44 protein-coding genes and 1 tRNA gene (1 of these 45 running past the window's edge) are annotated in these 57,671 nt (G+C 72.4%); 20 read left to right on the top strand and 25 right to left on the bottom strand.

Going from position 1 to position 57,671, the window contains the following annotated elements:
- On the top strand, positions 1-1,895 hold the 3' portion of the coding sequence (locus MTP10_RS38525; protein WP_310716435.1) for a hypothetical protein. It extends 1,141 nt beyond the left edge of the window; only the last 1,895 of its 3,036 coding nucleotides appear in the window; the start codon falls outside the window, past its left edge; the stop codon is at positions 1,893-1,895.
- Between the two features lie 42 nt (positions 1,896-1,937).
- On the top strand, positions 1,938-3,170 hold the full coding sequence (locus tag MTP10_RS38520) for a DUF418 domain-containing protein (RefSeq protein WP_310716433.1): 1,233 nt from the start codon (positions 1,938-1,940) through the stop codon (positions 3,168-3,170).
- On the opposite strand, the gene MTP10_RS38515 is transcribed toward MTP10_RS38520, so the two are convergent.
- The 3 genes from MTP10_RS38515 to MTP10_RS38505 all read right to left on the bottom strand — a co-directional run bounded on the left by MTP10_RS38515 (position 3,161) and on the right by MTP10_RS38505 (position 6,414).
- A complete protein-coding gene (locus MTP10_RS38515; protein ID WP_310716431.1) occupies positions 3,161-4,477 on the bottom strand; it encodes a xylan 1,4-beta-xylosidase in 1,317 nt (438 codons plus the stop codon). The two genes, MTP10_RS38520 and MTP10_RS38515, sit on opposite strands and share 10 nt — an antisense overlap.
- Before the next feature lie 165 nt (positions 4,478-4,642).
- Complete coding sequence (locus MTP10_RS38510) at positions 4,643-5,389, bottom strand: SDR family oxidoreductase (protein ID WP_310716429.1); 747 nt, start codon at positions 5,387-5,389, stop codon at positions 4,643-4,645.
- Positions 5,386-6,414, bottom strand: a complete 1,029-nt coding sequence (locus tag MTP10_RS38505) for a phosphotransferase family protein (RefSeq protein ID WP_310716428.1) — start codon at positions 6,412-6,414, stop codon at positions 5,386-5,388. The genes MTP10_RS38510 and MTP10_RS38505 overlap by 4 nt, the downstream gene beginning before the upstream one ends.
- Positions 6,415-6,573: 159 nt before the next feature.
- Here MTP10_RS38505 and MTP10_RS38500 point away from each other — a divergent pair, with 159 nt between their 5' ends.
- Together MTP10_RS38500 and MTP10_RS38495 are read left to right on the top strand one after the other, a co-directional pair.
- A complete protein-coding gene (locus tag MTP10_RS38500) occupies positions 6,574-7,656 on the top strand; it encodes a GNAT family N-acetyltransferase (protein WP_310716426.1) in 1,083 nt (360 codons plus the stop codon).
- Positions 7,653-8,774 (top strand): DegT/DnrJ/EryC1/StrS family aminotransferase, encoded by a 1,122-nt coding sequence (locus MTP10_RS38495; protein ID WP_310716424.1) that lies wholly within the window; start codon positions 7,653-7,655, stop codon positions 8,772-8,774. The genes MTP10_RS38500 and MTP10_RS38495 overlap by 4 nt, the downstream gene beginning before the upstream one ends.
- Positions 8,775-8,801: 27 nt before the next feature.
- Here the strand turns inward: MTP10_RS38495 and MTP10_RS38490 are convergent, their stop codons facing one another.
- Positions 8,802-10,199 (bottom strand): PLP-dependent aminotransferase family protein, encoded by a 1,398-nt coding sequence (locus MTP10_RS38490; RefSeq protein ID WP_310716423.1) that lies wholly within the window; start codon positions 10,197-10,199, stop codon positions 8,802-8,804.
- Between the two features lie 72 nt (positions 10,200-10,271).
- Between MTP10_RS38490 and MTP10_RS38485 the strand changes: the two genes are divergently transcribed.
- The 11 genes from MTP10_RS38485 to MTP10_RS42180 all read left to right on the top strand — a co-directional run bounded on the left by MTP10_RS38485 (position 10,272) and on the right by MTP10_RS42180 (position 23,168).
- The gene (locus MTP10_RS38485) at positions 10,272-10,910 is read left to right on the top strand and encodes a pyridoxamine 5'-phosphate oxidase family protein (RefSeq protein WP_310716421.1); all 639 of its coding nucleotides are present in this window, start codon (positions 10,272-10,274) and stop codon (positions 10,908-10,910) included.
- An 86-nt stretch (positions 10,911-10,996) separates the two neighbouring features.
- Positions 10,997-13,486 carry a protein kinase domain-containing protein gene (locus MTP10_RS38480; RefSeq protein WP_310716420.1) on the top strand — a complete coding sequence of 830 codons (2,490 nt, stop codon included), beginning with the start codon at positions 10,997-10,999 and terminating at the stop codon, positions 13,484-13,486.
- 223 nt (positions 13,487-13,709) lie between these two features.
- Positions 13,710-15,473, top strand: coding sequence for a serine/threonine-protein kinase (locus MTP10_RS38475; protein WP_310716418.1), 1,764 nt, complete (start codon positions 13,710-13,712; stop codon positions 15,471-15,473).
- Positions 15,474-15,493: 20 nt separating this feature from the next.
- Complete coding sequence (locus MTP10_RS38470; protein ID WP_310716416.1) at positions 15,494-16,873, top strand: hypothetical protein; 1,380 nt, start codon at positions 15,494-15,496, stop codon at positions 16,871-16,873.
- A gap of 64 nt (positions 16,874-16,937) precedes the next feature.
- On the top strand, positions 16,938-18,140 hold the full coding sequence (locus tag MTP10_RS38465) for an APA family fibronectin-binding glycoprotein (RefSeq protein WP_310716414.1): 1,203 nt from the start codon (positions 16,938-16,940) through the stop codon (positions 18,138-18,140).
- A 69-nt stretch (positions 18,141-18,209) separates the two neighbouring features.
- Entirely contained in the window at positions 18,210-18,803 is a 594-nt protein-coding gene (orn, locus tag MTP10_RS38460) for an oligoribonuclease (RefSeq protein ID WP_310716412.1), read from the top strand.
- Between the two features lie 146 nt (positions 18,804-18,949).
- Positions 18,950-19,022: transfer RNA gene (locus MTP10_RS38455), tRNA-His, on the top strand.
- A 157-nt stretch (positions 19,023-19,179) separates the two neighbouring features.
- Positions 19,180-19,404, top strand: a complete 225-nt coding sequence (locus MTP10_RS38450; RefSeq protein WP_310716411.1) for a helix-turn-helix transcriptional regulator — start codon at positions 19,180-19,182, stop codon at positions 19,402-19,404.
- 527 nt (positions 19,405-19,931) lie between these two features.
- Positions 19,932-20,813 (top strand): LPXTG cell wall anchor domain-containing protein, encoded by an 882-nt coding sequence (locus tag MTP10_RS38445; protein ID WP_310716409.1) that lies wholly within the window; start codon positions 19,932-19,934, stop codon positions 20,811-20,813.
- Positions 20,814-20,859: 46 nt separating this feature from the next.
- The gene (locus tag MTP10_RS38440; RefSeq protein WP_310716407.1) at positions 20,860-22,590 is read left to right on the top strand and encodes a DUF4012 domain-containing protein; all 1,731 of its coding nucleotides are present in this window, start codon (positions 20,860-20,862) and stop codon (positions 22,588-22,590) included.
- A 2-nt stretch (positions 22,591-22,592) separates the two neighbouring features.
- Entirely contained in the window at positions 22,593-23,168 is a 576-nt protein-coding gene (locus tag MTP10_RS42180) for a hypothetical protein (protein WP_397334575.1), read from the top strand.
- On the opposite strand, the gene MTP10_RS38430 is transcribed toward MTP10_RS42180, so the two are convergent.
- The 5 genes from MTP10_RS38430 to MTP10_RS38410 are packed head-to-tail and all read right to left on the bottom strand — an operon-like array spanning position 23,146 to position 28,717.
- A complete protein-coding gene (locus tag MTP10_RS38430; RefSeq protein WP_310716405.1) occupies positions 23,146-24,528 on the bottom strand; it encodes a polysaccharide biosynthesis tyrosine autokinase in 1,383 nt (460 codons plus the stop codon). The two genes, MTP10_RS42180 and MTP10_RS38430, sit on opposite strands and share 23 nt — an antisense overlap.
- A 4-nt stretch (positions 24,529-24,532) precedes the next feature.
- The gene (locus tag MTP10_RS38425; protein ID WP_310716403.1) at positions 24,533-25,573 is read right to left on the bottom strand and encodes an MraY family glycosyltransferase; all 1,041 of its coding nucleotides are present in this window, start codon (positions 25,571-25,573) and stop codon (positions 24,533-24,535) included.
- Complete coding sequence (locus MTP10_RS38420; RefSeq protein ID WP_310716402.1) at positions 25,570-26,559, bottom strand: GDP-mannose 4,6-dehydratase; 990 nt, start codon at positions 26,557-26,559, stop codon at positions 25,570-25,572. Before MTP10_RS38420 ends, MTP10_RS38425 begins: the two co-directional genes overlap by 4 nt.
- Positions 26,560-26,603: 44 nt before the next feature.
- The gene (locus tag MTP10_RS38415) at positions 26,604-27,563 is read right to left on the bottom strand and encodes an NAD-dependent epimerase/dehydratase family protein (protein WP_310716401.1); all 960 of its coding nucleotides are present in this window, start codon (positions 27,561-27,563) and stop codon (positions 26,604-26,606) included.
- A complete protein-coding gene (locus MTP10_RS38410; protein WP_310716399.1) occupies positions 27,560-28,717 on the bottom strand; it encodes a glycosyltransferase in 1,158 nt (385 codons plus the stop codon). Before MTP10_RS38410 ends, MTP10_RS38415 begins: the two co-directional genes overlap by 4 nt.
- A 396-nt stretch (positions 28,718-29,113) precedes the next feature.
- On the opposite strand from MTP10_RS38410, the gene MTP10_RS38405 reads away from it, so the two are divergent.
- The gene (locus MTP10_RS38405) at positions 29,114-30,394 is read left to right on the top strand and encodes a hypothetical protein (protein WP_310716397.1); all 1,281 of its coding nucleotides are present in this window, start codon (positions 29,114-29,116) and stop codon (positions 30,392-30,394) included.
- 27 nt (positions 30,395-30,421) lie between these two features.
- Here MTP10_RS38405 and MTP10_RS38400 read toward each other — a convergent pair whose 3' ends face one another.
- The 7 genes from MTP10_RS38400 to MTP10_RS38370 form a co-directional block, all read right to left on the bottom strand.
- On the bottom strand, positions 30,422-32,758 hold the full coding sequence (locus tag MTP10_RS38400) for a hypothetical protein (RefSeq protein ID WP_310716396.1): 2,337 nt from the start codon (positions 32,756-32,758) through the stop codon (positions 30,422-30,424).
- 116 nt (positions 32,759-32,874) lie between these two features.
- The gene (locus tag MTP10_RS38395) at positions 32,875-33,666 is read right to left on the bottom strand and encodes a formyl transferase (protein ID WP_310716395.1); all 792 of its coding nucleotides are present in this window, start codon (positions 33,664-33,666) and stop codon (positions 32,875-32,877) included.
- Positions 33,663-34,559, bottom strand: coding sequence for a hypothetical protein (locus MTP10_RS38390; RefSeq protein ID WP_310716393.1), 897 nt, complete (start codon positions 34,557-34,559; stop codon positions 33,663-33,665). Before MTP10_RS38390 ends, MTP10_RS38395 begins: the two co-directional genes overlap by 4 nt.
- A 76-nt stretch (positions 34,560-34,635) precedes the next feature.
- Positions 34,636-35,964 (bottom strand): polysaccharide biosynthesis C-terminal domain-containing protein, encoded by a 1,329-nt coding sequence (locus tag MTP10_RS38385; protein WP_310716392.1) that lies wholly within the window; start codon positions 35,962-35,964, stop codon positions 34,636-34,638.
- A 1-nt stretch (position 35,965) separates the two neighbouring features.
- Positions 35,966-37,084, bottom strand: coding sequence for a glycosyltransferase (locus MTP10_RS38380; protein WP_310716391.1), 1,119 nt, complete (start codon positions 37,082-37,084; stop codon positions 35,966-35,968).
- Positions 37,081-38,163 (bottom strand): glycosyltransferase, encoded by a 1,083-nt coding sequence (locus MTP10_RS38375; RefSeq protein WP_310716461.1) that lies wholly within the window; start codon positions 38,161-38,163, stop codon positions 37,081-37,083. The genes MTP10_RS38380 and MTP10_RS38375 overlap by 4 nt, the downstream gene beginning before the upstream one ends.
- 167 nt (positions 38,164-38,330) lie before the next feature.
- Entirely contained in the window at positions 38,331-40,637 is a 2,307-nt protein-coding gene (locus MTP10_RS38370) for a hypothetical protein (protein ID WP_310716390.1), read from the bottom strand.
- Positions 40,638-40,928: 291 nt separating this feature from the next.
- On the opposite strand from MTP10_RS38370, the gene MTP10_RS38365 reads away from it, so the two are divergent.
- The 4 genes from MTP10_RS38365 (at position 40,929) to MTP10_RS38350 (ending at position 48,405) form a co-directional block, all read left to right on the top strand.
- On the top strand, positions 40,929-44,612 hold the full coding sequence (locus MTP10_RS38365) for a DUF4082 domain-containing protein (protein ID WP_310716389.1): 3,684 nt from the start codon (positions 40,929-40,931) through the stop codon (positions 44,610-44,612).
- Positions 44,613-44,868: 256 nt separating this feature from the next.
- Entirely contained in the window at positions 44,869-45,861 is a 993-nt protein-coding gene (locus MTP10_RS38360) for a glycosyltransferase family 2 protein (RefSeq protein ID WP_310716388.1), read from the top strand.
- 199 nt (positions 45,862-46,060) lie between these two features.
- The gene (locus tag MTP10_RS38355; RefSeq protein WP_310716387.1) at positions 46,061-47,413 is read left to right on the top strand and encodes a nucleotide sugar dehydrogenase; all 1,353 of its coding nucleotides are present in this window, start codon (positions 46,061-46,063) and stop codon (positions 47,411-47,413) included.
- Between the two features lie 5 nt (positions 47,414-47,418).
- Complete coding sequence (locus MTP10_RS38350) at positions 47,419-48,405, top strand: NAD-dependent epimerase/dehydratase family protein (protein ID WP_310716386.1); 987 nt, start codon at positions 47,419-47,421, stop codon at positions 48,403-48,405.
- Between the two features lie 66 nt (positions 48,406-48,471).
- On the opposite strand, the gene MTP10_RS38345 is transcribed toward MTP10_RS38350, so the two are convergent.
- The 9 genes from MTP10_RS38345 to MTP10_RS38305 form a co-directional block, all read right to left on the bottom strand.
- Positions 48,472-49,461: a class I SAM-dependent methyltransferase gene (locus tag MTP10_RS38345; protein ID WP_310716385.1), complete on the bottom strand. Its 990-nt coding sequence runs from the start codon at positions 49,459-49,461 to the stop codon at positions 48,472-48,474.
- The gene (locus MTP10_RS38340; RefSeq protein ID WP_310716384.1) at positions 49,458-50,453 is read right to left on the bottom strand and encodes a fatty acid desaturase; all 996 of its coding nucleotides are present in this window, start codon (positions 50,451-50,453) and stop codon (positions 49,458-49,460) included. The genes MTP10_RS38345 and MTP10_RS38340 overlap by 4 nt, the downstream gene beginning before the upstream one ends.
- 81 nt (positions 50,454-50,534) lie before the next feature.
- A complete protein-coding gene (locus MTP10_RS38335; RefSeq protein WP_310716382.1) occupies positions 50,535-52,463 on the bottom strand; it encodes a DUF4082 domain-containing protein in 1,929 nt (642 codons plus the stop codon).
- A 255-nt stretch (positions 52,464-52,718) separates the two neighbouring features.
- Complete coding sequence (locus tag MTP10_RS38330) at positions 52,719-53,432, bottom strand: class I SAM-dependent methyltransferase (RefSeq protein WP_310716380.1); 714 nt, start codon at positions 53,430-53,432, stop codon at positions 52,719-52,721.
- Positions 53,433-53,476: 44 nt separating this feature from the next.
- A complete protein-coding gene (locus MTP10_RS38325; protein ID WP_310716378.1) occupies positions 53,477-54,544 on the bottom strand; it encodes a glucose-1-phosphate thymidylyltransferase in 1,068 nt (355 codons plus the stop codon).
- A 78-nt stretch (positions 54,545-54,622) separates the two neighbouring features.
- Entirely contained in the window at positions 54,623-55,120 is a 498-nt protein-coding gene (locus MTP10_RS38320; protein ID WP_310716376.1) for a GtrA family protein, read from the bottom strand.
- Positions 55,117-55,890, bottom strand: a complete 774-nt coding sequence (locus MTP10_RS38315) for a GNAT family N-acetyltransferase (RefSeq protein ID WP_310716374.1) — start codon at positions 55,888-55,890, stop codon at positions 55,117-55,119. Before MTP10_RS38315 ends, MTP10_RS38320 begins: the two co-directional genes overlap by 4 nt.
- A complete protein-coding gene (gene rffA / locus MTP10_RS38310) occupies positions 55,890-57,044 on the bottom strand; it encodes a dTDP-4-amino-4,6-dideoxygalactose transaminase (protein ID WP_310716372.1) in 1,155 nt (384 codons plus the stop codon). The genes MTP10_RS38315 and rffA overlap by 1 nt, the downstream gene beginning before the upstream one ends.
- 98 nt (positions 57,045-57,142) lie before the next feature.
- The gene (locus MTP10_RS38305) at positions 57,143-57,553 is read right to left on the bottom strand and encodes a hypothetical protein (protein WP_310716370.1); all 411 of its coding nucleotides are present in this window, start codon (positions 57,551-57,553) and stop codon (positions 57,143-57,145) included.
- Positions 57,554-57,671 lie beyond the last annotated feature (118 nt).

Raw genomic sequence — 57,671 nt, 5'->3', positions numbered from 1 at the left:
TGCTGTTCCAGATCGCCACGATCACGTTCGCGCTGCACGGCGCGGGCGCCCTGGTGGCCACCGAGCCGCGCTTCCCCACGGCCTACATCCACGCGGGCTTCGTCGACTTCATCGGCCGCACCGGTGAGACGGCGATCAGCATCGACGCCCGCATGGGCTGGCCGGGCTTCTTCGCGCTGTTCGCGTTCGTGACCAAGGCGGCCGGGATCACGGACATGACGCCGATCCTGATGTGGACGCCGCTGCTGTCCAACCTGCTCTACCTGCTGCCGTTCGTGCTCATCCTGCGGCAGGTGGTGGCGACCACGCGGGCGCGCTGGTTCGCGGCGCTGCTGTTCGTCCTCGTGCAGTGGATCGGCCAGGACTACTTCTCGCCACAGGGCTTCACGTTCGCCCTGTATCTGGCGTTCGTGGCGATCCTGTTGCGCTGGTTCGGGCGGGTGGAGCCGCGCACGAAGCCGGTCCCTGAGAAGGGGCTGCGCAAGTGGCTCGGCCGCCTCGACGCCATGACGCCGGGCGAGATCGCCAACACCGGCACCTACCGCGCCGACAAGCTGCTCATGCTGACGCTGCTGCTGGCGCTGTTCTTCGCTTCGACGGCTTCGCACCAGATCACGCCGTTCATGATGCTCGGCGTCATCACCGCGTTCCTCATCTTCAAGCGGACGTCGCTGACCTGGTCGCTGCCGTTCTTCCTCGGCCTGGTCGTCCTGGCCTGGATCAGTTACGAGACCGTGGGCTTCTGGGCCGGCCAGATCGACGCGATCTTCGGTGGCCTGGGCAGGATCTTCGACAATCTCCAGCGCAACACCGGCGACCGCATCGCGGGCAGCGACCCCGCGCACGCGATGGTGCTGAAGGCCCGGCTCGGCATCCTGGTCGTGATCCTGTCGCTGGCCGCCGTCGGCCTGCTGCGCCGGCTGCGCCGCGGCGTGTTCGACCGCGCCTCGCTGATCCTGCTGTGCGTGCCCGTGCTGGCGCTGGGACTCCAGAGTTACGGCGGCGAGATCGGGCTGCGCATCTACCTGTTCGCGATGCCCGGCGCCTGCCTGCTGGCCGCGTACGCGTTCTTCCCGAACCTGCCCTCGGACAGCGCGGACGTGCGCGAGGAGACCGTGCCGATCCGCAGGCGGAACGTCCGCTTCAACCCCGAGCTGACCCGGAAGCTGTCGGTGCTGCTCGCGGCGTTCTTCGCCGTGCTGTTCGCGATGGCCTTCCTCGTCGCCCGCTACGGCAACGAGAAGTTCGAGCGGGTGACCGGCGGCGAGGTCGCGGCCATGCACTACGTGTACGAGCACGACAAGCCGAGCGCCCGCGTGGTGTACCTGGTGCCGAAGGAGGGCCCGGAGGTCACGCCCACCATGCCGTGGGGCGAGAAGGACGTGGAGCTGGTCAACTTCTCCGGCCAGGTGCTGGTCTACAAGGACCCGGCCAACATCACCGGCGCGCTGAAGAAGCTCAAGGCGAGCCCGCGCAACACGTTCCTGGCGGTGACCCGCGGCCAGGTGAGCTACCTCCAGCTCAACGAAGGGTTCCCCGAGGGCTGGCGGGAGAAGTTCCAGGCGGCGCTCGATGCCTCGCCGGAGCTGAAGAAGGTGTACTCCAACGAGGACGCCGCGCTCTACACGCTGAAGAAGTTCGTCCGGGGCACGGAGATCCCCGATCCCCAGCCGTACAAGGGCCGGGGCGACCCCACGTCGCCGTGGACGCCCGTCGGCCTCGCGGCGCTGGCCGTGACGTGGCTGACGCTGTTCGCCTACGAGGTGATCCGGCTGCACGGGCCCACGCGGGCGCCCAGAGCGCGCAAGCGGCTGCTGTTCGTCGCGGTCCCGGCCTTCGTCATCGCGGTGGGCGTCATAGCCGAGCGCTTCATCTACATCGCGCTAAATAACTGAACTCACAGGAACCTCTCAGGTTATGCGGGATGATGATCCGTGATGACGGCACAACGGGCAGACGGCACCATGCGGGACGCGCGGGCGTCACGGATCACCTCGGTCGACGCCTTGCGCGGCTTCTCGCTGCTCGGCATCCTCCTGGTCAACATCGCCTTCCTGGCCTCCGGCTACCGGATGGCCGGGATGGCGGAGCCCGCGTTCCACTCCTCGCTCGACTGGGGCGTGCGCTGGAGCGTGACACTCCTCCTGGAGAACAAGTTCTATCTGCTGTTCTCCTTCCTGTTCGGCTACAGCTTCACGCTGCAACTGGACTCGGCGGTGCGCCGGCGCATGCCGTTCACGCCGATGTTCCTGCGGCGGGTGGCGGGGCTCTTCGTGATCGGGCTCGTGCACGCCGTGCTGCTGTTCCCGGGCGACATCCTCACCACGTACGCCGGGGTGGGGCTCGCGCTGCTGCTGCTGCGCAAGCTGTCGCCGAAGAACGCGGTCATGCTGGCGGTGGTGCTGACCAGCCTGCTCGCGCTGGGCTTCGTGTTCCTGGCCGGGCTGGCGGCGCTGGGTCTCGACACGGCGGGCACGGTGTCCCACGGCGTCGCCGAGGCCATCAAGTCGGACCAGTCGTTGGCCGGCTCCGCCGCCGACATCGTCTCCGAGCACGTGCGCAAGCTGTCGCTGATCGTCGTGCTGCGGCTGCTCTTCCAGGGGCCGGCCGTGCTCGCCGCCGCGCTGATCGGCCTGGCGGTCGGCAAGCTGGGGCTGCTGCGCGACCCGTCCGCGCACACGAAGGCGCTGCGGCGGCTGCAGTGGGCCGGCTTCACGGTCGGCCTCGCCGGCGCCGCCGTCTACACGATGTCGGCCTGGAACGGCTCGGTGCACAAGTTCCTCGGCGAGGCGCTGGACCTGGTCACCGCGCCGCTGCTGGCCGCCGCCTACGCCGCCACGTTCCTGCGCGTGCTGCCGCACGTGCCGCGCCTGGCGAGCGCGCTGGCGGCGCCCGGCCGCATGGCGCTGAGCAACTACCTCGCCCAGTCGCTGATCTGCGGCCTCATCTTCACCGGGTACGGCCTGGCGCTGGTGGACCGGGTCAGCCCGCCGGTGGAGGTGCTGATCGCGCTGGTCATCTTCGCGGCGCAGGTCGTCTACAGCCGGTGGTGGCTGCGCGGGCACAGGTACGGCCCGGTGGAGTGGCTGCTGCGCTACCTGACGTACTGGAGCCGACCGGGAAGGACCACCGGGGCCGCCCCGGCCGTGCAGAGCCCCGCTCAGCCCTGACCGCGGCCGCTCCACCTGATCTCGTACGGCTTGAGCGTCACCTGCTTGCCGTCCACGGTGGCGGTGACGTCGGTGGCGGCGCTGTTGACCATGACGACCTGCTGGGCCTGCCCCAGGACCTTGACCCGCGCGTCGGACGACTGGACCTGCTCCAGCGCCACCCCGGCGGGGAACCAGCGGGCGAAGCCGCTGAGCAGCCCGGCCATGGGCATCTCCCGGCCGTCGGCGTCCCACACGCAGCCGTGGCACTCGCGGGCGCCGCTCTTCTGCTGCGGGTTCCAGTAGAGGGCCGTCGTGACGCCGCCGCGCGCGAACTCCATCATGGTGGCGGCCTGCAGGGCGGTGCGCTTGGCCTCGCTCCAGCCGGAGTTCTGCGGCTCGTTGTACCACTCGGCCCACCAGACGGGCATGTCGTTGCTCTTCTTGCGCAGCCACGAGGTGATCGCGCTGAACTTGGCCTGCGCGGCGAAGTCGTCGGGGATGTTGCCCTTCTCGTTGGTCATGGACGCGCCGTCGACGACGATGAAGTCGGCGCCCTTCTTGTGCTGGATCCAGTACTCGACCGCGTCGAGGGCGCGCTGGTCGACCGTGCCCCACGGCCCGCTCAGCTCGGAGGGGCCGGGGTTGGCGCTGGTCTCGATCGGCACGTAGGGGCCGCCCACCTGGATGTCGCCGTCGACGCGCTTGAGAGCGTCGTAGACCTTGTTGTACATCTCGGTGTAGCCCTCGGCGTCCCACCGGTTGGTCGTGGGGTCCCAGAAGCCCTTGAACTCGTTCCAGACCATGTAGTGCTTGACGGTCGGGTACTGGCGGGCGACCTTCGCGGCGAGCTTCGCGTAGTCGTCGAAGTGCTCACGCTCGGGCGCGACCGTGTGGTTCTTGCTCCAGTCGGTGCGGCCGGCCTGGCCGCCCTTCATCCAGTCGGGCGCGCAGCACAGCGTGATGACCGGCGTCCCGCGCGAGGAGGAGATGAACTTCATCCGCCGGTCGAGCTGGGCGAGGGCGTACTGGCCGGGGCTCGGCTCGGGGTTGCCGACGCCCCAGCCCATGATGTGCTGGTTCTGCAGGAGCGGGACCCGGCCCAGGATGCCCCTGGCCTGCTCGGTCACGGGGCGGGGCGCGGTGTCGGCGCTGTACTGGGTGTGGGTGACGCCCCAGCGCGGCCAGTTGTCCAGCTTCGGCGGGGGCTCCAGGCTGGGCGGGGGCTGCGACGGGCCGGCCTCGGCCACCTCGCCGCCCTTGTACCCGTCCCGCGAGCCGCGCGTCCCCGCGTACACCATGATCCCTGCGACGAGCAGGACCGCCACGATGCCCGCTCCCACGGCGAGTGGCCACGGCGACCGCCTGCGGGCATGCCGACCATCGCTGGGAATCACGGGAACCTCCACCCTCACGCGTGCACGGTGACCGGATGCCACAGCATCCGTGCCTATAACCGTATCTATGCCACTTGCAGGCTACTTGCCGTCGGCTCAGAGCGCGGGCGGCCGCTCGCCGCCCGCCGGACCAGGGACGCCCGCATAACGGTACGGCACCGGTTGCCGTCCGGGCTGCACGACGAGCAACGTGCCGGGATCGGCGTAGCAGGCGCTCTCGACCGCGGCGGCCACGTCCTCGGCGGTGAGCAGCGGGAAGCCGGCGTTCAGGAAGGTCTCCCGCTCCTCGGCCACCAGAGGGGTGTCGGTGAAGCCGGGGCACACGGCGCTGATGCGGACGCCGTCGGCGGCGAGGGGCGTCGCGAGCGCCCGGACGAGGCCGATCACGGCGTGCTTGGTCATCGTGTAGATCGGGTCGCCGTCGTAGCCGACGAGCCCCGCGAGCGAGGAGGTCACCACGACCGCGCCACCCCCCGAGCGCCTGAGCAGCGGCAGGGCGGCCACGACGCCGAAGACGACGCCGTCCACGTTGACGCCGAGCGCCGTGCGGTAGCGCGCCGCGTCGAACGCCCCGAGGTCGATCCCGGTGGCGATGCCCGCGTTGAGGTGGACGACGTCCAGCCTGCCGTACCGCTGCTCGGCGAGCGCGACGGCGTCGAGGCTCGCCTGCTCGGTGCTGACGTCGGCGGCGAGCGCGACCCCGCCGGTCTCCTTGGCGAGCCGCTCGGCGCCCTCCCCGTCGAGGTCGACGAGGACGCACCTGGCCCCGCCGGCGGACAGCCGCCGCGCGACCGCGGCTCCGATGCCGCTCGCCGCTCCGGTGATCAACGCGACAGTGCTCATGACGGCTCCAGCATGCGGTGGGCGCGGGCGATGAGGACGGGCACCGCGGAGCCGATCTCCTCGAACCCCTCCCCCACGGTCTTACCCTGGCGGAACCGGGCGTGGATACCCTCCACGATGACCGCCAGCTTGAAGTTGCCGAAGGCGACGTAGAAGCCGAGGTCCGGGATGTCCCGGCCGGACGCCTTGGCGTAGTGCGCCGCGAACTCCGCCGCGCTCAGGAAGCCGGGCGCCAGCGTCACGTCACCGGCCACCGGGATCGAGGCGCGCTCCTCGTCACCCGGGTCCTGCCAGTAGGTCAGCGTCAGCCCGAGGTCGGCCAGCGGGTCGCCGAGCGTGGACATCTCCCAGTCGACCACGGCCGTGATCTCGGGCTCGGGCGCGAGCCGGACGAGCGTGTTGTCGAGCCGGTAGTCGCCGTGGACGAGCGTGCCCGCCGACGCGGACGGCAGCCGGTCGCGCAGCCGGGTCACCAGCCGGTCGTACTCGGGCAGCTCGGCGGTCTTCGAGCGCTCCCACTGCTGGCACCAGCGGTCGAGCTGCCTGGCCAGGTAGCCGTCGGGACGGCCGAAGCCGTCGAGGCCCACCTCGCCGTAGTCGACGGCGTGGATGGCGGCCAGCACCTCGGCCAGCCGCTCCGACAGCCGCCGCGCGTGCTCCGGCTCGGGCTCGCCCAGCTCCTCCTTGGTGCGCACGGCCGCGCCCTCGACGTGCCCCATCAGGTAGAACGGCGCGCCGATGACGTCCTCGTCGGCGCAGAACGCGACCGGCTCGGGCACGGGGACGGGCGTCGGGGCGAGGGCCGAGATCACCCGCCACTCCCGCCGCATGTCGTGCGCCGTCGGCAGCACGTGGCCCAGCGGCGGGCGGCGCAGCACCACGCGCCGGTCGCGGCCCTCGACGAGGTAGGTCAGGTTGGACCTGCCCCCCGAGATCAGCGACACTGAAAGCGGCTCACCCGTGTCAGGCACGTGGTCCGCCATCCACGCGCTCAGGCGGGGCAGGTCGATTCCGGGGACCGTCATGGACACACATTAGAACGCCACTCGGTACCGAATGCCAGCTTAGAGTTGTGTAACGTTCCGGACCTGCGTCAATGACTACTGGTAGCAACGGTTAACCTGTCCCTTGCACGGTGTACCCTCCACGCTCGACAGCACACGGCATATCGCCAGTAGGAGCCCATGCGCGTCTCACTTGCCCACCCCCGTGACCTGGGCGCACCGGAGCTGAGCCGGTGGCGAGCGCTCCAGGAGGCGCACGCGGGGTTCGACAACCCCTTCCTGTCGCCGGAGTTCACGATCGCCGTCGGCGAGTCGCGCGACGTGGTGCGCGTCGCGGTCATCTACGACGGCGCCGACATCGTGGGGTTCTTCCCGTTCGAGCGACATCCGCTCGGCATCGGCAAACCGGTCGCCGCGGGGCTGACCGACGCGCAGGGCCTGGTGCACGCCAAGGACGTCGAGATCGACCCGCACCGGCTGCTCCGGCTGTGCGGGCTCTCCGTCTACGAGTTCGACCACCTGGTCGCGGACCAGCCCATGCTGGCCGCCCGGCACGAGAGCCACCCGTCGCCCATCATCGACCTGCGCGACGGCCATGAGAAGTACATCGCGTTCCTGCGGGAGCACTCCGGCAAGACGTACAAGTCCACCCTCGCCAAGGAGCGCAAGCTCGAACGCGAGGCCGGAGAGGTCCGCCACGACTACGCGATCACCGACGTCGAGCCGCTGCACACCCTGATCGGCTGGAAGGCCGAGCAGTACCGCCGCACCGGCCGCACCGACCGGTTCGCGCACCGGTGGATCGTCGAGCTGGTCGAGCGGCTGCACGCCACCCGCACCGACCAGTTCGCGGGGGTGCTCGACATGGTCTACGCCGGCGGCGTGCCGATCGCCGGGCACTTCGGCCTGCGCACCCGCACGACGCTCGTCGGCTGGTTCCCCGCCTACGACACCGCCTACGCCAAGTACTCCCCCGGCCTCATCCACCACCTGGCCATGGCCGAGCAGGCGGCGGCGTCCGGCGTCGAGGTCATCGACATGGGGCGCGGCCAGAAGGAGTACAAGGACAAGCTGAAGAACGGCGAGTTCCGGGTCGCCGAGGGCCGCGTCGCCACGATCGGGCCCGCGGCCGGCGTCCACTGGCTGATGCGCGTGCCCGCGCGCAAGACCCGCGCCACGGTCCTCGCCAACCCCGTCCTGCACCGCACGGCCGACCGGGTCCTCAAGACCTTCGGCCGGCTGCGCACGGCCATCCAGCCGTGAGGCTGCTCGCGGAGCGGACCGGACGCCACTGCCTCCTGCTTCCCTCCAACCGCCTCGGCCTCTACCTCGCGCTGCGCCACTGGTGCGTGCCCGGCCAGCGGCTGCTCATGTCGCCGGTCTCCGCCGACGAGATCCTGTTCCTGGTGATCGCCGCCGGCCTGCGGCCGGTCATGGCGCCGCTGTCGCCGCGCGACGGCAACATCGACACCGGCCGCGTCGACCTGTCCACCGTCGACGCGGTCCTCACCACCAACATGTACGGCCTGCCGGACCGGGTCGGCGCCTTCGCCGGGAAGATCCTCATCGAGGACCTCGCCCACGCGCTGGAGACGTCCGTCGACGGGCGCCCGCTCGGCACCTTCGGCCAGGCCGGCGTCTACAGCCTGTCCAAGCACTGCGGCGCCGGGTCCGGCGGCGTGCTGGTCGTGGCGGGCGAGGACGACTTACGCGCCCTCGAACAGGCCCGCGACCTCGTCCTGGAGCCGGGCTCCTGGCGGGCGGAGCTGCTCGCCGTGACCACCTCCGCGGCCCGGCGCGCCGCCCTCCGCCTCGACCTCGTCCGCCCGGCCCTCCGGCTCGCCCGCCTGCTGGGACTGCAGGAGGAGCGCCTCGGCTACCGCATCGAGCTGCGCGGCGACGAGCTGGCCCGCACCATGAAGCACGTGCCCGAGCTGGCGCCGTTCGACCCGTGGGTGCGTGCCGACCTGCACGACTACCGGGTGCGCAAGGGACGGATCGCCCGGCGCTACCAGGAGGCCCGCCTGGCCGGGGTGGCCGCCGAGCGGGAGCGGCGGATCTCCGGGGTGCGGATGCTGGCCGAGCTGCCCACGGTCGCCGAGGGCGTGCGCGACCACCTCGACCAGCCGCTGTTCCGGGTGCCGCTGCTGGTGCGCGACCGCGACGCGGCCATCGCCGCGCTCGAACGGCACGGGGTGGCGGTGGGCTACCTGTACGACCCGCCCTACGACGACTACGCGCCCGGCTTCACCGAGCCGTCGCCGTACCCCGAGGTGGCCCGCTGGTGGGCCCGGCACGTGCTGCCGGTGGACCCGGTCCACGCGACCCGGGCGCTGCCGGTCGTGCGCCACCTCGCCCCGGCCCCGCCGCCGCCCGTCTGACCCTGACCCCGCCTGTCCGGCCCCCGATCAGCTCGTACGGATGAGCTCGGCCAGGACGTGGCAGGCGCGGCGCACGTCCGGCAGGGAAGCCGAGCCGTACCCGATCACCAGCCCGAGCGGCGCGCCCGGCGTGTGCCAGTGCCGTTCGGGCACGTCCAGCAGGACACCCCGCTCGGCGGCGCGCTCCACCACGCGCCCGATGGCGTCGTGGGGCAGCTCGGCCAGCACGTGCAGCCCCGCCGTGTCCCCGCGCAGCCGGCAGACCGGGCCCAGGATCTCGACCACGGCGGCGCGGCGGCGGGCGTACTCCAGGCGCATGCGGCGCAGGTGGCGGTCGAGGTCGCCGCGTTCGAGCAGGGTGGCGACGGCCTGCTGCACCGGGCCGCTGGTGCGGTCGGCCACCGCCAGGCGGAGAGCGGCGATCCGGTCCACCAGCTCCGGCGGGCCCACCAGCCAGCCCACGCCGACGTCCGGCGCCAGCGTCTTCGACAGCGTGCCGAGCAGCACCACGCGCGACGGGTCCAGTCCGTACAGGGCGGGCAGGGGGCCCACGTCGTAGCGGAACTCGGCGTCGTAGTCGTCCTCCACGATCATCGCGCCGCTGCGCCGCGCCCAGGCCAGCAGCCGCTCGCGGCGCGGGATCGGCAGCCGGCCGCCCAGGGGGTACTGGTGGGCGGGCGTGGTGTACAGGAGGCGGAGGTCGCCGGGCAGGCCGTCCACGACCACGCCGTCCTCGTCCACCGGGCAGGGCACGACCTCGGCGCCCCGCGCGGCGAACACGGTGCGCGCCACGTGGTAGCCGGGGTCCTCCACGCCCGCGCGGGTACCGGCGCCGAGCAGGGCGAGCGCGCACAGGTCGAGGCCGTTGCCGGTGCCGCGGGTGACGAGGATGTTCTCCGGCCCGACGGCCACGGCCCTGGCCCGTCTCAGGTGCCCAGCCAGCAGCTCGCGCAGGCGCGGCAGGCCGTACGGGTCGGGCGAGTCGCCGGGCGGAAGGTCGGCGGCCCTGCGCCAGGCGCGCTTCCAGGCGGCGTCGTCGTAGTCGCGTACCCACGGCCTGCCGGGCCTCAGGTCGATCCCCTCGGACGTACGGGGACTCGCCGCGGGGACGGGCGTACGGGCGGGGGCCGGAGCCGAGGGCGGGAGGCCGGTCCGGTCGGCGGCCTCCTCCAGGGCGGCCACGAAGGTGCCGGACCCGTGCCTGCCCTCCAGCCAGCCCTCCGCGTACAGCTGCTGGTACGCCTCCGTGACGACCGTGCGGCTCACCGCGAGCTGCGCGGCCAGCCCGCGCGAGGACGGCAGCCGCTCCCCGGCCGCGAGCGTGCCCGCCAGCATGGCCCGGCGCAGCCACCCGGCGAGCTGCGACGAGAGCGGCACGGGCGAGTGCCGCTCCAGAGAGACGGGCAGGTCGAGCAGGCTGCGCACGGAAGTGGTCTCCAGGAAGGCGGGAATAGTGGCCCTACAGGATAGGTCCACTCGCGGGTTAGCGTCGTGCCCATGCTCTCCACCACGCCCCGCACCACGCTCGGCCGCTCGAAGGAGCGCGGCAGCGCCGACCGGAACGACCTGTACGAGGTGCTGGACGCCGGCCTCATCTGTCACCTCGGCGTCGTGGCCGACGGTCACCCGATGGTGGTGCCGACCGGCTACGGGCGCGACGGCGACACCCTCTACCTGCACGGCTCCACCGGCGCCCGCTCCCTGCGCGCCGCCGAGGGGGCCGAGGTGTGCGTCACGGTGACCCATCTGGACGGGATCGTGCTGGCCCGGTCGGTGTTCCACCACTCCGTCAACTACCGCTCGGCCGTCATCTACGGCACCGCCCGCCTGGTCACGGACGACGACGAGCGGCTCACCGGGCTGCGCGTGCTGACCGAGCGGCTCGCCCCCGGCCAGTGGGACTACGCCCGCCGCCCGAACCGCAAGGAGCTGGCCGCGACGGCCGTGCTCGCGCTGCCGCTGGACGAGGCGTCGGTCAAGATCCGGCGCGGCGGCCCGGTCGACGAGGACGAGGACCATGGCCTGCCGGTCTGGGCCGGCGTGCTGCCCCTGGTCACGTCGTGGGGCGCGCCCGTGCCGGACCCGCTGCTCCGAGAAGGTATGGATGTGCCTGTTCACATCGGCGGCCGTCGGTAGTTCCATGAATCCAGAGCCACCTGGCAAACCAGTTCGCTAGATCACGCGTCTCATCAGGTGGGCCGGCTCCTGATGGGAGAGGCAAAATGGAGTGGAGCGCTCCCGGTTATACGGAAGTCAAGCAGCTCGGGTCGGGCGGCAGCGGCAGAGTCGTGCTGGCCGTGCACGACGAGACGGGCGTCAGGGTCGCCGTCAAGTACCTCTCCGAGGAGTTACGGCGCGACCCCGAGGCGCTCGCCCGCTTCCAGTCGGAGGCGCGCCTGCTGGTCACGCTGCGCGACCCGCACATCGCCACGATGTGGGAGTACGTCCAGGACCATGACGGCGCCGCCATCGTGATGGAGCTGGTCAACGGCGTGTCGCTGCGGGCGCTGCTGCGCGAGAACGGCACGACGGGGCCGGAGGCGGCGCTGACCGTGCTGAAGGGGTCGCTGCTCGGCCTCGCGCGGGCGCACCGGCTGCGCCTGGTCCACAAGGACTACAAGCCGGAGAACGTCATCGTCCGCGACGACGGGGTGAGCAAGCTCGTCGACTTCGGCATCGCCGTGCGGGAGGGCGCGACCGCGCGTCCCGAGGGGACGCCCCCGTACATGGCTCCGGAGCTGTGGGCCGGCGCCCCCGCCTCGCCCGCGACCGACGTGTACGCGGCGACGGCCGTCTTCTTCGAGTGCCTGACCGGTCACCGGCCCTACCGCTCGACCGAGCCGAGCGTGCTCGGCTACCAGCACGTGTACGCCCCGATCCCCGTCCAGGACGCGCCCGAGCCGGTGCGCGAGCTGCTCATGCGCGGCCTGGCCAAGGACCCGGCCGACCGGCCGCGCGGCGCCGAGGCGTTCGTGGCGGAGCTGGAGGAGACGGCGCGGGCCGCGTACGGCGACGACTGGGAGGAGCGGGGCAGGCGGCGGCTGGCCGGGCTCGTCGCGCTGCTCGCCCTGCTGCTGCCCGTGCCCGAGACCCCGCCCGCGCAGGCGAGCACGTCGCTGGCCCGGACGGTCTTCCGCGGCGGGCACGAGCTGGGGCGCACGGTGGCGCGGGCCGCCCGGCACAACGCGGTCCGGCTGGCCATGGGCGCCGGCCTGGCCGTCGTGGTGGCCGTCGCCGCCGTGTTCGTGCTGGCGAGCCGGGACCGGCTGCTGCCCAGGCCCATCGACGTGGCGGCCGCCGCGCCGAGCGACTCCGCCGGGCCCGCCGAGCTGGTGTCGCCGCCCGCCACACCGGTGGGCGCCACGGAGAGCGCGACCCCGGAGCCGGCCGTGTTCCCGCCGGAGAGCACCGGGCCGGCCGTGATCGTCCCGCCGACCAGCGACGGTCCCACACCCACGGCCACACGCGGCCGGGCGCCCACACCCACGGCCACGCGCGGCCGGACGCCCACGCCTCTGCCCGCGCGTACCACGCGGCGGCCCACGCCGCGGGTGACGGTCACGCCGCCGACCACCCAGCCGCCCACCACCCGGCGACTCACGACATCCCCGCCGACCACGCTTCCCCCCAGCACGCTTCCCCCGACGACGCTTCCTCCGAGCACGCCGGCCCCCACGCCGGTGCCTGCGACCTCGGTGGCGGCGCTCGCCCTCGGCGGCCTCACGGTGAACGAGGACGCCGTCGCCGCGGCCACGGTCACGATCCGCGCCACCGGCCTCGCGCCCATCGGCGCGAGCGCCACCTGGGCCGTGGCGGGCGAAACCGTCCACACCGAGCGGCTGCGGCTCAGCGGCCGCACCACCTACACCCGCGCGCTCAGCCACACGCTGGCCGAGCGTCCCTGCGGCAGGACCGTCACGCTGACCGTCGCCACCACGCCCGCCGCTCCCGGAGGGGCCAGGACCACCACGCTGAGCGTCCCGCCGTGCCCCACGACCGTGACGGGTCTGAGGGTGTCGCTGGACATGTCGCCCTCACCGGGCACCGGCGCCGCGACGCGCGTCCGGGTGACGACGAGCGGCACCGGGGAGGTGCCGGTGCAGGCGAGGTTCGCGGTCAACGGGGACACCGTCGGCACCGCGACCGCCACGCTGGGCGGCCGCATCTCCTACAGCCGCACGTTCGGCCAGGGCTTCAGGACCAGGCCGTGCGGGGCGACGTTGTCCGTGACGGTCACGGCCGGCAGTGAGCAGGCGAGCGCTCGCACCCGGGTGACGTGCCCGCCAGGGGTCCGGCGGGTGTCCATCGCCCGGGCCACGGTCAACGGCCGGGGCGCGGCCGTCGCGGTGGTCACGGTCTCGACGGTGAACGACCGCCCGGTGCGGCTGGCCGTCACGTTCTCGGCCGCGGGCAGGCAGCACACCGAGCAGCTCACGCTGTCGGGTGACACGTCGTACACCCGTACGCTGAGCCACGCGTTCGGCGAGCTGCCGTGCGGGGCGCGCTGGGCCGTACGGGCGGCGACGCGGCCGGGCGCGGCCGGGGGCGGCGACGAGGCGAGCGGCTCCACGCCGGAGTGCCCGCCCGAGGAGGAACCGTCCCATGACCCCGACCCGTCCACCGACCCGCCCGGCTCCGGCCCGCCCGTGACCCCATCACCCCGCCCGGACGAGCCCACGACCGACCAGCCGGCACCCGGCGAGCCCGGCTGACCGGGGAACGGCCTCCCCGAGCCCCCCCGCCATCCGTGCCGGCACCCCGGTCCCAGCCACGCGAGACACCCGGGACCGGGCCGGAAATGGGCGCGTGGCGGGGGTGGCGAGGTTGCAATTTCCGGCTTATCGGGATAACCGGGCCCAGAAAACGCTTGCCGCTGGTTAAGCTACGGTGCGTTTGTTCAGGGTGGGGGCCCATAAATGTGCAGAGGAGACAGTTATGCACGGTGGTGGGCTATGGGAGGTCCCCGGTTACCGCGCCGTCCGGGAGCTGGGCAGCGGGTCCGCCGGCCGGGTGGTGCTGGCGCGGCGTGACCACGACGGCGCCGAGGTCGCCATCAAGTACCTTTCCGACGAGCTCCGGGCCGACGTGGGCTTCGTCGCCCGCTTCCGGCACGAGGCGCGCCTCCTCGGCACACTGCGCGGCCCGTACAACGCCCGCCTGATCGACTACGTCGAGGCCGGCGCCGGCGCGGCCATCGTGATGGAGCTGGTGAACGGCGTCTCGCTGCGCCAGCTGCTCCGCTCCGAGGGCCCGACCGGGGCCGAGGCCGCGCTGGCCGTGCTGAAGGGCTCGCTCAAGGGCCTGGCCGCCGCGCACGCCATCGGCGTGGTCCACCGCGACTTCAAGCCCGAGAACGTCATGGTCCAGGCCGACGGCGCGAGCAAGCTCGTCGACTTCGGCATCGCGGCGCGGGCCGGCGAGCAGGCGAGCGCCGCCGGCACCCCGCCCTACATGGCGCCCGAGCAGTGGTCGGGCGCGCCGGCCGCGCCCTCCACCGACGTGTACGCCGCCACGGTCGTGTTCTTCGAGTGCCTGACCGGCACCCGCCCGTTCCGCGGGTCCACCATGGCGGCGCTCGCCCGGCAGCACCAGAGCGCGCAGCCGCCGGTCGACGAGGTTCCCGCCCCGCTGCAGGGGCTGGTCCGGCGGGGCCTGGCCAAGGACGCCTCCGAGCGGCCGCCGTCCGCCGAGGCGTTCCTGACCGAGCTGGAGGCCGTCGCCGCCGAGGCGTACGGAGCCGGCTGGGAGGAGCGCGGACGCCGGCGCCTGTCGAGCCTGGCCGCGCTGCTGCTCGCGCTGTTCCCGACGCCCCCCGAGGTGCCGGCGGAGGCGCAGACCTCGCTCGCCGAGACGCGCTTCCCCGAGCCGTCGAAGCTGCTGGCCAGGCTGTCGTCGAAGATCCTCATCGGTACGGCCTGCGTCGCCGTGGTGGTCGGCGTGGCGCTGGTTGCCGTCAACGTGTTCGACGGGAACACGACCCTGCGGGCGCAGATCACCCCGGTGACGCCCACCGCGGACTCCCCCGCGGCGGGCGAGCCCGGCATCGGCGACCCGTCGGACGACCCCTCGGAGGAGCCGACGGAGGAGCCCACCGGGGAGCCGTCGGACGCCCCGGCGCCCTCCGCCGAGCAGACGCCGACGACCGGGCCGACCGCGACCGCCGCGCCCGTGGCGACGAGGACCGCGACGCCCACGCCCCGCGCCCGCCGCACGCCCCGGACGACGCCCACCCCGACGAGGACACGGGCGACGCGGGCGACCAGGACGCCGACGCCCACCGCGTCGGACGAGCCGCGGGTCCTCGGCACGCTCGACGACCAGGACGGCGCCACGACCGCGCCGCGGCCTTCGTCGCCCCCGGCCACGAGCCCGCAGCCGACGTTCACCACGCCGACCCGTACCCCGCCCACCCAGACGAGCGAGCCCACCCAGACGACCCAGCCTTCGCAGACGACCCAGCCGTCCTCGACCCGAGGCGGCGACGGAGGCGGCGAGGGCGACCCCACCCTCGGCGGGCCCACCAGGAGCGACGGGGAGCCGACCGGGGGCGGCGGCGATGTCCCGCGCGTGGCTCCGGCCGACGAGGAGGGCAGCGCGGCGGGCGTGCTGCTCGCGACCGGGCTGGTGACGTCGGGGGCGGTTCCGTTCACACTTGCGGTCAGACGCCGCGTGGCGGGGCGGCACCGGAGCAGGCGCTGACAGCGCCGGGGGGCGGCGCGATGGAGAACGCCAGGGACGGCTTCGCCGGATTCCGGCTGACCGAGCACACCTGGATCACCGAGGTGGGCAACTGGATCGACGCGATCTCGCCGGACGGCCGACGGGCCGGGGCGCTGCTGTTCGACCCGAGGGTGGTCGGGCTGCCCGGCGTGCGCGACCGGGTCGTGGCGGCCGTCCTGACCGACCAGCGGCTGGTGCTGGGCGGGCTCGGCGGCCTGATCCCGGTGGCGGACGTGGTGGCCGCCGGGGAGCAGGTGTGGCTGCTCACCGCGCAGGCGGTCAGCCCCACGCTGTCCGACCTGCTGAACGCCGATGCCGTGGACGCGGGCGGCGTCGCGTCGGTGCTCGCGGAGACGGCCCAGACGCTGCTCGCGCTGCACGCCGCGGGGGTGGCGCACGGCTCGCTGCACCCGGGGACCGTGGTCATCGCGGCCGACGGCGGGGCCCTGCTGTCGGAGCGTGGGCTGAGCGACGCCATCCGGGGCCAGGCGTCGCCGCCGGCGCGCGACGCCGAGTCGTGGGCGGCGCTGGCCCGTGGGCTGGCCGCCTCGGTGCGGGAGGCGCCCGGAGCCGTCGAGCTGTTCGAGCGGGCGGCCGCCACGGCCACCACCCACGGCCTGGCCGCCGCGCGCGACACGGTGCTGTCCGGGCGGGGCGCGCTGCCGGGCGGCACGGTCAGCCGTGACGGGCTGGCCCAGGCGGCCCGCGGACGCTCGGCGTTCGCCCAGCCGCCCGTGCGGGCGCTGCCGTACCCGCCGGAGCCGGTGGACGAGGGCGACATCGTCACGCTCCTGCGTGTGCCCGGCCGCTCCCCGGCCCCCTACGGCGGGCCCGCCGAGAGCTCGGCGGCGATGCGGTTCGGTCCCGGCGTGGAGACGCGGCAGGACAGGGCGGAGACCACCGCGGAGCGGATGTGGCGCGAGGGCAAGGAGGAGCAGACCGTCCGGGGCGGCCGCGCCGTCCGGGCCTCACGGGCGCGGCGCCGCCGCACGGTCCTCGCCGCGGCGCTGTTCGCGGTCGTCATGGCGGGCGCGATCCTGGCCTGGCTCAAGCTGGGCGGCGGCGGACCCGAGCTGGCGGTCGCGTCGGTGGACGTCGCCGGCCCCAGGAAGCCGCAGGGCTGCGACAGCGCCGCGGTGATCACCGGCACCATCGTGACCAACGGCGGCACGGGCGAGATCCAGTACGAGTGGCGCAAGAATCTCGACAAGGAGGTGGTCAGGCGGACCCTGCGCACCACCGCCGACCAGACCTCCTACCAGGTGCCGCTGAGGTGGGCGCTCAAGGGCAGGAGCACGGTCAAGGCGACGGCCACGCTGCGCGTCCTGTCGCCGGGCCCCGTGCGCACCGACAAGGCGAGCTTCACGTACAAGTGCTGAGGTGCGGTCGGCGACACCGCCGCCGACAATGCATATCAATGCGGTTCTTACTAATCTGGCCAGCATGACCACGCAGACCCCCGCGGGCTGGTACCCGGACCCCTACGGATCGCCCCAACTCCGTTGGTGGGACGGCGCCCAGTGGACCGACGCGACGCATCCTCAGGAGCCCGGGGCGGCGCCACAGCAGCAGCCGCCCTCGGGGTCGCAGCCCGGCCACGACTGGTCGGCCACCCCGGCGAACCCGACGCTCCAGTACGGCCAGCCGGCCTTCGCCCCGCAACCGTACGCGCAGGGCGACCAGCCCGGTCCCGGACAGCCGGGCGGCCCCGGACACCCGGGCGGCCCCGGACAGCCCGGCGGCCCCGCGCAGCCTCCCTACGGCTCGCCCCAGCCCACCCGGGTGCTGCCCACGTACGGGCACGAGGGCGGCCCCTACGGGCAGCAGCCGGGCGGTCAGGCGCAGTGGGGCGGCGCGCCGCTCCCCGGCCCGGGCTTCGGCCCGCCGCCGAAGCAGCGCAACCCCATGCCGTGGGTGTTCGGCGGCCTGGCGGCGCTGGTCGTGGTGGCGCTCATCGTGGTCGCGGGCATCTTCCTGGTGAACCGGGAGGGCTCGTCGGCCGCCTCGTCCCCGACCTCCGGGCCGACCGAGACCGAGGCGCCGTCCGATCCGCCGTCGGAGTCGCCGACCGGGCCGCCGCCCAGCTCGCAGCCCGCCGAGCTGCCGCAGCCGCAGGACGGCCGCGTCACCGACCCGCTGGCCGGCCTCTCGTACTCCGTGCCCGAGGGCTGGACGGTGCCGGACGTCTCCGAGGTCACCAGCACCGATCCCACGCAGCAGAGCTGGTCGAGCGGCGTGCAGAAGGTCGCCCAGGAGAAGTACCAGGACGAGAGCGACTGGATCGGCAACATCTACACGGGCCGCCTGAACGACCTCTTCCCCTACGAGGGCAAGCAGAGCCTCGGCCTGACGGCCAAGGCGGTGTACGTCGACTTCGGCAAGTACTACCAGCTCCAGCACACGACCAAGATCCTTCAGGACAAGGCGATCAAGGTCGGGGGCAAGGACGCCTGGCTGCTGCAGTTCCAGCTCGACTTCAGCAAGATCTCGAAGCAGAAGGGCTACAAGTGGAACAAGGAGAACGGCGCCATCGTGCTGATGGACCGCGGTGAGGGGGAGCGCCCGGCCCTCTTCTACCTGTCCGTCCCCGACAATCTCGGGACCAATGTGGCCGCCCAGGTTCTCAGCTCACTCAAGCCTGCCTGACGCTTGGCACTAGTCTGGTCCTGAGAGCAAGCGGCGGGTGTCTCCGAGCCGCTTGGGCGAGGAGAACGAATGAGTGACGTGCTGGTCTGGATCGACTGCGAGATGACCGGGCTGGACCTTGGCCGTGACGCGCTCGTCGAGGTGGCGTGTGTCATCACCGACAGCGAGCTCAACCAGCTCGACGAGGGCGTCGACGTGGTCATCAAGCCGCCGCCCGAGTCGCTGGAGCAGATGTCGCAGGTGGTCCGCGAGATGCACACCGCCTCGGGGCTGCTGCCGGAGCTCGCGGGCGGGGTGACGCTGGCGGAGGCCGAGTCGCTCGTGCTCGACTACATCCGCCGCCATGTCCCCGAGCCGAAGAGGGCGCCGCTGTGCGGCAACTCCATCGGCACCGACCGCACGTTCATCTCGCGTGACATGCCGGCGGTCGACGCGCACCTGCACTACCGGATGATCGACGTGTCCTCCATCAAGGAGCTGGTGCGCCGCTGGTACCCCCGCGTCTACTTCGCGGCGCCGGAGAAGCAGGGCGGGCACCGGGCGCTGGCCGACATCACGGAGAGCATCAGGGAGCTGCGTTACTACCGCGCGGCGGTGTTCGTCGCCCAGCCCGGCCCCGACTCGGCGACGGCGCGCACACTGGCCGAGCGCGTCAGCGGCTGACCCGGGACGACCGGGCGCACCCGCGGCCGACCAGGGAGGCGGGCCCGGGGGTGAGGCGACGCACACGTGTCGGCGCGCCGCTGATGGCGTAAAGACTCCCGAACACCGCTACACTTTTCCTGTGCCGCCTCGCGGGGCGACTCATGGTGGGTGTAGCTCAGTTGGCAGAGCGCCAGGTTGTGGTCCTGGATGCCGAGGGTTCAAGTCCCTTCACTCACCCCGCACGCGAAGGCCGGTCCCACGGGGCCGGCCTTCGCCGTTTTCTCCTTGTCGTCCCCAAAGCAGGACAATGCGAGCTATGCTCACTGTCTACCGCTAACGCCGGAAGCGCGGGGGCATCGGCGATTCTGACCGTCTGCGCGCCCCCGGAGGCCGGATGAGAGTCGACGACGCAGCGTTCGATAGCGTGTTCACGTCCTTGAGCAAGCGCGAGGCGGAGGTCATGGACCTGATCGCCGCGGGTCAGTCCAACGGCCAGATCGCGCGGCGCCTCTTCCTCAGCGAGAAGACGGTCAAGAACCACGTCAACCGCATCTACGCCAAGCTGGGCGTGGACTCGCGCGTCACCGCCATCGGCCTCTGGCTGTCCCGCAACGGCTGACCCCGGGCACGCCCGCCCATCCGGGATCGCCGCCCACCTTCCACGACCCCGCGCGACCCGGTTCCGGCGCCACGCGGGAGCTTTCACACGCCCGCTTTTCCGGCCGTGCCCGTCTTTCCCACTGTTCCCCCTTTTTCCGTTCGTACGGCCTTTCGCGCCTTTTATCGGTAAATAGAACGACCCAAAAGGCGGACGCCCGGGTTAGGGGGATGAAGGGTAAAAGAAGGGCACATGGCCGCCAGCCACGCGCCGGACGACCGCGAACGCGGGACACTCCGGATGAGACGGCGAATACGCGAAACCCCTTGCGGGCCCGGCCATCGCGGCAGCGTCAACGGCCGGCGAACGATGCCTGATCGTTCGGTAAGGCTCGTGTGCCGCGCGGAGCGTCCCCGGACCCGGCACATATAACGGGTTCCGTAGTGAACATGTCGCCGGCTATTCCCGTCGCCATGTTCTATGGCCCGCACTACCGTCTCGGGGAGTCCGAAATGGCACAAAAAGTCAGGAAATCAATATTCGCGGCCGTGGCGGTAGGGGGTGGGATCGCCTTCGGAACCGCGGGGCTGGCCACAGCCGTCGCGCACACGGCCGCCGCCGCGCAGGCCACCACCGCCACGCAGGCCGGCACGGCCGTGCGGGTGCCGCTCCTGCGGCCGCCGTACCCGCCGTGCCCTCGCGTGGACGCCGACGTCGACGCCTGCCTCCACAACAACAACGTCAGCGACAACGAGAACGGCGCCAAGGCCGACGCCGTCGCCGTCGGGGTGGGCGAGGACGAGGACGAGGACGAGCAGGACGCCACCGAGTCCGCGTCGGCCCACCAGTCGTCCGGTGACGTGGACCTCGGCGACTTCAGCCAGCTCGACGTCCTGTCGAACACCCCGGCGCCGCAGCCCATCTCCGGCCTCGTGCCGGGCTCGGCCGCGGAGTGCGACGAGATCTGTGACACCCCGGGTGCCCTGGCGGCCGACGACGGCGAGTCGGGTCTCGTGCCCGGCAGCACCACGACCGAGGAGCTGGCGGACACCGACGCGGGCCTGATCCAGGCCCTCGACGACGACGATGACGATGACGGGGACGACGACGGGGACGACTCCGACGACGAGTCCGATGACGACGAGTCGGACGACGACGACGACCTCGTCACCCCGACGCCCACGCCGAGCGACTTCGACAAGAACTTCACCGTGGACCTCGGCCCCTGGGACGACGGCCCGTGGGGCGGCCCCCACGGCCACGACGGCGGCTGCTTCGAGGTGGAGTGCTGGAAGAAGGAGGCCGCCGAGCTGCCGATGACCGGCACGGACGTGCGTCCGCTGATGGCGGCGGGCACGGGCCTGCTGCTCATCGGCGCCGCGGGCACCGTCGTCGCCGTGAGGCGCCGCCGCTCCTCCGATGCCAAGTAAGAAGCGGCAGCCACGTAGGAACCGGCGACGACTCCTCGTCGCCGGATTGCTGGGTCCGGCCGCGTGTCTCACGCTGGCCGGCGCCTGGGAGGCGCGTCTCGGCCTGGACGTGCGCGAGCACCTCCAGGCGACCAGGGACGCGCTGGAACGGCTCCCCGCGAGCGCCCCGGAACTCATGGACGGGGCGCTCGCGGACGCCCGCCGGCACGCCGCCGAGGCGCGCCGGCTCACCGCGGGGCCGGACTGGTCGTTGCTCACGCGATCGCCCCTCGTCGGGGACGGCGCGACGGCCGTCCGCGGCCTGGCCGACACCGCCGCCGACCTCACCGACGTCCTCGCCACCGTGCACCAGAGCGGCGAGCGGCTGGTGCGGCCCGGCGGCTTCTCCATGCGCGACGCCCCCCGGCTGCTCGGCGAGCTCGCCGCGGCCGGGCCCGGGCTGGACTCCGCCGTGACCCGGATCGACCGGGCCAGGCAGCGCCTGGCCGCCACCCCCGCGGACACCGGCCTGACCGAGCTGGACACGGCCCGCGCGACGGCCCTGAGCGAGACGGACCGGCTGCTCGGCTACCTCCACGCCGCGGCGGGCGCCGCCGCGCTGCTCCCCCCGATGCTGGGCCACGACGGCCCGCGCCACTACTTCCTGGCCTTCCAGACCAACGCCGAGTCCCGCGGCACCGGCGGCCTGGTCGGCGCCTTCGGCATCCTCCGCGCCGGACACGGCAAGATCGGCATCGACCGGCTCTCCGCCAACACGGGCCTGGCCGAGAGCCCCGTGCCGGTCGCCGACCACGGCCGCGCCTACCGCGCCCGCTACGGCCGCGAAGCCCTCTCGATGCTGTCCATCTCCAACCTGTCCCCGCACTTCCCGTACGCGGCGGCCACATGGGCCGGACTGTGGGAGCGGCAGACCGGGCAGCGCCTGGACGGCGCGATCGCCACCGACCCCGTCGGCCTGTCCCGCCTGCTGGAGCTCATCGGCCCGGTCAAGCTGCCGGACGGCACGGTCGTGACCGCGCGGAACGTCGTGGACCTCACCGAGCGGGAGGCCTACGCCCGCTTCGACGACCCGCAGCGGCGCAAGCGGTTCCTCATCCGGATCGCCGGCGCGGTCAGCGAGGCCATGTTCCAGGCCCGTCCCGACGCGCTGAGGGCGGTGTCCGTCCTGACGCGCATGGTGGAGGAGCGGCGCATCCAGATCTGGAGCCGCCACGACGCCGAGGAGCGCCGTCTGGCCGCCACCCCGCTCGGCGGCGTCCTGCCGCGCGACCCCGGGCCGTTCGCCGGGCTGGTCGTGAACAACTCCGCCGGCAACAAGCTCGACTACTACCTGAACCGCTCGCTGGAGTACCGGCTCGGGCGGTGCAGCCCCAGCGGGTGGCGCGCCTCACGCGTCCGCGTGCGGCTGGACAACGACGTGCCGCGCCGCAGCCTGCCGGAGTACGTGACGACCCGCCTCGACACGCCGGACCAGCGCCACGCCGAGGGCTCGACGCTGCTCTGGGTGTCGCTGTACGCGGGTGTGGGCGCCAGGGCCGAGGAGGTGCGCGTGGACGGCCGGCGGATCGAGCCCATCCGGGAGGTGGAGCGGTCGCATCCCGTCTACTCCACGGTGCTGGAGTTCGCCCCCGGCCAGGCGCGGACCGTGGACTTCCTGCTGATGGAGCCCGCGTCGGCCGCGGCGCCGGAGGTGCCGGTGCAGCCGCTCGTGCGGCCGCAGACGACGCGGATCCTCCAGGACCGGCGCGGCTGTCTGTCCCCCTCGCCCCAGGGCTGAGCGTGCGCGACACCACGGACGCCTTCCGCATCCTGTTCGTGTGCACGGGCAACCTCTGCCGGTCGCCGCTGGCCGAGCGGCTGGCCCGCGCGGCGCTGGGCCCGGCGTTCGAGGTGGGGAGCGCGGGAACCCGCGCGGTCCCCGGCAGGCCGATGCCCGGGAACGCCGTGCGCGTGCTGCTGCTGCTCGGCGGCGACCCGTCCGGCTTCGTCTCCCGGCCGCTGACGGCCCCGCTGGTGGCCGGGGCCGACCTGGTGCTGGCCGCGACCGCCGCCCACCGGGCCGCGGCCGTGGCCCTGCATCTGCCGGCGGCCCCGCGGACGTTCACGATCGCGGAGTTCGGCGCGCTGGCCGGTGAGGTCCCCGTCGAGGAGGTCGCGCGGGAGCGCGACCCCGCGCGCCGGGCCCGGACGCTCGTGGACCAGGCCGCGTCCCTGCGCGGCCTGGTCCGGGTCGACGCCCCTGACATCCCCGACCCGTACGGCCGGTCCCGGTGGGCCTACCGGGCCGCGGGACGCCGGATCGCCGAGGCGCTGGCGGTCCCGCTGCGGCTGCTCACACACCCACCGGCGTCTTGACCTCGGGCTCCGACACCCGGGCCTCGTAGCCGTAGCCGTAGCCGTAGCCGTCGTATCGGCTGGCTTTGGGCGGGACGAAGTTCAGCACCGTGCCGACGAGGCGGGCGTTGATGGACGTCAGCAGCTCGACGGCCCGGACGACGTGCTCCTGCCGGGTCCGGCCGTACCTGGCCACCAGGATCGTCCCGTCGCACAGCGCGGACAGCGTGGCGGCGTCGGTGACGGGCAGCAGCGGCGGCGCGTCGATGATGACGATGTCGTAGTGGGCCGTGAGCTCCGCCAGGAGCTGCCGCATGCCCTGGGAGCCGAGCAGCTCGCTCGGGTTCGGCGGGATCTGGCCGCACGGCAGCACGAACAGGCGCGGGTCCCCCCACGTCTGGATGACGCTCTCCAGCCGGACCTTGCCGATCAGCACGTCGGTGAGGCCGACGCCGCCCTCGATGCCGAAGTAGTCGGGCAGCCGGGGGCGGCGCAGGTCGCCGTCCACGAGCAGGACCCGCCAGCCGGCCTGCGCGAGCGTGATGGCCAGGTTGGAGGAGGTGGACGACTTGCCCTCGGCGGGCAGGCAGCTCGTCACCACCAGCGACTTCGGCTGCCGGTCCACGCCGATGAACTGCAGGTTCGTGCGCAGCGACCGGAACGCCTCGGCCCGGAACGAGCGTCCCTTGTGCCGCACGATCAGCGGGTGGCGCCGCGCGTCCCGCTCGTAGCTGATGACGCCGAGCGTCGAGCTGCCGGCCGCCTGCTGCAGCGCCCCCGTGGTCTTGACGGTGGTGTCGAGACGGTCGCGCAGGATGAGCGAGCTGACGGCGACGATCAGCCCGATCAGCACGCCGACCAGGACGTTCACCAGCGGCACGGGACTGACCGGCTGCTTCGGCACCTCGGCCTGGTCGATGATGGTGACCTTGACGGTCGGCCGGCTGTTGGGCGTCGGCCGTTCGATCTGCTCCACCAGCGAGGCGAACCGGGCGCCCAGCCCGTTGGCGAGCGCGGCGGCCCGGGCGGGGTCCGTGTCGGTGACCATCGCGCGCAGCAGGACGGTCCCGGGCACGATCTCCGCGGTGACGTTCTCCCGCAGGCGCGCCACGTCCTCGGGCCTGGTCACCTGGCTCAGGGTCCGCCGGCTCGTCAGCAGGGCGGCGTACGACTGCGCGCCCTGCGCCAGGCTGCTGACCTGGTACGCGGGTGAGAACGCGCCCTTCTTGTCGTGGCTGGAGAACAGCATGGTGACCGTCGCGGCGTACTTCGGCGGCATGTTCGCGGTCACGACCAGCGCAGCGCTGACCGAGAGGATCAAGGACAGGACGAGGAGCACCCAGTTCTTGCGGGCGAGCCGGATGAAGTAGAGCAGGTCCAACGGATCATCGCCGCCTTTCGCGGATTCGTGGAGGGTTCTCGAAGGAGCGGCGTGGCGCGTACACGTGCACGCCCTGGAAGAGGCCGATGGCGGCGAGAGCCGTCACGGCGGCGACGAGCGCCGCGGCGAGCGGCGGGACCAGGCCGAGGACCATCGCCGTGCACAGCGCGCCGGCGAGCCCGGCGGTCAGCCCGAGCACCACGGCGACCAGCCGGGTGTCGAAGCCCAGCCGGCGCAGCCGGTGCGAGACGTGGTCGGTGCCGCCCGACAGCGGCGACCGGCCCGCCCGGACCCGCGAGAAGACCACCACCCCCGTGTCGACGATCGCGACGAAGGCCGGCAGGAGCAGCCCCGCGACCGTCGTGTCCGGGCCGCGCCCGGTGACCAGGACGATCGCCGAGCAGGTGAGGCCGAAGCCGATGAACAGCGACCCGGTGTCGCCCATGAACATCCTCGCCGGCGCCCAGTTGTGCGGCAGGAACCCCAGCGCGGCGCCGGCCAGCACCACCAGGAAGAGCCCGAACGCGGCCTCCCCCCGGAGAAACGCGACCACGGCCAGGAACGCGGCGCTGACCGCGGTGACCGCGCCCAGCGCGCCGTCCATGTTGTCGAGCAGGTTGAAGGAGTTGGTCACCACGACGATCCACACCACTGTCAGCGGGCCGTCCGCCCACCCTCCGGTCACGGTGAGCTCCACCCCGGCCAGCACGACGCCGACGGCGCCCACCGCCTCCACGGTGAGCCGCGTGACGGCCGGGAGCGCGGCGATGTCGTCGATGAGGCCGAGGGCGGCCACCGCGGTGGCCGCCAGCAGGATCGCGGTGAGCCGCAGGTCGGCGAGCCCGCCCCCGGCCACCGTGGTGAGGACGGTGACCAGCGCGATCCCGACGCCCCCGAGGTACGGGGTGGCCCGCTTGTGCGCCTTGTGCCCGCCCGGCCGGTCGGTCATGCCCCAGCGCAGGGCCAGGCGTTTCAGCGGGACGGCGGTCACCGCCGTCATCAGGAAGGCGGCCGCGCAGGCGGCGGACGTGAGTGCTCCGCTCACCGCGACGCCGCCGCGAGCTCCTCGCGGGCCTCCTTGACGACCTCGCTGAGGATCACGTCCAGTGTGCGGCGCGGAACCCACCCGGTGAGCTCGCGGAGCTTGGTGGTGTCGGGCACCCGGCGGGTCATGTCCTCGAAGCCCTTCTGGTAGGCCTCGTGGTACGGGACGAGGTCCACCCCGGAGGTGGAGCCGGTGTGCTCGACGACGAGCTTGGCCAGCTCCAGGATGCTGATCTCGTGCCCCGAGCCGATGTTGAACGTCTGCCCGATCGCCGCCTCCGAGGCGAGCAGCCGCAGCAGGGCGTCGACGACGTCGGCCACGTGCGCGAAGCAGCGGGTCTGGGTCCCGTCCCCGTGGACGGTCAGCGGCACGCCGGTGAGCGCCTGCTGGACGAGGCGCGGGATGACCATGCCGTAGGCCGGGCTCTGCCGCGGCCCCACGGTGTTGAACAGCCGCACGACGATCGTCTGCAGGCCGCGCTCGTGGTGGTAGGCGTTGGCGAGGATCTCGTCCACGGCCTTGGCGGTGCTGTAGGCCCACCGGACGACGCCGGTGTTGCCGAGGATGCGGTCGGCGTCCTCGCGCAGCGGCCCGGAGGAGTTCTTGCCGTAGATCTCGCTCGTGCTGGTGACGAGGATCTTCTTCCGGTACCGGTGCGCGGTCTCGATGACGATCTCGGACCCGCGGATGTTGGTCATCAGGGAGCGCAGCGGCTGCTCCACGATGAGCTTGACGCCCACCGCCGCGGCCAGGTGGACGACGATGTCGCACTGCCGGACCAGCTCGTCCACGATCAGCTCGTCGAGGATGGAGCCCTGCACGAAGCGCAGGTTCGGGTGCGGGCGCAGGTTGGCCAGCCGGCCGGTGGACAGGTTGTCGAGGACCACGACCTCGTCCCCGCGGGCCAGCAGGGCGTCGGTCAGGTGCGACCCGACGAAGCCGCTGCCGCCCGTTATCAGGTACCTGAGGCTGCTTGCGTTGCTCATGCTCTCCCCTAGTGACGAGTTCGTTTGCTGGAGACCGCGGCCGTTCACGCGGGCACGCCCGGGCTCGCGGTCGCGGTCGTCTCCCTCTGGAACCAGGCGACCGTCATGCGGAGCCCGTCCTCCAGCGAGGTCGGGCGGACCCTGGGGAAGAGCTCACGGAGCAGGTCCGGGGAGGCCTGCGACTGGCGGATGTCGCCCGTGCGCGGCGGCAGGAACACCGCCTCGATCGGCCGGCCCAGCACCGAGCCGAGCACCTCCTTGAGCGTCAGCAGCGGCACGCGGGTGCCGAAGGCCAGGTTGACCGGCCTCGCACTCGTCACCCGGCGCAGCGCCGCCTCGCCCAGCACCTCCGTCACCGATCCGACGTAGGTGAAGTCCCTGGCCTGGTGGCCGTCGCCGTGAACGGGCACCGGAGCGCCCTCCAGTGCCCGCGACACGAACGCCGGGATGACCGCGGCGTAGGCGTGGTCGGCCGGCTGCAACGGGCCGTAGACGTTGAAGAAGCGGAACGGCAGCACCGGCAGGCCGAAGCTGGAGGCGTACGCCAGGGCGTACGCCTCGGTCGCCAGCTTGCTCACGCCGTACGGGCTGAGCGGCCTGGCCGGCAGGTCCTCGTGGTTGAACGGCCCGGCCGTGTCGCCGTACACGGACGAGGAGGAGGCGAGGATCACGTGCGGCCTCGTCGCCCGGCACGCCTCCAGCAGGCGGAGCGTCCCGGTCGCGTTGACCTCGTGCGTGGCCAGGGGGTCGGCCAGCGACCGGGGCACGGACGGGCGCGCCGCCAGATGGACGACCGTCGTGACGTCCGCGACCAGGCGGCCCACGAGGTCCGCGTCGAGGATGCTGCCCAGCACGAACCGCACGGCCACGCCGTCGAGGTTGGCCAGGTCGCCGGTGCTGAGGTCGTCCAGGACCGTGACGCCCTCGATCTCGGGCAGCGCGGCGAGCGTCCGGCACAGGTTCGCACCGATGAAACCGGCGCCGCCGGTTACCAGGACTTTCACCCGTTGATCCCTTCTGTGGTGACACGACGGTCCCGGCGGGACTCGCCCAGCGATCGGTAGAGGGTCTCGGTGTCGGCGACCAGGCGGTCGACGTCGAAGGAGGCGGTTGACCAGCGGCGGGCGGCCTCGCCCAGCCGGGTCGCGAGCTGGGGGTCGGAGAGCAGGTGGACGACGTGCGTGGCCAGCTCGGCGGAGTCGGCGGCGCCGAGCAGCCCGGTGCGCCCGTCCTGGACGACCTCGGCGACGCTGCCGACGCGGGAGGCGACGACCGGAGTGCCGGCCATCTGCGCCTCGATGAGGGTGAGCGGGGTCCCCTCGTTGTCGGAGGTCAGCAGGACCACGTCGGCGGCGGCGTAGACGGTCTCCACGTCCTTGCGCCAGCCCGTCAGGTGGAAGGACGCGCGGACGGGCTCGATGTCCCTTTCCAGCTGCTCCAGCAGCTCGCCGCCGCCGCAGACGACGAAGTGGCAGTCCGGCTTGGCCCGCAGGATCTCGCGGGCCGCCGCGACGAACCTGTCGGGCCGTTTGACCTGGGTGAGCCGGCCGACGTACGCCACCACGGGCGCCTCCGGCGGTAGGCCGAGGGCCAGCCGGGCGGCCCCGCGGCCGGGCACCGGTCCCAGCCGGACGCCGGGCGGGATGACGACGTACTGCTCCGGGCGCCCGATGCCGGCCTGGAGCAGCTCGTCGCGCACCCGCGCGCCCACGGTGACCAGGCGGTCGGACATGGACGCCAGGAACCGCTCGGTCCCCACGTAGAGCGCGCGTTTCGGGCCCGAGAAGTAGCCGTGGAGCAGGTGGCCGTGGAAGCCGTGGACCCGCGCGGCGGGGATCCCGGCGAGCCTGACCGCGACCCGCCCGAGCGCGCCAGCCTTCGCGGTCTGGGTGTGCACGATGTGCGGTCTGTAGGAGCGCATCGCCGACACGAGCCCGGACAGCGCGCGGACGTCGTCCGTCGGCCTGATGGTGCGGCCGAGTCCCGGGATGCGGTGCACCGGCATGCCGGAGGAGCGCAGCTCAAGGTGGTCGCCCTCGCCGCCGTCGACGTGGCCGGTGTAGAGGCGGTGCGCGAATTCTTCCGGGTTCAGCCGTGCGGAGAGCCCGCACACCAGCGTGGCGGGACCGCCCACGTTCATGCGGGCGATGATCTCCATGACGCGAATCCGACTGTCCGGCTTCATACGGCTCCCCAGTGACAGGCTTGGCTCACCTCCGCGAAGCTAGCTGCGATATCGGCGCGTTCCGCTCATGCCGTCGCGGAGAGTGGTGAAATGTTTTCTCCCTCCCTACCTGAGCATGATCGTCCGGGAGTCGCCGCTTACTCTCTTGAGGATTTGTCGCCATTCCCGGAACAAGGTGCGCAGCAGAAAATCCGCCTTACCGGAAAGAGTCCGCAAAGCGGAGTAATCAGCGGGCCATTCACCTCCCGCGAAAAGTGAGCCGCCCAGTCGTCGGCGCTAGCGTCGTCGTCGCCGACCTGCCTGCCGGCGGTTCGGATCGGCTGCTGGGCGTCGCCGCACGGTGCTCAGGTGGACTGAAAGTCGTCATCCATGGAATACGTCATCGTCGCGGCCGCCGCCGTGACACTCGTCATGCTGGTCAACGCGCACCTGGACGCGCCGGTGGCCCGGCGGGCCCTGCCCGTCCTGCTCGCCGCGTTCGGGGTGCGTCTGGTCGTCCACGTCCTGGTGATGCGCGCGGGTGTCATCGACTACGGCGGCGACAACCTGGCCTACGAGGCGCGCGCGATGCTGATCGTCAACTCCTGGAAGCTGGACGGCCTGCAGTTCGTCACGGAGGAGAACCTGAACTTCCTCGGGACCGCCGCGCTGCCGTGCAACGTCTTCGCACTGATCATGTACGTGTGCGGCGGCCCGGCGCCGCTGGCCTGCACGGCCGTCGTGGCCCTGCTGGCCTGCGCGCTCTGCGTCGTCATCTACCGCGTCGCGCGGCTGATCGGCGCCGACGACCGGGCGGCGTTCCTGCTGCTGGCGGTGACCGCGTTCATGCCCGCGTTCCTGCTGCACACGTCGGACACCTACAAGGACGGGTTCAACGCGTTCCTCGTGGTGGCGTGCGTGGGCGTCGGGGTGTCCGTCGCGCACCGGTTCCGGCTCGGCATGCTGCTGGCGGCCGCGCCGCTGCTGTGGTGCCTGTGGTACGTCCGCCCGTACATGGTCTTCGTCGCCGGGCTCCCGCTCGTCTGCGGCGTGGTGGCCTCGAAGTCGAGACTGTCGCTGCGCAAGCTCTTCGCGTTCGGCGCGATCCTGGTGGTCGCCATGCTGTTCGCGGGCGGCGTGTACGAGAACACGCCGCTGGAGCAGGCGGAGCGGCAGCTCGACCGGGGGCAGTCGGAGGTCGTCATCCGCGCCAACGCCGACAGCGACTCCGGAGTGCTCTTCGACGACGGCGGCGACCGGTGGGACGCTCTGGGGCCGAAACTGGTCTACACGGTCATGTCGCCCTTCCCGTGGACCAGCGGCAGCCTCACCATGCACCTGGGCAAGATCGATGTGCTCACCTGGTACGTCCTGCTGTACGCCGCCGTGCGGGGAGGCCGCCGGATGTGGCGCGAGGACCGCAGGACGCTGCTGCTGCTCCTGCTGTTCATCGTGCCCTGCACGATCGCCTACGCGACCACCATGTCCAACATCGGGCTGATCTTCCGGCAGCGCATCCCCATCGTCATGGTCACCAGCCTGCTGGCCGCGGTGGCCTGGACCAGGACCTCCCGCGAGGAGCCCTCGTCCCTTCCGCCGGAGGCGCGTGCGCCCGGCGCGCCCGATCCGGTCCCTCCGGTTCCGGTCCCACCCGCGCCCGTGCGGCGCTGAGGTGGCGCCGCACGGGTCCCCGGGCCGTCAGCCCGCGGGTGCCTCGGTCCGGTAGACGGCGAAGTCGCCGCTGCGGAAGCCGAGCCGGGCGAAGTGCCCGATGGCGGGGCTCACTCCCGGGCTCCGCTCGTCCACGAGGAGCCAGCGGACGCCGCGTCCTTCCCGCAGCTCCCGGATCGTGGCCGTGGACGGCGACCGGAAGGCCGCGTCGTTCGCCTCCAGCCGCTCCTGATCCCAGAACGGCTGGTGCTCCTCCAGACGTCCGGGCTGCCAGCTGTCGGCGTTGTGCACCGTGAACGCCCATCCTTCGACCAGCATGCGCCGCTCGGTCAGCGCGGACAGCCAGAACTGGCGCGAGTCGCAGGGGTCCTCCTGGCCCCAGCGGCAGTGCACGTTCGTGGCCACGAGCTCGTCCGGCGAGGAATGGTCGCGCAGCCAGCGCGCCGCGGACAGCGCGCCGGACGGTGCCGTCGGCGCCGGCTCGGCCGCGGCGGCGGCGGGCTGCCCGGCGAGCCCGGACAGGAAGGAGACGACCCGCGCGTGGTGCGCCGCGGGCAGGCCGATGACGGCCAGCGCCGTGACGAGGAGGGCCCAGCCGCGCATCCGGGCCCGCGTGGTGACGATGACGACGACCGCGAGCGCGACGGCGACGAGCAGCGTCAGGTACGGGAGGCAGAGGGCGGTGTCCGGCTGCCCCGGCCCGAGCGGCGCCGTGACGCCCCACAGGAAGGGGATCGCGTAGGCCGCGGTCAGCCCGGCACCGATCGCGCCCACGACGAGCCCGCGCGGCACCCGTGCCCGCCGCAGGACGGCGAGGACGCCGAACACCGCGATGATCACCGGGTAGGGGTGCGACCCCCACAGGAAGTAGACCTGGCTCTGGCCGGGATGGTCGAACACGATCATGGCGCCGAGCCCGGCGGCGCCGATGCCGGTCAGGAGGACCACGTCGGGCCGGAGGAGCAGCCTCGGCCTGCTCAGCAGCCCCAGCATCGGGCTCCAGGTGACGGCCCAGGCCAGCAGGTACATCACCGCGACGCCGGCCAGCGACGCGAGCGCGGGAGCGGTGCCCACCGGCATGCCGGTCAGCTCCTGCCACACGGTGCGCAGGTACGAGAAGGGCGCGACCATCAGCCCCTGCCGCCGCCCGCCGAACAGGACGAACTGCGCGAAGACCAGGCACGCACCGGTCATCAGAAGCGCCGTGAGCACGGGCCACGGCACCCGGCGCCGCCGTACCGCCTCGACCAGGGCCACGGCCACCAGCCCCACGAGGAGCATCGGCAGGTACGTGGCCTTGGCCCCCATGACGGCCAGCAGGAACACCCCCAGCAGGAGCCATCCGCGCAGGTCGTACCGGCGTCGCTGGATGAGGTCGGTCACCAGCAGGACCACGGGGACGAACAGCACCGCCCCGAAGGCGAACGTGGGACTCAACCACGCCGCGTCGTGCATGCCGCCCCAGGTGAACGTCCCGGCCGAGCCGAGGAACAGCCGGGGGGCTCCGACGAGGAGCGTGGCCCCGGCGGCGAGCGCGCCGCCCGCCCACGAGTCCGTCACCCGGCGCCCGAGCATCGCGACCAGGACGACGAACGCGGCCAGCACCGGCAGCATGCCCAGGCGCAGCAGCAGCACCAGCGGCTCCACGCCGGTGATCCAGCTCGCCGACGCCCAGTGCGCGTAGACGAACCAGTGGTAGAAGAGCGGCTCACCGGCGACGATGGGACTCATCGGCGGCATGTGGTGCTTCAGCTCACCGATCAGGCCGAGGTGGAACGGCGCGTCGTCCGCGTACCTCACCAGCTCCGGCCAGGTCAGCGGGGCGATGCCGTAGAGACTGTGGGAGGTCTTGGCCACCAGGTAGCAGATGAGGAGCGCCGGCACCCACGGCCACCAGACCGGCGCGGCGGGACCGGCTCCCTTGCCCCGCCAGTGCCCGCGCAGGCCGGGCACCGCGAGGAACGCGGCGTATGTGGCGATCGGCCACGCCAGGACGAGGAGCGGGAGACCCACCGCGCGGGCCGGGATGTAGACGCCCACCTCCACGGCGAACCCGAGCGCCGTGCCCAGCGCCAGCTCCTCGGCCGATGTGCGGTTGTCGCCGTAGAGGGCGCGCACCAGCAGCAGGCCGGGAAGCGCGAGACACAGCACCAGGTACGCGCCGTAGCAGGCGATGTCCCGGAAGGAGACACCGTGCAGGTTCAGGACGGCGGCGACGAAGACGATCGTGAGCGCCGCGGGCGCCCAGGCGAGGAGCCGCCGCCCCCAGGTCCGGCGAGCCGGGTGCCGTCTCTGCCCGGCCGGCGGGCTCGGTCGTACGTCCCCCGGTGGTCCGGGCGCGTGATCTTGACGAGATGTGGCCATGAGGGGAGTGTGGCCGCGCCCATGATCACGTCGAGGTCAGGCGCTCGGCGCGAGGCAGACTCCTTGCCGTTCCCTGATGTGGCCATGAGTGTACGCGGCCGCCGCCTGGAGAGGGCTCACCGCGGCACCGGCTGCCTGCTCGACCGCCGCATCCGGTTCATCTCCCGCCTGAAGGCCAGGTACTGCCGAGGCGTCGGCGAATACCACTGGCGGCTCTCCAGATCCGTCCGCCGATAGGGCCGCGCCCGGTCGTCCAGCACCGCCCGGACCGCGTCCGCCATCGCGTCGAGGGCGCCCAGGTACTGCTTGACGGGAAGCGTCCGGTACGTGTCGGTGAAGGGGTCGACGGCGACGGCCCGCTGCTCGATGATCTCACCGGTGTCCACCCCCGGATCGAGCAGGTGAATGGTCGTGCCGACCAGTTCGGGGCGGCCCTCGTACACGGCCCAGAAACCGCCGTGCACGCCCCTGTACCGGGGCGTGACCCCGACGTGGATGTTGACGAACGCGGGCGCGCGGTCGAGGATCCGCTTGGCGATGATGCCCGTGCCCGAGACCACGACCGCCGCGGGCGGCCGGGCCGCGAGCAGGCGGGCGACCTCCTCGCTGTTCACCGAGTCCACGTCCAGGACGTCGAGGCGGCCGTCGGGCGGGCGGACGTCGTGCCCGTCGAGCAGTGCCGCGATGCGGGCCCGGGACCTGGGCGCGATCACCAGGCGGTCGTAGCCGAGGAAGGCGAGCTGTCCCGCGACGGCGCCCGCGCCGAGCCTGCGCAGGCGGTGCCGCAGCATCTTCGCCTGGTGCGCCGCCTCGAACACCACCACGGAGACATCGAATCGCTCCGCCAGGTGGTTGATCAGGAGGTACGACGTCTCGCCACGGGACGCCATGATCATGATTTCGCTCATGCGCGCGTCGCCGTCCCGGGGCCGGTGACCGTCGCGGTCCGCAGGACGTGCTCGGCGGCCTGCTCCATGGTCAGGACCCGCAGCTCGCCCCTGTCACGGCGGGCGGCGACCTCGCGCAGGATCCGCTCCAGCGCGCCGAACATCAGGTCGCCGTCGAGGTTGAAGGGGTGGAACCACAGGTGGTAGAGCTCGCCCCGGCGGGCGGCGCGGTCGAGCCCGAGCCGGGCCTGCCTGACCCGGGAGGAGACCGGGATCATCCTGCGCGGCCCGTTGCTCCCGACGAGGAACTGCGAGGCGGGCAGGTCCACCAGCCGCTCGCCCTTCCTCAGCGTGCTCAGGTCGTACGTCGTGGCCGGCGTCCCGAGGGCGCGGTCCAGGAAGTGCAGGGCTCCGAGGCGGTTGCCGTACCAGTTCCGCTCGACGCCGCGGTAGGCGATGATGCCGAAGTCCGGGAGCGAGTCGACGTACGCGATCTGGTTGCGCGGATGGACGATGGAGCGCATGGGCAGCCCGAGCCGTTCGCTGACCCGGGCGGCCGCTTCGAGCTCACGCAGCCAGACCTCCCGGGTGGTGGACGCGTGGTGCGCGTACACGTGGGTGAAGGTGTGCGTGCCGATCTCGTGCTCGACGCGGGCGCCCTTGATCCAGTCGAGCAGATAGGGCGCGTAGTACCACTCCTGCGGCGTCCGCGTGGGCTCCCGGCCGTCCGGTGGCAGGAGGAGGCGGCCCACCACGGCCCAGGTCGCCGGGATCCGGTAGTCGTCCAGCAGGCCGATCAACCGCCTGATGATCCGCGGTTCCTCGTCGAAGACCTTCGCGAGTTTCGGCAGGTCGGCGGCGTCCGTGCCCCATGCGAGCTCGGTGTCGACGGACAGGATGCATGTTCCCGGCATGCGGCCGACCTTAGCCATCGGGCTTTCACCGCCGAATGACCGAAAGTCTGACTTGATCTAATTTTTGGCCGCCATGTCAACGGGTTTGCCGCAGTGACTCCCTCTTCGGGGATTCCCGGTTCCTCATCACGGGACGCAGCACCACCCGCACGTCGGCGACGCGCGGGACCAGCGCGCTCAGCGGAACCCCGGTCGCCCGGGTGAACCGGAACAGCTCGACGGCGGCCATGGCGCTGTAGGTGAACGTGGACGTCAGCGCGGCGCCCACCGCGCCCCATCGGGGGATCATCACCAGGTTGAGCAGGACGTTGGCGCAGAGGGCGCCGATCGAGACGTACGTCATCGTCATCGGGCGCGCCAGACGTACCAGATGCTGCTCCAGCGGCCGGATGAGCATCAGCGCGACGGTGCCGGGAGCCAGCGCGAGCAGCGGCGCCACGGCTCCGGCGAAGGACCGGCCATAGACCAGGGGGATCAGCCAGGGCGCGCAGACGGCGAGCCCGGCCACCAGGACGAAGGACAGGAGGAGGACGAGCCTGAACGCGCGGGCCGTGATGTGCTTGGCCTCCTCCACGTCGCTGGCGGCCTGCTGGGGCAGCACGACCTGCGCGACGGTCTCGCAGGGGATGCGGGTCAGGGTCATGACCGTGACGGCGACGGTGTAGACGCCGACCGTGGCCGGCGAGTCCAGCGCGCCGAGCAGCGGGACGTCGACGACGACGAGGAGGTAGAGGGCCACCCATCCGACGTGGTACCTGCCCGAGAGGCCGAGCTGGCGTCTCGCCAGGGCGCGGTCCACCCGCAGGGAGGCGGGCCGGACCCCGCCCACCACGAGAAGGAAGGGCAGGGCGATGGCGATCGCCCAGCAGACGATCACGCCGCCGATGGTCAGGCGGCCCGTGGCCGCGAGCGCCACGACGGGCAGGCACCAGACCAGCGCGGTCACCAGCGACCAGCGGTTCACCACGTCCATCCGCGAGCGCAGGGTCAGGATGCCGTTGAGGTTGACCGTGGCCGCGCCGAGCGGCACCACCGACAGGGCCGTCGCCCACAGGGCGAACCCGCCGGGCGAGCCGCTCACCGCGACGAGCCCGAGGGCGCCCAGCGCCGCCAGGGAGCCCAGCACGAGGCCGAGGATCAGGCCGTTCGTGGCCAGCGGTTGCTGCCGCGAGCGGTCCGACCAGAGGGTGATCTGCGACTTCTCCAGCGAGAGGTGGCCCACGACGATCGCGGCGTACGCGGCGGTGGTGATCACCGCGTAGACGCCCCTGCCCTCCGGCTGGAGGGTGCGCGCGATGAGCACCCCCGTCGCCGTCTCCAGGGCCAGGCGGAACCCGCGGGTGGCCAGCGCGCGGAAGGCGACGGCCGCCGAGGACGTCGTGTCCTGCGGGGACCTGTCGGGCATGTCACTTCTCCAGGAGCCGGCGGTACAGGGTGACGTGCTCGTCGACCATGACGTGCGTGTCGAAGTGCTTGCGCGCCCACGCGCGCCCCGCGGACGCCAGCCGCCCGGCCAGTTCCGGGTCGTCCAGCAGCCGGCCGATCCCGTCGGCGAGCGCCACCGGCTCCGACGGCGGGACGAGGACCCCCCGGCCCTCCAGCAGCTCGGGATTGCCGCCGACCGAGGTGGCGACGACCGGCCGGCCGGCCGCCATCGCCTCCATGACGGAGTTGCTCAGGCCCTCGGTGAGCGAGGGCAGCAGCACCACGTCGGCACGGGCGAGCAGGCCCGCGCTGTCCGTCCTGGACCCGAGGAAGCGCACGTCGATGCCGAGAACGGCAGCCTGCCGCTCCAGGCGGTCACGCTCCGGGCCGTCGCCCGCGAGCACGAGCGTGCACGGCCGGCCCCGCCGGGCCAGCAGCGCCAGCGCGTCCAGCAGGAAGCGGTGCCCCTTCTCCTCGCTGAGCCGGGCCACGCAGGCGAGCACCGGCAGGCTCGTGCCGACCGGCTCCGGCTCTGCCGGATCGAACGCCGCGCCGGGCAGGCCGTTGTAGATCACCGAAAGCCGGTCAGGGTGCGCGCCGGCCGAGACGGCGTCCCGCGCGAGCGCCACCGCGTTGACGACCACGTGATCCGTCATCCGGGTCACCGCCCTGTCCAGCACCGCGCTCCACGGATGCCGCAGGTCGAGCCGGCTCTCGTTGCGCCGTCCCGCGACCACGACCGGGACGCCGGCCAGCCGGGCGGCCGGGACCCCGATGAGGTAGCCGTGGTAGAGGAAGGCGTGCAGCACGTCCGGCCGCAGCCGCCGCAGCGTACCGACCATGCGGGCGAAGGTCCGCGCGTTCCCCGCGCCGGCTCCCCTGGCGAACCCGAGGTGGTGCACGCCGACGCCCCCGTCGCGAAGCGGCGCTTCGAAGGGGCCGCCCTTCGACAGGGTCAGGACGTCCACCTCGACGCCCGCGCGGCGCAGCTCCAGCGCGATCAGGGCCAGCTGCTTCTGGGTGCCGCCGACCTCCAGGTGCCCGATGAGCAGCGCGACCCGCCGCAGACGTGGGCCGGGCCGGGAGCCCTGGGCCGTCATGACGCCAGGACCTCGTCGTAGAGCCGCTCGAACCATTCGGCCGTCCGGCTGATGTCCACCAGGTCCGCGCTCTCCCGCGCGCCTTCGCGCAGCCGCGCGTGCTCGTCGGGGCGCATCGCCCGCAGGATCGCCTCGGTGAGGTCGCCGGCGTGTCCGGGCCTGGTCAGGTAGCCGTTCCGGCCGTGCTCGATGAGCTCGGGAACGCCTCCGACGGAGGTGGACACCACGGGCACGCCCGCGGCGAGCGCCTCCATGATCACAACGGGCAGGCCCTCGTACGCGGAGCTGAGGACGAGGAGGTCGGCCGCGGCGATCAGGTGGGCGGCGTCCGGCACACAGCCGACGAACCGCACGCCGTCCGAACCGAGGTCCGCCACCTGGCGGGCTATCTGCTCCTCCAGCGGCCCCTGTCCGGCCAGGAGGAACACGGCCCGCGGGTCCCGCTCCACCACCCTGGCCGCGACCCGGATGAGAAGGTCGTGCTGCTTCTGCGGCCGGAAGTTGGCCACGTGCGCGATCAGGAAGGCCGATTCTGGAACGTTCCACTCGCGACGGATGCGCGCGGCCTCCCCGGCCAGGCGGCGCTGCCCGGCGACGTCCACCCCGTGGATCCTGGTGGACAGCCGGCGCGCGCCCCGGCTGGCGACGGCGCGGGCGACCTGCGCGGAGACGGCCACCGTGTGGGTGTCCAGCCATCCGGTGGCGCGGTCGAGCAGCATCGTCGGCAGGCGGTAGCGGACGTTGTGCACGGTCGAGATCAGCGCGGGGCGCCGCCGCCAGAGCCGGGTCGTCACGCGCAGCAGCGACGCGGGAAGCGGCGAGTGCAGGTGGACGACGTCGGGCCGCAGCCGCCTGACCGCGGCCGCCAGGCGCAGCAGGCGCAGCGGGCGTGGGCCGGACACCATCTGGACGACCTCGATACCCGCGGCGCCGAGCCGCTCGACGCGCTCGTCGGAGGCCCACAGGCACACCACCGTGTAGCGCATATCCGCCCGGGGCGCGGCGAGCAGGCGCTCCACCAGCAGCGTCTCGGCGCCGCCGACGTGGAGAACTTTGATCACTTCGCAGACGTGCGTCATGGTCTTCACCAGCGCATCATCGCCATCGGCAAGCCCGTGGCGGCGGCGACGCTCCGGCGACCGCAAACATTGCCCGCCCGTGCCCCGGGCCATACCGTCGGCCCATATCGCCGGGCCCTACCGCCGGCCCCTACCGTCGGCGTGACTCCGGCCCCGCGCCGGTACGGCTACGTGTCGTCGGTCAGCTCGTAGACGCTGTGGTCGCCGGAGCGGAAGCGGCGCTTGGCATGGACCCACAGCTGGGTGCCGGGCCGCATCAGGGTCTCGTCCACGAACAGCCACCGCACGCCGTAGCGCTCGCGCAGCAGCCGCACCGTGTCCGGCGACGGCTGCTGAAAGACGGCGTCGTTGGCGCGCAGCCGCTCCTGGTCCCCGTACGGGCGGTACCGGGGCGCCTCGCCCGGACGCAGGCCCGCCAGCGAGGTCGTCGTGTACGCCCACCCCTCGACCAGCACCCGCCGCTCGCTGAGCGCGCTCGCCCAGAAGCGGCGGCTGTCGCACGGGTCCTCGCCATGCCAGCGGCAGTGCGCGTTGGTGGCGACCAGGTCGTCCGGGTCAGAGTTGGCGCGCAGCCACCGGCCGGCCGCCAGGGCGCCGCGGGGCGCCTCCTCCCCCACATGCCGGTGCCGGCCGAGCACCAGCGGGCCGGGCGGGGCGCCGGGCAGGAGCTGGGCCGCCCACGCGGCGGGCGTGCCGGCCGCCGTGACCAGGCAGAGCACGAGGGCGAACGTGCGCGCCCGGCTCTGGCGCAGCGCGCGCAGCGCCACCACGGCCACCAGAACCATGCCGAGCAGCGCGGTGTACGGCAGGTACAGCGCGGCGGCGTCCTCGCCGTCCCGGAACGGGACCCCCACGCCGAGCAGCACCCGGATCGCCAGGACGGCCGCCACCCCGGCGCAGCCCGCGCCCACCGCCGCGGCCGGGCGCACCCCGGTCCTGCGGACCACCGTGGCCAGGCCGTGGCAGGCGAGGATCGCCAGGTACGGGAAGGGCGCCTGAAGGAAGTACCCCTGCGACAGGTTCGGGTGGCCGAGCAGCAGCGCGGCGCCCAGCCCGGCCGCGCTCATGCCGAGGATCAGCGGCACGGGGTGACGGGCGAGCAGCCGAGGCCGGCACAGCAGCCCGAGCACACCGCACCAGGCGATCGCCGCGCCCAGCAGGCACAGGAGGGACGCGCCGGCCAGCGCCTGCCACGGGACCTCCGCCCGCGCTCCGGCGCCCGTCAGGTTGCGCCAGGTCACCCGGACCATCGACAGCGGATCGACGACGATGCCCTGCCGTGCGCCCCCGAACAGGACCGTCTGCGCGAACACGAGGCACGCCACGGTCAGGCCGAGCACCGCGGCCGCCTGCCGGGGCGGCCGGAACCACGTGACCGTCTCCACCACCACGACCACCAGCAGGCCGGCCGCGAGCAGGGGCAGGTAGGTGGCCTTGGCCCCGGTGAGGACCATGAGCATGACCGTCAGCACGGCCCACCAGCCCCGGCTCCGCCGCCGCCCGGGCAGGTCGAGGAGCAGGAGCATCACGGGGGCGAACAGCAGGGCCGCGAAGGTCTGGGTGGGGCTGGCCCACGAGTACGGCGGCGCCCAGGTCAGCAGGCCGGAGACCGAGCCCGCGTACAGGCCGGGCGCGGCCACGAACACCGTGGCCGCCACACCGGCCAGCGCCACCTTCCGCGAGCCCGTCATGCGGTGGCCGACCATCGCGATCAGCACGACGAACGCGGCCAGCATGGGCAGCATGGCGAGCCGGAAGAGCAGGATCACCGGCTCGATCCCGGTGACCCAGCTCGCCGCCGCCAGGTGCGCGTACACGAACCAGTGGTACGCGAGCGGCTCCCCCACGACCGACGGCACCATGGGCGGCACGTGGTGCCTCAGCTCGCCGGTCAGCGCCAGGTGGAAGGGCATGTCCACGGGCGACCTCAGGAGCGACGGCCAGGTGAGCGGCTGGCCGGCGAAGAAGCCGGCGGCGACCAGCGCGATCACCGCGATCACGACCAGGGCGAGGCTCCACGACCACCACAGCGGGGCGTGGCCCGCGTCCGGCCGCCGCCTCCAGTGCGCGCGCAGCCGGGGAACGGCGGCGAACAACGCGTACGTGCCGAGCGGCCACACCACGACGAGCACCGGCTGCCCGAGGGCGCGGGCGGGCAGGTAGGTGAGCACCTCCAGCGCGTAGCCCAGCGCCACGCCGAACGCGACCTGCTCCGGCAGCACGTGCGCGCGACGGTACAGCGCCCGCACCCAGAGCGCGCCGGGCAGCGCCAGGCCGAAGGCGACGTACAGGCCGAACACCACCATGTCCCGGGCCGCGACGCCGTTCAGTCTCAGCGCGAGCGCGGCGCACCCGAGCACGGCCACCGCCGGCAGCAGGCGCGAGAGGCGGGCCAGCGGGCGGGACGGAAGGTGCGCGGGCGCGGGCGCATCGACGGATGCCGGGGACTGCGGGAGGGGCGGGGCGTCGGCCATGCGCGCAAGCTTGGCGACGCTGCCCGGCTCGCGGGCCGGGTATGCCCTAGTCGTGCGATGTTCTTGCATCTGCTTTGCCGGGCTTTACGGCCCCCGGACAAGGCTCATCGCAAAGACGGACGCATCATTACAACCCCCTTTTTGTCTCCCGACACGCCCAACCCCTATCGAGTGCTGTCATTGTCCGCCCCACGCGATCACCGCCCGAATTCATCCCTACTCTGCGTCGAGATGCATTCACATCGCCTTTGCTCCCTTTTTACCTAGCAACCGCGTTCTTGGGGGTTTCGCATGCCGGACAGCGAGGAGAAGATCGGCCGGAGACGTCGCCGGGCTCGTGTGGTGCCGGCGGTTCTCGGGGGGACGGCCTGCGCGGCCGCCCTGCTCTGGACCGCCTGGACCCTGACGCCTCTGCCCGGCGGCGACCAACCGATCGATCCGCTGGCCGTGCCCGTGTCCGTGGAGTCGAGCACGACGGCGCGGCCCCCCGCATCCACCGTCCAGCTCAACCAGGTGCCGGACCACGTGGTCAGAGCCGTCCTCGCCGCCGAGGCCGCGGCCCCCGCGCCGGAGACGGGCGTGAGCGTGGAAGGACTGGCCCGGGGGCTGTGGTTCGGGCTCACCGGACAGAGCACCGGCGACTTCGCGATCACCCAGCGGATGGTGCGCAACCAGCACGCCGAGGACTCCTCGCTCCTGCGCCGGCTCGCCGACCTCGCGATCACCGCGAAGGTCGAGCTGTCACGCTCGCGCGCGTGGGTGCTGGAGAGGTACCTCAACGTGCTCGACCTCGGTCAGGGGCCCCAGGGGATCCAGGCGGGGGCGCGGGCGTTCTTCGGCAAGGACGCCCAGGAACTCACCGTGTCCGAGGGCGCCTACCTGGCCGCGGCCATCCGGCGGCCCGACCCGGCCGGCGGCGCCTCGCCCGAGCCGGTCGCGGGCATGCGGACCCGCTGGCGCGAAGTGATCCGGGCCATGCGCCAGGAAGGCGTCCTCAGCCCGGCCCAGGCCGCCGTGCAGCGCTTCCCCGCCACGGCGGACGGCGTCCGTCCCGTGAGCAACGCGGCGGACGGCGTGCGTCCCGTGAGCATCGCGGCCGACGGCCCCGGGGCGGCGCGCACGGCCGTGGTCTCGGCGCTGGGAGCCGGGGCCGCGCGGGCCATGCCCGCGGCGGCGCTCGGCCCGCAACGCCCGCGCGCCCGGCAGGCGCGGCAGCAGTGCCCGCCCGGCTCGATCATCTGCGCGGAGAACGAGCTGCCCGGGAGCCCGCCCAGCGAGTGGGACGTGGGCGGGTCCGGCAGCCCTGACATGCAGGGCTTTCCCGCCCAGATCAGCGTCGGTCAGGGCGAGACCATCGACTTCAAGGTCAACACCCCGGCGACCGACTACCGCCTGGACCTCTACCGCATCGGCTACTACGGCGGCATGGGCGCCAGGCACGTCGCCACCGTGCAGCCGTCGGCCGCGCTCCCGCAGACCCAGCCCGCCTGCCTGAGCGACGCCACGACCGGCCTGATCGACTGCGGCAACTGGGCGGTGTCCGTCTCCTGGACGGTGCCGGCCACCGCCGTCTCGGGCGTCTACGTGGGCAAGCTGGTGCGCGAGGACGGCCCGGACGCCGCCGGCCAGGTCATCTTCGTGGTCCGGGACGGCCGCGCGTCGGACCTGCTGTTCAAGACCTCCGACACGACCTGGCAGGCGTACAACAGCTACGGCGGCAACAGCCTGTACCAGGGCTCGCCTGCCGGCCGTGCCTTCAAGGTCAGCTACAACCGCCCGATCATCACCCGCGGGATCACCAACGGGTCGGCGAACTACTTCTTCAACGCCGAGTACCCCATGATCCGCTGGCTGGAGGCCAACGCCTATGACGTCGGCTACATCTCCAGCGTCGACGCCTCGGCCCGGCCCGCCGACCTGCTCGACCACAAGGCGCTGCTGTCCGTCGGTCACGACGAGTACTGGGCCAAGGAGATGCGGGACAACTTCGCCGCGGCCCGCGACGACGGCGTGGACATCGCCTTCTTCTCGGCGAACGAGGTCTTCTGGAAGATCCGCTGGCAGAACAGCATCGACGGGTCGGACACCCCGTTCCGCACCATCACCTGCTACAAGGAGACGATCGCCAACGCCAAGATCGATCCCAGTCCGCAGTGGACCGGGACCTGGCGAGATCCGCGCTTCTCACCGCCCTCCGACGGAGGCATGCCGGAGAACCAGCTCACCGGCACCCTGTTCATCATCAACGGCATCGTCAACGACGCGATCCAGGTGCCCTCGCAGTACGCGCCCATGCGGCTGTGGCGCAACACCTCGATCGCCAACCTGCAGCCGGGCCAGGTCGCCACCTTCCCCGCCGGCACGCTCGGCTTCGAATGGGACAACACGCCCGACAACGCCGTCGCGCCCGCCGGTCAAGCCGGCTTCTCCAGCACCACCCTCAGCTACACCAACAAGTACCTGCTCAACTTCGGCAGCTCCTACGGCGCCGGCACCGCGACGCACCACCTGACCCTCTACCAGAAGTCGGGCGGCGGGATGGTGTTCGGCGCGGGGACCATCCAGTGGGCCTGGGGGCTGGACGCCGACCACGACCGGTCCGGCAGCCCCACCGACGTCCGCATGCAGCAGGCGACCGTCAACCTCTTCGCGGACATGGGCGCCCAGCCGGCGCTCCTCCAGCCGGGCCTGGTCCCGGCGACTCAGTCCACCGACACGGCGCCCCCCACCTCGGCGATCACCGCACCGGCCGTGGACGCCACCGTGCGGACCGGAGTGCCCGTCACGATCAGCGGGACGACGGCCGACACCGGCGGCGGCGTCGTCGCGGGGGTGGAGGTCTCCGTCGACGGCGGCACCACGTGGGGCAAGGCCACCGGATTCGGCCCCTGGCAGTTCACCTGGGTGCCCACGGGCAACGGGCCGACGACGATCATGTCGCGGGCGGTGGACGACATCGGGAACCTCCAGACCACCCCGGCCTCGCGCTCGGTCACGGTCGTCACGAGCTGCCCGTGCTCGCTGTGGGCATCGACGATCATCCCCTCGGTCCTGTCGATCAACGACACGAGGTCCGTCGAGCTCGGCGTGAAGTTCCAGGCGTCGCAGGAGGGCGCCGTGTCCGGCATCAGGTTCTACAAGGGCGCCGGCAACACCGGCACCCACGTGGGCAGCCTGTGGAGCAGCACGGGCCAGCTCCTGGCGCGGGCCACCTTCACCAACGAGACGTCCACCGGCTGGCAGCAGGTGAAGTTCGCCACGCCCGTGCAGCTGACGCCGGGCACCACGTACGTCGCCTCCTACTTCGCGCCGAACGGCGGGTTCGCCTACAACTACGACTACTTCGCGACGCTCTACACGAACGGACCGCTGTCCGCGCCCGCGAGCACCGCGACGAGCGGCAACGGCGTCTACCGGTACGGGGCCACGAGCGGCTTCCCCACCTCCACCTACCGGATGACCAACTACTGGGTGGACGTGGTGTTCGCCCCGACGAGCCTGTGGCCGAGCACCGCGGTGCCCTCGGTGGTTTCGGGCACCGACGGGAGGTCCGTCGTGCTCGGGGTGCGGTTCCGCTCGATCGTGGCCGGCACCATCAGGGGCATCCGCTTCTACAAGGGCCCGCAGAACACCGGGACGCATGTCGGCAGCCTCTGGACGACCGGCGGCCAGCTGCTCGGGAGCGCGACCTTCACCAACGAGACGGCGTCCGGATGGCAACAGGTGCTGTTCAACACGCCGATCCGGATAACACCGGGGACCAACTACATCGCGTCCTACATGGCGCCGGCCGGGCATTTCTCCTACGACCAGAACTACTTCACCACGACGTACCAGAACCCGCCGCTCATCGCTCCGGCGAGCACCGCGACGAGCGGCAACGGGCTGTACCGGTACAGCGTCGACAACAAATGGCCGACCGAGACCTACAAGGCCAGCAACTACTGGGTCGACGTGGTGTTCGACGCCGACTGAGACACCGGCCGGGACGGGCGGCTGAGTCGGGTTGCTGAAACGGGTGGCCGGCGCCTCGCGGCGCGGGCCACCCGTCCACGTGAACGCGTCTCTAGACGGCCGGTAATACCGCGCCAAGGAGAACGCAATGCGGCGCCGCCCGTCATGGCCGCCGCACCGGGCTTGTGATGCGATGACCGCCAGGAGCCATGGCGAAAGGACCGTTCCGCGAACGCGCGTCCGCCACGGGCGCCTTCGCCGAGATATCGGAGGATCCATGTCGGAGTCAGTGTCGGTGGTCATCCCGTGTTACCGCTCAGCGCTGACCCTCCCGGTGCTGGTGCCCAGGCTCGTCTCCGTCCTGCGCGAGCTGAACGTCCGGTACGAGGTGATCCTCGTGGTCGACGGCAGCCCGGACGACACGTGGCCGACCGCCGCGGACCTGGCCGAGCGGGTGGAGGGCGTCCGGGCCATCCACCTGTCGCGCAACTACGGCCAGCACAACGCCCTGGTGGCGGGCATCAGGGAGGCGGGTTCGCAGGTCGTCGTCACGATGGACGACGACCTGCAGCACCTGCCCGAGCAGATCCCGAACCTGCTGGCCGCGCTGGAGGGCGACCGGCTCGACCTGGTCTACGGCGTCCCGCACGTGGAGGAGCACGGGTTCCTGCGCAGCTTCGCCTCCCGCTCGGTGAAGGCGTGCATGTCCGCCACGCTGGGGATCCGCACCGCCCGCAAGATCAGTGCGTTCCGCGCCTTCCGCACCCACCTGCGCGACGGCTTCGCGCAGCTGTCGGGCCCGCACGCCTCCATCGACGTGGCCCTGTCCTGGGCCACCACCCGCGTCGGCTCGGCGCACGTGCACATGAACCACCGCCCGCACGGCCGGTCCAACTACTCGCTGCCCCTGCTGGTCCGGCACACGGCGAACATGGTGCTCGGCTACAGCGCGGCGCCCCTCCGCCTGGCCAGCTACCTCGGCTTCCTCGTCGGCCTGGTCGGCCTGCTGCTGGGCGTGGCCGTCCTGTGGCACTTCGCGACGGGCAGCACGACCGTCGCCGGGTTCACCACGATCGCCTCGATGGTCGCGCTGTTCTCGGCCGCGCAGCTCATCGCCATCGGCGTGCTCGGTGAATACGTCGGCCGCATTCACGGCAGCGGAATGGGACATCCCACCTACGTGATCCGGGAGCGGGTCGGCTCGGCCGCCCCCGTCGGACTGCCCCGGCAGAGCAGCGGCGCGGGCGCGCCCGCGCGCAACGCCCCTTAGCCGTACGCGGCCGGCGCCATTGCGTCATCGGTTCTCCACCGACGGGCCAAGCTATAGCCCGCGAATCCGCGGGACGCGCGCCGACACGGTCCGCGTCAAATAGGACGGGTTAGAAACAGGAGCAGGAATTTCGGCCGGGGTCGTTTCGTGCTGAGGAAATGTCACCGGCTCGATGAAACACCCGTCGAATGGAGTGAGTGTGCGTTTCTTGCCCGCTCAGGAGAACATCACGGCCGGAGTCATCGGCCTGGGATACGTCGGATCGTGTATAGCCGCGACCCTGGCCGACAGAGGCGTCGACGTGATCGGCGTGGACACCGACGCCTCGCTCGTCGAGGAGCTGAGCGGCGGCCACTGCCGGTTCAGCGAATCGGGGCTGCCCGAGCTCGTCTCCCGCCTGGCCGGCACCACGAGCTTCACGGCCACCACGGAGTGCGCGGCGGTCGCCTCCGCCGACGTGGTCATCGTCACGGTCGGCACCCCCGTCCGGGACCAGGGCGTGCTGATGGACCTCCAGCTCAGGAGCGCCTGTGAGGAGCTGAGCAAGCACCTGCGCCCCGGCCAGCTCCTGATCTTCAAGAGCACCGTCCCGCCGGGCATGACGCGGGAGCTGGTCGTACCGCTGCTGGAGCGTTCCGGTCTCACCTGCGGAGCCGACTTCGGCCTGGCCTTCTGCCCGGAGCGGCTCTCCGAGGGCAACGCCCTCAACGAGCTGCGCACGTTCCCCATCGTCGTGGGCGGCTGGTGCGCCGACAGCACCGAGGCCGCGGCGGCGTTCTGGCAGCGCGCCCTCGGCGTCGAGGTCATCCGCTGCGCGTCGCTGGAGACGGCCGAGATGGTCAAGCTGGCCGACAACTGGTGGATCGACCACAACATCGCGATGGCCAACGAGCTGGCCCAGGTGTGCGCCACGGTCGACGTCGACGTGCTCGACGTGATCAGCGCCGCCAACTCCATCAAGAAGGGCAGCGGGAGCGTCAACATCCTCCTGCCGAGTGTCGGCGTCGGCGGCTCGTGCCTGACGAAGGACCCGTGGATGCTGTGGCGCTCGGCCGGCGAGCGCGGCCTCGACCTGCTGACCATCCCCGCGGCGCGGCAGGTGAACGACGGCATGCCGCGCTACACCTTCCGCCTCATCGTGGAGGAGCTGGCCAAGGTCGGCCGGGCGCCGGAGGAGGCCAAGGTCGCGGTGCTGGGGCTGGCGTTCAAGAACAACACGGGCGACCTGCGGGCGACGCCCACCCAGCCCGTCGTCGCGGCGCTGCGGGAGGCGGGCGCGCAGGTCGCGCTCTTCGATCCGCTGGTGGACGACGACGAGGCCGAGAAGACGTTCGGGCTGCGGCCGTGCGCCTCCGTCGAGGAGGCCGTGCGCGACGCCGACTGCCTGGCGGTGCTGGCCTGGCACCGGCCGTTCCAGAGCCTGGACTTCGCGCGGATCCGCGGGCAGGTCGCCGCGTCGTGCGCGGTGATCGACGGGCGGGCCTACTACCCGCGCGAGACGATCGCCCGCCTGCGTGAGCTGGGCTTCGCCTACCGCGGGATCGGACGGTAGACGCCATGGCACGCGTGGTCGTCACGGGCGGCAGCGGGTTCGTCGGGACCCATCTCGTCGAGCGGCTCGCCGCGGAGGGCAACGAGACGACGGTGTTCGACTTCGGCGGGCCGCCGCCCGGCCTGCCCGAGGGCGGCGGCGCCGTCCGGTACGTCAGGGGCGACATCCGGGACCGCGACCAGGTGGCCGCGGCCATCGAGCCCGGGGTCGAGGTCGTCTACCACCTCGCCGCCGTGGTGGGGGTCGACCGCTACCTCGACCAGCCGCTGGACGTCATCGACATCAACCTCATGGGCACGAGGAACGTGCTGGAGCTGGCCGAGCGGACCGGCGCGAAGGTCGTGCTGGCCAGTACGAGCGAGGTCTTCGGCAAGAACCCGGCGGTGCCCTGGGCGGAGAACGACGACCGGGTGCTGGGCAGCACCGCCGTCGACCGGTGGAGCTACTCCTCCAGCAAGGCGCTGGCCGAGCACCTGACGTTCGGGTTCATCCGGCAGCGCGGGCTGCGGGCGACGATCGTGCGCTACTTCAACGTGTACGGCCCGCGCCAGCGGCCCGCCTTCGTCGTCAGCCGGACGATCCACCGGGCGCTGAACGGCCTGCCGCCTGTCGTCTACGACGACGGGGGCCAGACCCGGTGCTTCACGTTCGTCGACGACGCCATCACGGCCACGCTGACGGCCGGGGCGAGCGAGAAGGCCGACGGCGAGTGCTTCAACGTCGGCAGCTCGGAGGAGACGACCGTGGGCGAGGTGATCCGGCTCGCCCTCGAACTCGCCGGCGACGGCCGGTCGACGGTCCCGGTCGACACCGGTGCGCGGCTCGGCGGGCGCTACCAGGACCTGCGCCGCCGTATCCCCGACGCCCGCAAGGCGTACGAGGTGCTCGGCTGGCGCAGCACGACCGGCCTGCGCGAGGGGCTGGCCCGCACCATCGAGTGGGCCCGGGCGAACCCCTGGTGGCTGGAGCTGCCGGACAGCGGCCAGTCCTAGCCCCGGACGGCACACGGGGACGGCACCGGATGGTGCCGTCCCCGTTCTGCTGTCAGCGGCCGGCCGTCAGCGCCTCGCGCGCGCCGGGACGAGCTCGACGAACATCTGCGACGGCCGGCCGCCGAGGAGCCCCCTGGCGAGGTCGAAGGCGGCGAAGCCGGCGGCCAGGATGGGGAAGAGCGGGTGGCGGGTCATCGGGCGGTCCGCGGAGACCTTCACCCACCCGCGGCGGACCAGCCCCGCCAGGATGCTGGTGCCCCAGAACGGGGCGCCCTGCGTGTAGGCGAAGCGGTGGACCGTGAACCCGCACGCCAGAGCCAGCCTGGTGAAGTTGCGCCGGTCGAACAGCACCCAGTGCCGCGGGCAGTGGTAGCCGCCCCAGTCGCGGTGCCGGAAGAGCCGGGCGTCCATGCTGTCGGTGTTGGGCGTCTTGATGAGGATCACCCCCTGCGGCGTCAGGTGGCGGCCGAGCGTCCTCAGCACGTCACCCGGGTCGCTCACGTGCTCGATCAGGTTGATCAGCAGGATGAGGTCGAACCGCTGGTCGGTGGAGAAGTCCTCGACGCGGCCGCAGAAGAACTCGTGCCCCCGCGCCACGGCCCGCGACTGGGCGGCCTCGTCCAGGTCGACGACCTGGGTGAAGGACACGCGGGAGTCCAGGCCGCGGATGACGTCGAGCTGCCAGCCGTCTCCCCCGCCGACGTCGAGCACCTTCAGCTCGTCACCGGACAGCCGCGACAGGATGCGCCGCAGCCGTATCGCGTCGAGCCGGTCCTTGACCCGGTGGGCGAACGACTGCTCGTCCGACGCGTAGGCGTAGTAGTTGGCCGGGTAGATCTCGGCCAGCCGGTCGACCGGCATGGGGTCGAGGAAGAGGGCGCCGCAGCGCGCGCAGCGGTAGTACTGGAACTCCTGCTCGCTGGTGCGGTACTCGACGTCGCGGGCCGTCGCCCAGTGCTCGGCTCCGGTCTCCTGGCACGCGGGGCACCTCGTGCTCGTACCGGCGTCGGCCGCCCGCGGCGCCCGGCCGCGCATCGTCTCGGTGTGCTCGTTCATGTCCTGTCCAGCTGACGCCAGGTGCGGTAATAGGTGGTCCGGCGCCGCTGGAGCAGCGGCGCGACGTCGGTGTTCATCAGGAAGAGCTCCACGTCCTTGAGCCGGGTGAAGGACACGCTGGGGTCCCAGTGGTGCAGCAGGTGGCGGTTGAATCCGGCCGCGCCGAACACGGCGGCGAACAGCCCGTCGCCGAACAGCCGGTTGACGGGCCCGTGCGGCACGACGCTGTAGTCGGTCAGGTCGTCGGCGAACTCGCTGCGGTGTTCGAGCACCTGCCGGACGGTGTTGAGCAGCGGCAGGAACAGCAACTGGCCCATGGCCCAGGCGACGGCGAGGACGACGGCGCCGCTCCACGACGCGCAGACGATGACCAGGGCGTTGAAGAGGCCGGAGACGAGGAACACCACGTCCACGGAGCCGCCCTTCGCCTGCTCCTCCCCCGGGCGGGACTTGCTCCTGACCACCTCGCGGTAGCCCTTCAGCGCCCGGACGAGCCGGATCCCGGTGAATCCCTCGACCAGGAAGCGCCGGTTGAGGGGGGCGAAGTAGCTGCGCTCCGGGTCGCGGGTGGTGCCGAGGTAACGATGGTGCTCGAAGTGCACCTTGCGGTAGGACTTCACGTTCATGCCGACGAACAGGCCGACGAACGAGTTGGTCAGCGCGTCGCTGGTCTCGCGGCCCGGCGCCAGGTTGTAGTGGGCGCCCTCGTGCAGGTACGTCATGAGGTAGTGCAGCCAGAAGCCCAGCAGCGCTCCCCCGGCGAGGGCGAGCAGGCCCGAGGCCGGCCAGGTCGCGGCGGCGACGTTCCCCAGATAGACGATCAGCGCCGCCGAGGCGACGAGCGCGAGATGGCCGCAGAGCAGCGTCGCCCAGACCACCTTCCAGCGGGGCGTCAGAGTGCGCCGGAAATCGACGTACCGGGTGCCCGAGGAGTCGACCAACGTGGAATGGCGCACCTTGCCGATGTCCAGGGCCTCGGCGTCTACCTGCACGGCAGTCCCCCTTCTGCTGAGCCTTCCGGAACTCTAACCAAAGGCTTCGCGATATCGGGGACCGCCGTGCGGGGGTGCGAATTAACCGATGTCAAACAATACGTCAACCCAGTAATTCGTGCCCTGGTAGGTGCCGGTGGGGAACGTGTTGGTCGCCCCGTACGTGAACACGCCGTTGGTGCCGGAGGTTCCGTTCTCCAGCGCCGTCAGCGGGTAATGGCTCTGCCGGTCGAAGAATCCCTGCACCGTGTACGAGAAATGCCCCGCGTCCGTGTGATAGGAGGCGATATAGGTGGTGTTAGCGGTTATCGGGATGGGCTCCACGAAGACGGCCTGCTGCCAGCCCGAGGCGGTCTCCCCGGTGAAGTTCACGCTGGCGACCTCCTGGCCGCCGGCCGTCCACAGGGTGCCGACGTGCGTCCCGGTGTTCTGCGAGCCCTTGAAGAACCGGATGCCCCGCACCGACCCCGCCGCGACGCTGCGGAACTTGACCCCCACCGTCACCGGGTCGGTGTCGCTGTGGTTGGCCACGTCGGGCGTGGCCGCGTCGCTGAACACGGTGTCCGACTGCACGAACACCGGCTCCACCCAGTAGTTCGTGGACTGGAAGGTGCTCGTCGGGAACGCGCTGGAGGCGCCGTAGGTGTAGACGCCGTTGCCGCCGGACGCGCCGCTCGACGGCGCGCTCAGAGGCGGGTTGTTGTACTGGCTGGTGAAGTAGCTGAGCGTGTACGAGAAGTGCCCGGAGGGCGTGAAGTACGAGGCGATGTAGGTGGTGTTGGCGTTGATCGAGACGGGCGAGGAGAAGTTCGCCTGCTGCCAGCCGGACCCGGACTCTCCGGAGAAGGTCACGGTCGCGAGCTGCTGGCCGCCCTGCGTCCACAGGGCGCCGACGTGCGTCCCGGTGTTCTGCGAACCCTTGTAGAACCGGATGCCCCGGACGGCCCCGGTCACGGAGGACCTGAACTTGACCCCCAGCGTGACCGCGTCGGTGCCGGTGTGGTTGGCCACGGCGGGCGTCGCCGAGGGCGCCCACAGGGTGTTGGTGACGACCTGCACCACGCCGGGCGAGGTGCTGGGGGCGAAGTGGATGACCTGCTCACCGGAGAAGGTGTCGCCGCCCAGGTAGACGGCCCTGATCTCGTGGTCGCCGCCGTCCAGGTTGGAGACCTGGAGCTGGGCGTGGCCGCTCGGGTCGACGAAGTCCGTGCCGAGCAGGGTCGTCCCGTCCTTGAAGGCGACCTCGCCCTGCGGGATGACGTCCCCCGACTCCGGGGTCACGGTGGCGGACATCGTGATCTGCTGACCCTCCCTGGAGGGGCTGGGCGTGACGGTCAGCGCCGTGTCCGTCGGCGGGTCGTCCGGCACGGAGACGCGCGTGAACGGGCCCGTCGTGGTGCCCTGGAGGTTCAGGTTGTTGGTGAAGACGAGGACCCTGCCCTTGACCGCGGCGCCGGTGCTGACCGTCGCCGTGTTCGACGCGAGCACGTTGCCCTGGAAGGTGGAGTTGACCCCGAGCGTGGCCGAGCCGCTGAGCTGGAAGAAGACGTTGTCGGCCTGCGCGCCGCGGACGAGGTTGATGTTGCTCACCGTCGCGGTGGTGAGCGTGGACGCCTGGAAGACGAAGATCGCGTTCGGGTCGGTCTGCGCGTCCAGGGTCAGCGTGCCGCTGATCTGGAACGCGGTGCCGGACGACGGCGTGTAGACGCCCGGCCCCTTGGTCGTCCCGCCGAGCTGCGCGGCCACGGAGGCGGTCGGTGTGCGCCCCGCGGCGTCGTTGTAGGCGGCCAGCGCGTCGGACTTGGCCGCCGCCGCGGCGGCGTCGCCCGCGTGGACGGTTCCGGACACCGTGCCGGGAGGGAACCCGGTCACGCTGCCGCTCGGGCTCACGCCCAGGTTGCCGTCGATGGCGGTGTTGTTGCTGTTGATGACCGCGGCGCCCGCCATGACTCCGTACGACGCCGCGTTCCCGAGCACGATCGGCGGCGCGGCGAGGGCCCTTCCAGGCATCACCACGACGACTCCCGTCGCGAGGACGACCGCGAGGATCGTCCCCAGTGCGGAACGGCGGGAGCCCGGCCGGCGCGGGAGAACCGTGCGGCGGGCGCGGGCGCCGGCGGACGGCGCCTCGGGTGATGAGTTGATCGGCCCTGGTGTGCGATGCGACTCAGCGACTTTCGCGTGGCCGGGCCCTTCGGGGTGTTTCACACCGCAGTTGTACTGCAATCATGGCGCTGTGTAACTGAACCACTCTGCCAGGTCATGCTAACCGTGCGCCGGCCGGTGCCCCCGGACGATCAGGGAGACCCCGGGAAGCGACTTCACCGGCAGATACCGCTCCGCCGTGACCACCGCCTTGAGCGCCAGGTTGACCAGCGGCGGCGTCTCCATGACGTCCGAGCCGGAGCTGCTCCTGCGGTGGCGGGCCACCACGGGCCGCAGCAGGACGTTCCAGCTCCACATCCGGTCCAGGACGAGCCCCTGGCCGGCCAGCAGGGCGCGCAGGGTCGGCCGGGTGTACCTGCGGACGTGACCGGAGGCCACGTCGTGCGCCGACCAGAGCCTCATGTCGCACGGCACGGTGATCAGCGCCGTGCCGCCGCGGCGGAGCACCCGCGTGATCTCGGCCGCCGCCCGGTCGTCCTCGTCGATGTGCTCCAGCACGTCGAAGGCGAGCACCAGGTCGTACGACTCGTCGGGCAGCGGCAGCTTCCGCGCGTCGGCCTGGATCGCGCGCAGGCCCCGCTCGCGGGCGAGCTCCACCGCGGTCTCGGAGTAGTCGGCGACCAGCGCGTCCCACCCGTGCCGGACGAGGACCCGCGTGTTGCCGCCGCCGGCCGCCCCGATGTCGAGCGCTTTGCCGGGCCGGCCGGACCGGCGCAGCGCGCGCAGCTCCCGGGCGAGGATGGCGCGCCGCTCGCGGTACCACCAGTGGCGGTCCTCCAGCTCGACCGTGCGGCGAATCTCCGTGGCCTCCATGATCCCCTCCTAGCTCAGGCGCCACCGGTGTGGTGGCCGTGCCGTCACGCCCGTACCTGGACCTTGCTGTGGTCGCCCACCATGAGCTGGTGGGCGTTGGGCATGCCCTGGGCCCGGGTCACCTCGACGTTGCGCCCGATGAGCGAGTACGTGAGCCGGGAGACGCCCGTGATGGAGGAGTCCCGCAGCACGATCGCGTACTCGACCTCGCAGTCCTGGAGCAGGCAGCTCTCACCGATGGAGGTGTAGGGGCCGACGTAGGCGTCGCGGATCACGGTGCCGGCGCCGATGACGGCGGGCCCCCGGATCACGGACCCCTCCACCGACGCGCCCCGCCCGATGACGACGTTCCCGCTGATCTCGGAGCGCCCGTCGACGGTCCCCTGGATGTCGGGGCCGATCGCCTCCAGGACGATCCGGTTGCACTCCAGCATGTCCTGCAGCCGCCCGGTGTCCTTCCAGTAGCCGCTGACGAAGTGGGAGTGGACGCTGTAACCGTGGTCGATGAGCCACTTGATGGCGTCGGTGATCTCCAGCTCGCCGCGCGCGGACGGCTCGATGGCGCGGACCGCCTCGTGGATGGCCGGCGAGAAGGTGTAGACGCCGACGATCGCGAGGTCGCTGCGCGGATGCTCCGGCTTCTCCTCCAGGCACAGGATCTGCCCGTCGGGGCCCAGCTCGGCGACGCCGTAGAACTGCGGCTCGGCGACCTTGGTGAGCAGGATCTGGGCGTCGTGACCCGCCCTGCCGAAGGCGTCCACCAGGTCCGCGATGCCGCCGATGAGGAAGTTGTCGCCCAGGTACATGACGAACGGCTCGTCGCCCAGGAAGTCGCGGGCGATGAGGACGCAGTGCGCCAGCCCGAGCGGCGCCTCCTGGGGGATGTAGGTCACCTCCAGGCCGAACCGCGAGCCGTCGCCGACGGCCTCGCGCACCTCCGCCCCGGTGTCGCCGACGACGATGCCGACGCTGGTGATGCCGGCCGCGCGGATGGCCTCGAGGCCGTAGTAGAGGACCGGTTTGTTGGCGACCGGCACCAGCTGCTTCGCCGACGTGTGGGTCAGCGGGCGCAGCCGCGTGCCCTTTCCCCCTGCCAGGACGAGCGCCTTCATCGCCGTGGAGTCCTTTCGCGACGAGCGCGTGGCCCGTGGTGATCAACCATTTCGGGTCGAAGCTACGAACGGCCCGGGTCAGCGGACCTTCGCCGCGCTGCGGCTTGGCCGAAGGTTGTGCGGCGGGTTGCCGGACCTGGACGATCCCCGGCCGCGGAACGTCCAGGTCCGGTGGAGCGCGTAGCTCAGCAGGAACGTCACGGCGATGATCAGCGCCTGGGCGGGCAGCACGGAGAGGCCGGCGAGCTCCACGAGGATCGGCAGCCCCACGAGGGAGGCCGTCAGAATGCTCAGCCCGGCCGCGTAGAACCGCAGGTAGCCCGCCAGCCAGCCGTCACCCGTGCCGGGGAAGACGACCAGCCGGTACCACGGGTACACGATCATCACGGTGACGAGGTGGCTCGCCACCACCAGCCCGAGGTACGGCACCCGGTCCCCGAGCGCGGGCAGCGCCGCGGCGAGGATGCCGTAGTAGATGACGGCCGTCCCGCCGCCGCCGGCCAGGTAGGCCAGCCGGTGCCCGAGTCGCGGCCGGACCGCGGGGGGCGCGGCCGGCGGCCGGGTCAGGGCGTTCACGGCCCCGCCGGGTGCAGCAGCGCCGTCCGCACGAGGTGGACGGTGACGTGCGTCTGGACCGGCGCGAACCCGTACCTGGCCCAGGCCCGCTGCACCCGCGTGTTGTGGCTCTGGGTGGAGATGACGACCTCCCCCGCGCCGCGGGCCACGGCGTGGTCCTCGACGGCCTTGAGCAGGTGGGCGTAGAGCCCGCGCCCCCGCGCGGCGGGGACCACGCCCGCCAGCAGGATCTCGGTCCGGGGGCCGCTGTCCTCCAGCGTGGCCAGCCCGAGCACGTGCGCGCCGTCGTCGAGGGCCAGGCAGCCGCCCTCGGCGGCGGAGCGCACCGCCCACTCCTGGTAGCCCTCCAGCGCCGCGGCGGCGTCGAAGAGCGGATCGGCCAGGTAGTGGTTGCCGTACGCGGCGAAGATGTCGGCGACCAGCGTCCCGACCGCGTCGGGAGCGCCCAGCGGCGCCGTGTGGAGTCCGGGCGCGGGCGCGGGAGGGCGGCCCTGCCCCGCGCGCAGGCTCCAGTACACCAGGCAGTCGGCGAACAGGGCGGTCCGGCCGAGGCCGGTCAGCTCCGCGAACCAGCCGACGTGCTCGGCCGGGTAACGCAGCACGACCACGTCCGCGTCCGACGCCTGGACGGCCGCGCGGACGGCGTCGATCGTGCTCTCCGATCCGGCGCCGACGGTCAGGCGCTCGACCGGGCGGCCGAACCGGGCCGACTCCAGCGGCGACGGCACCGCCCGCACGGTCCGCGCCTCGATCACGTCGTTCCAGGCCATCAGCGCACCTCGAATTCCCGGACGGCGCCGATGACGTGCGCCACGTCCTCCTCGCCGAGGTCGGCGAAGAGCGGCAGACGGACGAGCGTGTCGGCGACCCGCTCGGTGACGGGGCAGCCGCCCGGCGCCGGCCGCCCGTGCCGGATCCCGGCGGGCGCGTCGTGCAGCGGCTGATAGTGGAAGGCCGCCCCCACGCCGCGGTCGGCGAGGTGGCCGATGAACGCCTGCCGGGTGGCGAGGTCGGGCAGCAGCAGGTAGTAGAGGTGGGCGGGGTGCTCGCACCCGTCGGGGACCGTCGGCCGGTGCACCCCGTTGCTCTCCGCCCAGCCGGCCAGGCCCTCGTCGTAGGCCCGCCACACCGCCAGCCGGCGGCGCTGGATCACCTCGAAGGACTCCAGCTGCGCGGTGAGCTGCGCCGCGAGCAGGTCGGACGGCAGGTAGCTGGAGCCGAGGTCGACCCAGCGGTACTTGTCGACCTGGCCGCGGAAGAACCGGCTGCGGTCGGTGCCCTTCTCGCGGATGATCTCGGCCCGTGACGCCAGCTCCTCGTCGTTGACGAGCAGCGCGCCGCCCTCCCCGCACTGGACGTTCTTGGTCTCGTGGAAGCTCTGCGCGGCCAGGTCGCCGAACGACCCGAGCGGCCGGCCCTGGTAGGAGCCGCCCAGGCCGTGCGCGTTGTCCTCGACGAGCGCGAGGTCGTACCGGTCGGCGAGCTTGCCGAGCTCCTCCATCGCGCAGCCGACGCCCGCGTAGTGGACGACGGCGATGGCGCGCGTCCGCTCGGTGATGGCGGCCTCGACGAGGCGCTCGTCGATGTTCAGCGTGTCCGGCCGGCAGTCGGCGAACACCGGCACGGCGCCGCGCAGCACGTACGCGTTGGCCGTCGACATGAACGTGAACGAGGGCACGATGACCTCGTCGCCGGGGCGCAGCCCCAGCAGGAGCGCCGACATCTCCAGGGCGTGCGTGCACGAGGTGGTCAGCAGCGCCTGGCGCGCTCCGGTCAGCTCGGCCAGCAGCGCGGTGGCCCGGCGGGTGAACGGCCCGTCGCCGGAGGTCCGTCCGTTGTGGACGGCCTCCGCGACGTAGTCGAGCTCGCGCTCGCTGACGTACGGCCGGTTGAAGGGAACGGTTCTGGACGCGGTGGTGCTCACTGCCGCAGTGAATCCCGGCGGAACCCGTGGGCCGGCGGCGCGCCACCGTGTGTGGCGGAGCCGTTGCGCAAGCCTTACCCGCAGCCGACCGGCTTCGGTCAGGCAGACGGGGTGGTGGGCGCGGTGACCTGGGTGAAGTCGTCGCACTGGTCGGCCCAGAGCGGCTCGACGGGCGGCTTCCCCGAGGTCAGCCGGCAGGTCGTCTCCCTGATGCCGCCCTCCGCGGTGACCACGGTGACCAGCAGGGCGTTGAGCGGCACGGCCTCCGTCAGCGAGACGCCGACCACACCGGCCGGGTAGTTCGGCACCGTGTCCAGGCTGTGCCAGGGCGCGTCGGAGCGGGGGTCGCGGACCCATGTCGTTCCGCCGCGGGTGTACGCCGCGAAGTTCGTGTCGAACGGGAAGAAGGTGAGCGACACGAGCGTCGTGTCGATGTCCGGGACGGCGGTGCCGGCGGGTCCCGCCGGTCCCCCCGGCCCTGCCGGCCCCGCCAGATCGGGAGAGGACACGGCTGAAATCCCGGCACAGCATGGAAAAGCGGATGGCGGGGTGTCCTTGGAGAAAAAAAAAACCAAACTCGCTCTCTAATTCCTGATACTACTTGCGAAATCAACTCACCCAACGCCT

This window comes from Nonomuraea sp. 3-1Str, assembly GCF_031570565.1.
Classification (GTDB): domain Bacteria; phylum Actinomycetota; class Actinomycetes; order Streptosporangiales; family Streptosporangiaceae; genus Nonomuraea.
Note: the sequence above shows the minus strand (reverse complement) of the source record. Positions and strands in the feature narration are given on the sequence as shown.

Coding starts and splice junctions, on each gene's coding strand:
- MTP10_RS38505 (WP_310716428.1), bottom strand. CDS start 6,414: ATGACGGTCCCCGGAATCGACCTGCCCCGCCTGAGCGCGTGGATGGCG.
- MTP10_RS38345 (WP_310716385.1), bottom strand. CDS start 49,461: ATGAACGAGCACACCGAGACGATGCGCGGCCGGGCGCCGCGGGCGGCC.
- MTP10_RS38390 (WP_310716393.1), bottom strand. CDS start 34,559: ATGCCGGGAACATGCATCCTGTCCGTCGACACCGAGCTCGCATGGGGC.
- MTP10_RS38470 (WP_310716416.1), top strand. CDS start 15,494: ATGGAGAACGCCAGGGACGGCTTCGCCGGATTCCGGCTGACCGAGCAC.
- MTP10_RS38510 (WP_310716429.1), bottom strand. CDS start 5,389: ATGAGCACTGTCGCGTTGATCACCGGAGCGGCGAGCGGCATCGGAGCC.
- MTP10_RS38385 (WP_310716392.1), bottom strand. CDS start 35,964: ATGCCCGACAGGTCCCCGCAGGACACGACGTCCTCGGCGGCCGTCGCC.
- MTP10_RS38410 (WP_310716399.1), bottom strand. CDS start 28,717: ATGGAGATCATCGCCCGCATGAACGTGGGCGGTCCCGCCACGCTGGTG.
- MTP10_RS38315 (WP_310716374.1), bottom strand. CDS start 55,890: ATGGCCTGGAACGACGTGATCGAGGCGCGGACCGTGCGGGCGGTGCCG.
- MTP10_RS38475 (WP_310716418.1), top strand. CDS start 13,710: ATGCACGGTGGTGGGCTATGGGAGGTCCCCGGTTACCGCGCCGTCCGG.
- MTP10_RS38350 (WP_310716386.1), top strand. CDS start 47,419: ATGGCACGCGTGGTCGTCACGGGCGGCAGCGGGTTCGTCGGGACCCAT.
- MTP10_RS38375 (WP_310716461.1), bottom strand. CDS start 38,163: ATGACGCACGTCTGCGAAGTGATCAAAGTTCTCCACGTCGGCGGCGCC.
- MTP10_RS38480 (WP_310716420.1), top strand. CDS start 10,997: ATGGAGTGGAGCGCTCCCGGTTATACGGAAGTCAAGCAGCTCGGGTCG.
- MTP10_RS38370 (WP_310716390.1), bottom strand. CDS start 40,637: ATGGCCGACGCCCCGCCCCTCCCGCAGTCCCCGGCATCCGTCGATGCG.
- MTP10_RS38405 (WP_310716397.1), top strand. CDS start 29,114: ATGGAATACGTCATCGTCGCGGCCGCCGCCGTGACACTCGTCATGCTG.
- MTP10_RS38325 (WP_310716378.1), bottom strand. CDS start 54,544: ATGAAGGCGCTCGTCCTGGCAGGGGGAAAGGGCACGCGGCTGCGCCCG.
- MTP10_RS38450 (WP_310716411.1), top strand. CDS start 19,180: ATGAGAGTCGACGACGCAGCGTTCGATAGCGTGTTCACGTCCTTGAGC.
- MTP10_RS38520 (WP_310716433.1), top strand. CDS start 1,938: ATGACGGCACAACGGGCAGACGGCACCATGCGGGACGCGCGGGCGTCA.
- MTP10_RS38365 (WP_310716389.1), top strand. CDS start 40,929: ATGCCGGACAGCGAGGAGAAGATCGGCCGGAGACGTCGCCGGGCTCGT.
- MTP10_RS38500 (WP_310716426.1), top strand. CDS start 6,574: ATGCGCGTCTCACTTGCCCACCCCCGTGACCTGGGCGCACCGGAGCTG.
- MTP10_RS38330 (WP_310716380.1), bottom strand. CDS start 53,432: ATGGAGGCCACGGAGATTCGCCGCACGGTCGAGCTGGAGGACCGCCAC.
- MTP10_RS38395 (WP_310716395.1), bottom strand. CDS start 33,666: ATGAGCGAAATCATGATCATGGCGTCCCGTGGCGAGACGTCGTACCTC.
- MTP10_RS38380 (WP_310716391.1), bottom strand. CDS start 37,084: ATGACGGCCCAGGGCTCCCGGCCCGGCCCACGTCTGCGGCGGGTCGCG.
- MTP10_RS38465 (WP_310716414.1), top strand. CDS start 16,938: ATGACCACGCAGACCCCCGCGGGCTGGTACCCGGACCCCTACGGATCG.
- orn (WP_310716412.1), top strand. CDS start 18,210: ATGAGTGACGTGCTGGTCTGGATCGACTGCGAGATGACCGGGCTGGAC.
- MTP10_RS38485 (WP_310716421.1), top strand. CDS start 10,272: ATGCTCTCCACCACGCCCCGCACCACGCTCGGCCGCTCGAAGGAGCGC.
- MTP10_RS38420 (WP_310716402.1), bottom strand. CDS start 26,559: ATGAGCAACGCAAGCAGCCTCAGGTACCTGATAACGGGCGGCAGCGGC.
- MTP10_RS38335 (WP_310716382.1), bottom strand. CDS start 52,463: ATGCCTGGAAGGGCCCTCGCCGCGCCGCCGATCGTGCTCGGGAACGCG.
- MTP10_RS38400 (WP_310716396.1), bottom strand. CDS start 32,758: ATGGCCACATCTCGTCAAGATCACGCGCCCGGACCACCGGGGGACGTA.
- MTP10_RS38360 (WP_310716388.1), top strand. CDS start 44,869: ATGTCGGAGTCAGTGTCGGTGGTCATCCCGTGTTACCGCTCAGCGCTG.